This window comes from Flavobacterium tructae, assembly GCF_002217475.1.
Lineage (GTDB): Bacteria > Bacteroidota > Bacteroidia > Flavobacteriales > Flavobacteriaceae > Flavobacterium > Flavobacterium tructae.
Genome location: NZ_MUHH01000004.1, coordinates 57,672 through 115,342, shown reverse-complemented (window position 1 = coordinate 115,342; position 57,671 = coordinate 57,672). Strand labels below are relative to the sequence as shown.

Annotated in this window: 42 protein-coding genes and 1 pseudogene (2 of these 43 cut by a window edge); 11 read left to right on the top strand and 32 right to left on the bottom strand. The window is 36.7% G+C overall.

Translation table 11 applies throughout. The annotated features are described in order from the left end of the window. The 6 genes from B0A80_RS01585 to B0A80_RS01560 form a co-directional block, all read right to left on the bottom strand. On the bottom strand, positions 1 to 450 hold the 5' portion of the coding sequence (locus B0A80_RS01585; protein ID WP_089076194.1) for a hypothetical protein. It extends 102 nt beyond the left edge of the window; only the first 450 of its 552 coding nucleotides appear in the window; its start codon is at positions 448 to 450; the stop codon falls past the left edge of the window. A gap of 84 nt (positions 451 to 534) precedes the next feature. Further along, complete coding sequence (locus B0A80_RS01580; protein ID WP_089076193.1) at positions 535 to 1,452, bottom strand: N-acetylmuramoyl-L-alanine amidase; 918 nt, start codon at positions 1,450 to 1,452, stop codon at positions 535 to 537. 661 nt (positions 1,453 to 2,113) lie between these two features. Continuing rightward, positions 2,114 to 2,944 (bottom strand): hypothetical protein, encoded by an 831-nt coding sequence (locus B0A80_RS01575; protein WP_070908383.1) that lies wholly within the window; start codon positions 2,942 to 2,944, stop codon positions 2,114 to 2,116. 727 nt (positions 2,945 to 3,671) lie between these two features. Further along, complete coding sequence (locus B0A80_RS01570; RefSeq protein ID WP_070908382.1) at positions 3,672 to 3,902, bottom strand: hypothetical protein; 231 nt, start codon at positions 3,900 to 3,902, stop codon at positions 3,672 to 3,674. Between the two features lie 220 nt (positions 3,903 to 4,122). Beyond that, positions 4,123 to 6,444, bottom strand: a complete 2,322-nt coding sequence (locus B0A80_RS01565; RefSeq protein WP_089076192.1) for a glycoside hydrolase family 20 protein — start codon at positions 6,442 to 6,444, stop codon at positions 4,123 to 4,125. A 106-nt stretch (positions 6,445 to 6,550) separates the two neighbouring features. Further along, positions 6,551 to 7,009, bottom strand: a complete 459-nt coding sequence (locus B0A80_RS01560) for an RNA methyltransferase (protein ID WP_017496800.1) — start codon at positions 7,007 to 7,009, stop codon at positions 6,551 to 6,553. A gap of 137 nt (positions 7,010 to 7,146) precedes the next feature. On the opposite strand from B0A80_RS01560, the gene B0A80_RS01555 reads away from it, so the two are divergent. The 8 genes from B0A80_RS01555 (at position 7,147) to B0A80_RS01520 (ending at position 15,464) form a co-directional block, all read left to right on the top strand. Next, a complete protein-coding gene (locus B0A80_RS01555) occupies positions 7,147 to 7,824 on the top strand; it encodes a DUF4386 domain-containing protein (RefSeq protein ID WP_089076191.1) in 678 nt (225 codons plus the stop codon). 189 nt (positions 7,825 to 8,013) lie between these two features. Further along, the gene (locus tag B0A80_RS01550) at positions 8,014 to 8,568 is read left to right on the top strand and encodes a DUF2975 domain-containing protein (RefSeq protein WP_089076190.1); all 555 of its coding nucleotides are present in this window, start codon (positions 8,014 to 8,016) and stop codon (positions 8,566 to 8,568) included. Positions 8,569 to 8,571: 3 nt separating this feature from the next. Continuing rightward, positions 8,572 to 8,775, top strand: a complete 204-nt coding sequence (locus B0A80_RS01545; protein ID WP_017496797.1) for a helix-turn-helix domain-containing protein — start codon at positions 8,572 to 8,574, stop codon at positions 8,773 to 8,775. 136 nt (positions 8,776 to 8,911) lie between these two features. Continuing rightward, positions 8,912 to 9,316: an HYC_CC_PP family protein gene (locus B0A80_RS01540; protein ID WP_089076189.1), complete on the top strand. Its 405-nt coding sequence runs from the start codon at positions 8,912 to 8,914 to the stop codon at positions 9,314 to 9,316. Positions 9,317 to 9,390: 74 nt separating this feature from the next. Then, on the top strand, positions 9,391 to 10,776 hold the full coding sequence (locus B0A80_RS01535; RefSeq protein ID WP_089076188.1) for a TolC family protein: 1,386 nt from the start codon (positions 9,391 to 9,393) through the stop codon (positions 10,774 to 10,776). A gap of 10 nt (positions 10,777 to 10,786) precedes the next feature. Continuing rightward, positions 10,787 to 13,933 carry an efflux RND transporter permease subunit gene (locus B0A80_RS01530; RefSeq protein ID WP_089076187.1) on the top strand — a complete coding sequence of 1,049 codons (3,147 nt, stop codon included), beginning with the start codon at positions 10,787 to 10,789 and terminating at the stop codon, positions 13,931 to 13,933. 3 nt (positions 13,934 to 13,936) lie between these two features. Further along, positions 13,937 to 15,025: an efflux RND transporter periplasmic adaptor subunit gene (locus B0A80_RS01525; RefSeq protein ID WP_089076186.1), complete on the top strand. Its 1,089-nt coding sequence runs from the start codon at positions 13,937 to 13,939 to the stop codon at positions 15,023 to 15,025. 4 nt (positions 15,026 to 15,029) lie between these two features. Further along, a complete protein-coding gene (locus B0A80_RS01520; RefSeq protein WP_089076185.1) occupies positions 15,030 to 15,464 on the top strand; it encodes a hypothetical protein in 435 nt (144 codons plus the stop codon). Positions 15,465 to 15,877: 413 nt separating this feature from the next. On the opposite strand, the gene B0A80_RS01515 is transcribed toward B0A80_RS01520, so the two are convergent. The 15 genes and pseudogenes from B0A80_RS01515 to B0A80_RS01450 form a co-directional block, all read right to left on the bottom strand. Beyond that, the gene (locus B0A80_RS01515) at positions 15,878 to 16,099 is read right to left on the bottom strand and encodes a heavy-metal-associated domain-containing protein (RefSeq protein ID WP_017496791.1); all 222 of its coding nucleotides are present in this window, start codon (positions 16,097 to 16,099) and stop codon (positions 15,878 to 15,880) included. Positions 16,100 to 17,133: 1,034 nt separating this feature from the next. Then, the gene (locus B0A80_RS01510; protein ID WP_089076184.1) at positions 17,134 to 19,554 is read right to left on the bottom strand and encodes a heavy metal translocating P-type ATPase; all 2,421 of its coding nucleotides are present in this window, start codon (positions 19,552 to 19,554) and stop codon (positions 17,134 to 17,136) included. Positions 19,555 to 19,638: 84 nt separating this feature from the next. Beyond that, positions 19,639 to 20,205, bottom strand: a complete 567-nt coding sequence (locus B0A80_RS01505; RefSeq protein ID WP_089076183.1) for a helix-turn-helix domain-containing protein — start codon at positions 20,203 to 20,205, stop codon at positions 19,639 to 19,641. Positions 20,206 to 20,497: 292 nt separating this feature from the next. Then, positions 20,498 to 20,572: pseudogene (locus B0A80_RS21140) on the bottom strand (IS1 family transposase); the annotation flags it as partial. Between the two features lie 217 nt (positions 20,573 to 20,789). Next, entirely contained in the window at positions 20,790 to 21,059 is a 270-nt protein-coding gene (locus B0A80_RS01500; RefSeq protein WP_089076182.1) for a hypothetical protein, read from the bottom strand. A 91-nt stretch (positions 21,060 to 21,150) separates the two neighbouring features. Continuing rightward, on the bottom strand, positions 21,151 to 21,492 hold the full coding sequence (locus B0A80_RS01495; RefSeq protein ID WP_089076181.1) for a hypothetical protein: 342 nt from the start codon (positions 21,490 to 21,492) through the stop codon (positions 21,151 to 21,153). An 11-nt stretch (positions 21,493 to 21,503) separates the two neighbouring features. Beyond that, on the bottom strand, positions 21,504 to 21,914 hold the full coding sequence (locus B0A80_RS01490; protein ID WP_089076180.1) for a hypothetical protein: 411 nt from the start codon (positions 21,912 to 21,914) through the stop codon (positions 21,504 to 21,506). Between the two features lie 78 nt (positions 21,915 to 21,992). Continuing rightward, positions 21,993 to 22,670, bottom strand: a complete 678-nt coding sequence (locus B0A80_RS01485; RefSeq protein ID WP_124020548.1) for an IS1 family transposase — start codon at positions 22,668 to 22,670, stop codon at positions 21,993 to 21,995. Positions 22,671 to 22,871: 201 nt separating this feature from the next. Then, positions 22,872 to 23,105: a hypothetical protein gene (locus B0A80_RS01480; protein ID WP_089076179.1), complete on the bottom strand. Its 234-nt coding sequence runs from the start codon at positions 23,103 to 23,105 to the stop codon at positions 22,872 to 22,874. A 6-nt stretch (positions 23,106 to 23,111) separates the two neighbouring features. Then, on the bottom strand, positions 23,112 to 26,771 hold the full coding sequence (locus B0A80_RS20745) for a DUF6443 domain-containing protein (RefSeq protein ID WP_165769208.1): 3,660 nt from the start codon (positions 26,769 to 26,771) through the stop codon (positions 23,112 to 23,114). A gap of 46 nt (positions 26,772 to 26,817) precedes the next feature. Next, positions 26,818 to 31,965 carry a DUF5977 domain-containing protein gene (locus tag B0A80_RS01470; RefSeq protein WP_089076178.1) on the bottom strand — a complete coding sequence of 1,716 codons (5,148 nt, stop codon included), beginning with the start codon at positions 31,963 to 31,965 and terminating at the stop codon, positions 26,818 to 26,820. 9 nt (positions 31,966 to 31,974) lie between these two features. Continuing rightward, positions 31,975 to 33,639, bottom strand: coding sequence for a T9SS type A sorting domain-containing protein (locus tag B0A80_RS01465; RefSeq protein WP_089076177.1), 1,665 nt, complete (start codon positions 33,637 to 33,639; stop codon positions 31,975 to 31,977). A gap of 389 nt (positions 33,640 to 34,028) precedes the next feature. Further along, a complete protein-coding gene (locus tag B0A80_RS01460) occupies positions 34,029 to 35,576 on the bottom strand; it encodes a peroxidase, FMP-type (protein WP_070908360.1) in 1,548 nt (515 codons plus the stop codon). Between the two features lie 168 nt (positions 35,577 to 35,744). Beyond that, entirely contained in the window at positions 35,745 to 36,194 is a 450-nt protein-coding gene (locus B0A80_RS01455) for a hypothetical protein (RefSeq protein ID WP_089076176.1), read from the bottom strand. A 217-nt stretch (positions 36,195 to 36,411) separates the two neighbouring features. Further along, positions 36,412 to 37,047: a hypothetical protein gene (locus tag B0A80_RS01450; protein ID WP_089076175.1), complete on the bottom strand. Its 636-nt coding sequence runs from the start codon at positions 37,045 to 37,047 to the stop codon at positions 36,412 to 36,414. Between the two features lie 493 nt (positions 37,048 to 37,540). On the opposite strand from B0A80_RS01450, the gene B0A80_RS01445 reads away from it, so the two are divergent. After that, the gene (locus tag B0A80_RS01445; protein WP_089076174.1) at positions 37,541 to 38,326 is read left to right on the top strand and encodes a hypothetical protein; all 786 of its coding nucleotides are present in this window, start codon (positions 37,541 to 37,543) and stop codon (positions 38,324 to 38,326) included. Between the two features lie 197 nt (positions 38,327 to 38,523). Here the strand turns inward: B0A80_RS01445 and B0A80_RS01440 are convergent, their stop codons facing one another. The 10 genes from B0A80_RS01440 to B0A80_RS01390 all read right to left on the bottom strand — a co-directional run bounded on the left by B0A80_RS01440 (position 38,524) and on the right by B0A80_RS01390 (position 53,399). Beyond that, positions 38,524 to 39,393: a DUF4249 domain-containing protein gene (locus B0A80_RS01440; protein WP_070908409.1), complete on the bottom strand. Its 870-nt coding sequence runs from the start codon at positions 39,391 to 39,393 to the stop codon at positions 38,524 to 38,526. A gap of 5 nt (positions 39,394 to 39,398) precedes the next feature. Continuing rightward, positions 39,399 to 42,011, bottom strand: coding sequence for a TonB-dependent receptor (locus tag B0A80_RS01435; protein WP_089076173.1), 2,613 nt, complete (start codon positions 42,009 to 42,011; stop codon positions 39,399 to 39,401). A gap of 386 nt (positions 42,012 to 42,397) precedes the next feature. After that, positions 42,398 to 43,240, bottom strand: a complete 843-nt coding sequence (locus B0A80_RS01425) for a FecR family protein (protein ID WP_089076172.1) — start codon at positions 43,238 to 43,240, stop codon at positions 42,398 to 42,400. Positions 43,241 to 43,252: 12 nt separating this feature from the next. Next, entirely contained in the window at positions 43,253 to 43,462 is a 210-nt protein-coding gene (locus B0A80_RS01420; RefSeq protein WP_017495723.1) for a hypothetical protein, read from the bottom strand. 46 nt (positions 43,463 to 43,508) lie between these two features. Continuing rightward, positions 43,509 to 44,030, bottom strand: coding sequence for an RNA polymerase sigma factor (locus tag B0A80_RS01415; RefSeq protein ID WP_089076171.1), 522 nt, complete (start codon positions 44,028 to 44,030; stop codon positions 43,509 to 43,511). A 398-nt stretch (positions 44,031 to 44,428) separates the two neighbouring features. Continuing rightward, positions 44,429 to 46,255: an alkaline phosphatase gene (locus B0A80_RS01410; protein WP_089076170.1), complete on the bottom strand. Its 1,827-nt coding sequence runs from the start codon at positions 46,253 to 46,255 to the stop codon at positions 44,429 to 44,431. Positions 46,256 to 46,566: 311 nt separating this feature from the next. Next, positions 46,567 to 48,102 carry a RagB/SusD family nutrient uptake outer membrane protein gene (locus tag B0A80_RS01405; protein WP_089076169.1) on the bottom strand — a complete coding sequence of 512 codons (1,536 nt, stop codon included), beginning with the start codon at positions 48,100 to 48,102 and terminating at the stop codon, positions 46,567 to 46,569. A 20-nt stretch (positions 48,103 to 48,122) separates the two neighbouring features. Further along, positions 48,123 to 51,512: a SusC/RagA family TonB-linked outer membrane protein gene (locus B0A80_RS01400; RefSeq protein WP_089076168.1), complete on the bottom strand. Its 3,390-nt coding sequence runs from the start codon at positions 51,510 to 51,512 to the stop codon at positions 48,123 to 48,125. Between the two features lie 188 nt (positions 51,513 to 51,700). Further along, complete coding sequence (locus B0A80_RS01395) at positions 51,701 to 52,621, bottom strand: FecR family protein (RefSeq protein WP_089076167.1); 921 nt, start codon at positions 52,619 to 52,621, stop codon at positions 51,701 to 51,703. A 220-nt stretch (positions 52,622 to 52,841) separates the two neighbouring features. Beyond that, positions 52,842 to 53,399, bottom strand: a complete 558-nt coding sequence (locus B0A80_RS01390) for an RNA polymerase sigma-70 factor (protein ID WP_089076166.1) — start codon at positions 53,397 to 53,399, stop codon at positions 52,842 to 52,844. 757 nt (positions 53,400 to 54,156) lie between these two features. Between B0A80_RS01390 and B0A80_RS01385 the strand changes: the two genes are divergently transcribed. Then, positions 54,157 to 54,711 (top strand): phage tail protein, encoded by a 555-nt coding sequence (locus tag B0A80_RS01385; protein ID WP_017495716.1) that lies wholly within the window; start codon positions 54,157 to 54,159, stop codon positions 54,709 to 54,711. Between the two features lies 1 nt (position 54,712). Here B0A80_RS01385 and B0A80_RS01380 read toward each other — a convergent pair whose 3' ends face one another. Then, positions 54,713 to 55,732, bottom strand: coding sequence for an SAM-dependent methyltransferase (locus B0A80_RS01380; protein ID WP_017495715.1), 1,020 nt, complete (start codon positions 55,730 to 55,732; stop codon positions 54,713 to 54,715). An 87-nt stretch (positions 55,733 to 55,819) separates the two neighbouring features. Between B0A80_RS01380 and B0A80_RS01375 the strand changes: the two genes are divergently transcribed. Then, positions 55,820 to 57,671, top strand: partial view of an HYR-like domain-containing protein gene (locus B0A80_RS01375; RefSeq protein WP_089076165.1) — the beginning only. The gene runs 4,241 nt beyond the window's last position; the window shows 1,852 of its 6,093 coding nt (coding positions 1-1,852); it begins with the start codon at positions 55,820 to 55,822; its stop codon lies beyond the right edge, outside the window.

The window sequence follows — 57,671 nt, the reverse complement described above, 5'->3', positions numbered from 1 at the left end:
TAGATTAAAATTCTTCTCAAAACTTGATTGTTCATTATCTATTTTTTTACTAAGAGTAATAAATTCATTTTTATCATTTGCTACGGTGCTCTCAATTTCAGATATATTTTGTCGCAAACGAAGCCCCTTAATAAAATGAGTCATACAATGGGTCGAAAGATAGCGATGACCTAAAGTTACAAGCGCTGCCAATATCAAAGTTACCGCCCCAAGAAGCAACAATACCTTATTATCTGAAAATGATTCAATGGACATAAGTTTATCTTCCTTATCTGTAATTTTAAATATTACATTCGTTATCAGAAAACCGTAAATGGTTAGACCAAGCAATGAAAGCCTCAGTATTTCTGAGGAGAAGCTTTGATATTTTTCTAAAATTATAAAATCTACTTTATAATTATCTTCATTTATAGGGATATTACTCAAATATTTCGTTCGAAGTGTTCTCATAGTTTACCTTTGAATAATTAATACATTGACAACCATTGTTTTACACGATTTAAACATCTTTCATATTTCATAAAAATAGTCAACTTAACTTTTAGGCTTCAAAAGACTTGAATGTATCCATCCCTCTATTTTAATACTATGTTTCCAATCCTTGATATCTTTAATATCATTCACTAAGTAAACTTTAGACCATTGTCCGAAGGTTTCAATTAATCCTACTTCATAGCCATTTTTTAACGTTCGGATTGAGCTTGACGTTTTGTCCGGTTTTGTTCTAAATTCCGCAACGCCATCAGAGGCAGAGTTTACCAAAAAGATCTTTCCGATATTGTCCGTTTTTCCAAAAACATTTGTTTTAAAATCATCCCAGGGGAAAGCAGGTCCCGGATCCGGTTTTCTTGCCGGTGAGATATCGTCGTGTCCCACTACAAAGGATAATTGGTAGGTATCAATCAGAAGTTTACTTAATTTGGAGACTGCTGCTATTTGGGCGTCTGTATATTTAAACCAATACTGATTTTCTTTACTGTCCCAAAATTTATGTTTATGTTTCAATTTTACAATTCTGTCTTTTTCAGACGCAGGATATGTTTTATAACTGGGTGTTCCGTCTTTGTTCTCTCCTACTCTTCTTCTGAAACTGCCATCTGTCAATTTTTCACAGAATCCGGGATTTACTATTTCAATACCAATAGCATATTCATTCATTCCGGTTCGTCCGTCCCAACTGCTGTAGCCGGCGTGGTTGCATCTGGTGTTAAATGGAGCAAGCTGCGTGATGGTTCCATCAAGGTCAACTACAATGTGAGCACAAATCCGGTCTGTATTTCCTTGTGCGGGAGTTTGTTTGAACCAGGTTATTGCCCCCGATGCTTTATCGCCTGCCGTGTAATGTATGATTAAATATTTTGGCGAAATTTGATATTGAAAATTCGTAGTCGGGTCTTTTACTATTTTTTCGGTTTGGCTTTCCTGAACAAGCCAGTTTTTGTCAATTTTCATAAGGATTCATTTTTTAGGGTTTGAAATAAGATAGTTTTTAAACAATACCTTCAATTTTCATTTACGGATGATAAAATCACAAATACGAACCTCTTTACGCATAAAATCAATAAGCCGAAGTCATTGTTTAGGATTAAAAATGAGTAGTAGCGTTCGTTACTTATCGTTTTATAAGCAACATCATTCAAAACATTATAGCCTATCAAATATACTGACAATCAATATTTTACAAGCAAGTGTTTATACGTGATTTAAGGAAAGTATTTGCCGCTGAACTAATTCGCCTTCTCATTTTACTTTTCAGGTAATTCATTCGTAATTCAATTCTTTGCGGTTGGGCTTTTGCCCTTTCAGGGCGATATTTGTCATGAATTTAGATTATAGTACGTTGCACTGTGCTATAGCTTTTGGGATTTCAGCCTGCTAGGTCTTAGCGTTTTTAGTTGTAATCCGGTATTACCTTGAAGTAAGTACATATTAGTATTAAATTGCGATTTACTCGGCTAATAGCTCTGAAAGAGCTTTAGCAATAACATAGTGCAACGCACTATCAATAGTGATTCGTATTGTTTACGCCCTGAAAGGGCAAAAGCCTAATCGCAAAGAGCGTCGCTAATCGTTTCTGAATGTTATTAGTAGGGAAAATACAATGTTTCTTTTATTAGTTAGAAGTCCACACTTCAATTTGTCCCTTAGGAACTAATTTTTGATATTTCGGAGTAATTGAATTAACGATCTTGTATTTGCCTTCTAATATTTTGTTTGCCTCTTTAGCGAGCCTTTCATCTTCCGGATGGAAGTATTTGATAATATTACTGAACTTGCCGTTAACCTTGTCAATTCCCGGCGCAGCCCATTGATTGTCTTTAAAAATTTGCTGCATCTTTTCTACCTTTTTGATCTCTACGTCAGATTCATATTGAATATATACTATCTTATCAAGTATCGAAGTGACAAGTGTTGCTTTCTGGGTATCGGCTACCTGGTAGACAGGTTGTTGATATGTAATAGTTGAGTCAGATACATTTTGTTTCGAACCAATATAATCAGTTTTAATAGGTCCGTACTTAGCTACAATATCGTTCCAACGTTTAAGATCATACTTCATTAAAAAATCTCTCGGAACTTTATAGGATAATTCTTTTATGTTAATATCGTTTTTTTTTGTGTTTAAAATAAGTGATTCTGCAAAACCAACCAACATTTCCCTATCTTGAACTGCTAAAACTCCTCCTTCTGTATTATTTCTCAAATATCTTTCCAGTGTCAGTAAAGCTAGATCTGATTTAATAGTACCTTTCATTGAAGTCTCAAATTTTTCAATAAGCTCACTTATCATTCTATTTTCATTAATCCTTTTTTCAAAAGTGGCTACCTTATCAGACATTACTGAAGTCTGATAACCTACAATCGCGGTGAATATTGTAAGTACCGTAGTGGACAGAAATGTACCTATTGTACCTAATTTTTCCCAGATATTTTTATTTTCCATGGTGCTTTTATTTAATCGTTCAAAAAAAGATTAAATCATACTCAACTGTAATCAACTTTCAAAAGGTAGGTACATTTAAATAACCAAGAAGATTAGAATTCAAAAATCTTTAATCAATTGTATCCTTAATTTGGTGTTTTGAGTAATAGTTTCATGATTCACTTAGACAATAAATTTCACCTAAAAACATATCCTAAAGCATTAACTTCAAAATTTCAAAACACTATCAAATATACTAACAACCAACATCTTATACACCAGTATTTATACGTAATTTAAGGAACGTATTTGCTCTTGAATTAATTCGTGTTCTCATTTTACTTTTCAGGTAATTCATTCGTAATTCAGTTCTATGCGGTTGGACTTTTGCCCTTTCAGGGCGTAAACAATACGAATAACTATTGATAGTGCGTTGCACTATACTATTGCTTTTAGGCTTTCAGCCTGCCTGGTCTTAGAGTTTTAGTTGTAATCCGTTATTACTTTGAAATAAATACACATTAGTATTAAATTGCGATTTACTCGGCTAATTGCTCTGAAAGAGCTTTAGCATTAACATAGTGCAACGCACTATAATCTAAATTCATGACAAATACCGCCCTGAAAGGGCAAAAGCCAATGTAAATCCTATAAATTCCAGTATGAAAACACTCTCTCTTCTCTGAAAATAACATAAAAAAAAGGGTTGTCTTTATCAGACAACCCTCTTTTTAATACTTACAAATTGTTACAAGGTAGCTTTATGAGCGGTAATAGTACTTAAAAACTCTTCTACTTCCTCCAATTCATTGTTTACGCGTTGCAAGTCCAGTTCTTTTTGCAGCAAGGCCACTACTCCGTAACTTACTTTTCGATTTTCGAGTAAGATTTTTTTATACTCTAACTTTACCTTCTTTTTAAGCTCGTCTTCCTTAGTTGGACCATCCGGTAGTGCATCAAGTATGACATCTGCTGCCATTGGTTAGGCGAGCACCCCGGGCCTTATATATATTTCAATGGACTCAGAAGCTAAGCAACATATTGTATGGAGCGATTTTAATATTTTACTATCTACAAAATCTGGTCGTCTACAATCAGCTGAAATAAATGAGTATTTGGATTCAGTAAAATATACAGAATGATTTGATCAATAATCAAATAATATAAATAGCGACAACTATAATAATTTCACCCTTGCTTTAATCCACCACAATTTCGTCTACAAACAACCACGAACTTGAACCTGTTGGGCTCTTTTTTAAATTCGTAGCGATTACTTTAACAAACCTAACCTCTTGTTTTTCAAAATTGATTTTAAAGTCTTTCAGCTCTGAATTCACATTTACAGCAAACGGGCGTAGTATTTTTCCAGCTTCTTTGTAATTAGTTCCGTCCTTAGAGACTAAAACGGTTACTTGTATTGGAAAATAAATTCCGGCGCCCTGACTTTCTAAAGTTCCAAATGCTACTTTTTCGATGTTTTGTTCTTTTTCAAGATCGATCACAATTTCCATGTCCTTGACCAGCCATGCCTGCCATTGACCGTCATGAAAGTTTTTAGACCCTCTGATGGTATTGACCATTCCGAGAGCTCCGTCGCCTTTGTAACTGTCATTATAAGGTGTTGTATACTTGACCTTATGCCCTACTGCTTTATGGAATACAATCGTGTCGGTAAATATTCTTCCAACCGGTTTATTATCCTGAAACAAAGACGCTTTTAGAATCGTAGTTTCCTTAACTGCAATAGGGTTTGTATATTTTATGGCCTTATCGTCTATGTTTTTATCTCCTAAAACATAACGAATGTCGGAATTCGGAAATTCATTTTTAAGGGCAACATTAATTACTTTATTATTTAAATCAGCCGAAGCTGTAGAAGTAACCAAATAAGCGCTTTTGGCATAATTAATCCCTAAATAATCGTAGCGTTGCAACAAAGAAGGCAATTTGGACGTAAAATTATTCCAATTGCGGTTTTCTTTTGTACTCCACAACACTTCAGACAAGGCGGCCAATCTCGGAAAGATCATATACTCGGAAGCTTTTGGATTGGTGATGTATTCTGCCCATAAATTGGCTTGGCCACCTAAAACATGACTGGCTTCTTGTGGAGTCATGCTATCGACAACAGGGTCAAACGCGTACACTTTATTTAAAGGATTAAAGGCATCAAATGCCAGAGGTTCTTCGTTTTGAGGACCCTGATAAAAATTAAAATAACAAGGCGATTCGGGCGACATAATTACGTCGTGACCTTGTCTTGCGGCTTCTGTCCCTCCTACTGTTCCTCTCCAGCTCATTACTGTAGCTTCGGGAGCTAAACCGCCTTCGAGTATTTCGTCCCAGCCAATTATCTTTTTGCCTTTAGAATTGATGTACTGCTCCATTCTTTTTACAAAATAACTTTGCAGTTCGTGGGCATCTTTCAATCCATTGTCTTTCATTCTTTTTTGACAATTCGGGCATTTGTCCCAATTGGTTTTAGTAGCTTCATCACCTCCAATATGAATGTATTTCGAAGGGAAAATTTCAATAACCTCCTCTATTACATTTTGCAAAAACTCAAAAGTAGTTTCTTTCCCGGCACAATAAATATCCGTAATAGGCCATAATCCACCCGACGGAACTCCAATTCTCTGATTGAAACAAGCCAGTTCAGGATAAGCGGCAATGGCAGAACTTACGTGTGCCGGCATTTCGATTTCGGGAATGATTTCTATATTTTTCGCGGCGGCATATTTTACAATTTCCTTTAGTTCTTCCTGAGTCAGAAAGCCGCCATACGTTCCTTTTTCGTCCGGATTGGTAAGTTGTCTCGCATTCCAGGGTGCATTTTCCTGACCGACTCTCCAGGCACCCACTTCGGTCAGTTTTGGGTATTTTTTAATTTCGATTCTCCACCCCTGATCGTCCACTAAATGCAAATGCAAAACGTTCATTTTAAGCATTGCCAATCGGTCGATAGTCTCAAGTATATAGCTTTTATCAAAAAAATGACGTGATAAGTCCAGCATCAATCCTCTCCATTGAAAACGAGGTTCATCGGTAATGGTAAGAGTTGGAATCTCCCATTTCACCGCTTTAATTCTGCTTTTACTTTCAATACTTTCGGGTAGTAATTGTCGGATGCTTTCTAAACCATAAATAAAACCTGCATTTCCTTTTGCCGTAATTACAATATTTTCTTTATTTACCTCCAACAAGTAAGCTTCGTTCTTTAAAGCAGTATCGACTTTAAACTGAACGTAATTACTTTTGGGAATCTTATTTGAAATTTCAGGACGGAATCCTGCTGCACTTCCGAATTTGTTTATTAAAACCGTAGCGATTTCTTTTTGAGCATCGTCACTTACCACAAATTTAGTCGTTGCAGAAAACTGAAAATTACCTTGTTTAAGAACCAATTGTTTTGGTTTCGGAATGATTTGAATCCCTTTTTCTCTATTTGCTTTTTGACTGTAAGCATTGCTTAAAAGGGTCAAAAAAAATACAATAACAACTGGTTTTAGTATTCTCATTCTTTATTTATTTTAAAGAGGATAACGTTTTAAATTGATAAAGATAACCTTTGTCTTTTAGTAAATCAAACTGAAAAATCGTGTTGTAAAACAAGCTATCTGCGATTTAAGATCGTGGTTTGGGTAAGTTCCTATCGTACATAATGATCGTTCCTGCCACTGCAACATTTAGACTTTTTACGGATTTAAACTTTACTAAATGATGACATTTCTCCATTACTTTTTTGGACAGTCCATGATCTTCTGCGCCCAATAAATAAACACAGCGTCTTGGATGTTCGTAGGTCTCTAAGTCGGAAGCATTTTCATTTAGTTCAACCCCTACTAATCGCGCTCCTTTAGGTAAGTTTTCAAGAAAAGCTTCAAAGGTATCGTAATGAAAATACGGAATTGCTTTTACCGCATCGTGGGTATCACAGGCTTGTTTGGCATATCGATTACCAATAGTAAATATAAAAGTTGCGCCCAGATTTTGTGCGGATCGCCACAAAACACCTAAGTTTTCAGGCGTTTTACCATTTTGTATCCCTATGCCAAAATATTCGTTTGTAAAATTATCATTCATAAGGGCAAAAATACAAACTGGAAGTACATGAATCAATTTTTTATTGCGATGAAATAAAGTATCTGACTTGACTATTAAATAAAACCAATTGTAACATAATCAATCTCTTGTCGTCTTATTTTAAACCCAAAACCAAAATGACGACAAACCAAAAAACAGCCCGAATTGCAGGTTTACTTTATTTAGCAGTAGTCCTGACCGGAATATTTAGCTTAGCCTATGTTCCTTCAAAATTGATTGTATGGGATAACTTAACCGCAACATACCATAACATCAGGGCATCAGAATCGCTTTTCAGACTTGGAATTGTAGCCGGATTATCCTGTTATCTTTTCTTCCTTTTCTTAGTACTGCAACTTTACAAACTATTCGAACCTGTCGATAATGGTTGGGCAAAAGTGATGGCACTATTAGCTATTCTAAGCGTACCTATTTATTTTTTGAATGCTCAAAATCAATTCAATGTGCTTTCTCTACTAACAGATAACAGTCTTGGTTTATCATTGGAGCAAGTTCAATTACAGCTGATGCTTAATCTTACTCAATATGACAACGGCATGCGAATAGTACATATCTTCTCAGGGCTTTGGTTATTTCCTTTTGGTTATCTGGTTTACAAGTCCCGTTTTTTGCCCAAATTTTTCGGCATTTTACTGATGATGGGATGTTTTGGGTATCTTATCAATTTTTTAGGTAACACTTTAATTACAGATTATTCAACTCTTGGGGTTTCTAAATACATCAGCATGCCTGCCACATTTGGAGAAATTGGAATTTGTTTGTGGCTATTAGCTATTGGAGTAAAAGAAAAGTAATTTCATTAATCAATTATTATATACAGTATCCTCAACGGTAAAATAGTTGGGGATTTTTTTTATTCTAAAAGCATTGCTTTTACTAGTCCTAAAGAAATATCTCCGATGGTTTAATTATTTTTCAATATAATTTTATTGTTTATCAATAAATATTTATTATTTTTACATTGAATTTTTAAACCAAACCTTATGGAAATTAAAATTAGTACCCAAACCATTCTGAAAGTATTACACGTGCTTTCGTGGATTATTTTTGTTGGATTATGTATCGAAGCCGGAGGAATACTTACCAAAACAATTGCCACATTAACGCTCGATCCTACTGATGCCGCTAAATTTTGGAGATCAGTTGATTTAACCCAAGTGTATCAGTTTAATCAAAGTCAGTATATCACCCTTAGCAGTGTTATCATTATTGTTGCTTTGTTAAAAGCAATATTGTTTTACTGCATTATAAAAATTTTCCTGAACAAAGACCTCAACATTGCAGCCCCCTTCAATAACCTATTCAGAAATTTTATTCTAACACTGGCTTATTTATCCTTTGGTATTGGTTTCTTTTCTTCCTGGGGAATAGAATTGGTAAATTCTTTATCCGATAGCGGTCTTCAATTGCAGGACATTCAACAATTGCAAATTGCCGGTGCCGACGTTTGGCTATTTATGGGAGTAATATTGCTTGTTGTTGCTTATATCTTCAAAAAGGGAATTGAATTACAGGACGAAAACGAATTAACAATATAAATTATGGCAATCATTGTAAACCTCGATGTGATGATGGCAAAACGAAAAATGTCATTGAATGAACTTTCCGAAAAAGTAGACCTAACCTTATCCAATCTTTCGATATTGAAAACCGGAAAAGCAAAAGCCATAAGATTCAGCACCTTAGAAGCCATTTGTAAAGTACTGGATTGCCAGCCTGGGGATATCTTGGAGTTTAAAGAATGAAAAAACACCTTGAGTGGTGAAAATTCTTAAGCTATTTGCCTAAAAAAAATCAAGGGAAGATTTATAAATTTTACAAATTTCATCCAAAATTTTGCAACAGGTATATGGCAAAATAAGGGCACCTTTGTAATTGATTATGAGAAAAGCACTTCTACTACTTCTTTCTGTTTTTTATCTGGTACTGTCCTCAGGCTTTACCACGATAACTCATTTTTGCAAAGGTGTACCGCAGGAAACCAATCTGTTTGGTGATATTCCGGTTGGTAAAGTTTGTCCAAAATGTGTGGCAAAAAAACAACAAAAAAGTAAAGATTGCTGTAAACATAAAGCACAGTTTCATAAAGCGACCGAAAAGCTACAACAAACTACTCCCAATGACTTAGTTCCTAAATTCTTTGGAATTGCAGTACCTTTTCATTTTTACGAAACTGTTTTCAGCTCTTATACTTCTAAGGAAAAGAAAACGGAATATTCTTTCTTCCCCTTTATTCCTATTCGGAATAATCCCCTTTATATTTTCTACTGCGTTTACCGTATTTGATTTTAGACAATTGATCGAACTGTAGCATTTAAAGATGCTATGCGATTTCTATTGTTTAATTTTAAATACATACTATGAAAATGCAATATTTTGCGTTGGCTATGTTCTGTATGGTTTCCGGAAATCTCTGGGCACAAACGGTAACATTATCCAATGCTCTTGAACGCTCTATTCAAAATTTTGAAAAAATAAAAGCCAAAGAAGCCATTCTCAACGCTTCAAAAGAGAACACTACCTATCAAAAAAGCCAGTACTTACCTGACTTTACTTTAATGGCACAACAAAGTTATGGTACCATCAATGCACAAAACGGTCCTTTGTACAGTTATGGCGGGCTGGGTAGTGCTGCAACCTCAATGCCCCTACAGGACCAAAACTGGAATGCCGCTTTTGGATCCTTGTACCTGGCTAATATCAACTGGAACCTTTTCACTTTTGGTAAAATTAAAACACAGGTTGCCATTGCCAAAGCCGACGAAAATGTAGCCCAAAAAGATCTGGAACAGGTAAAATTTCAACATCAGGTAAAAGTTGGTGCTGCGTATCTCAACTTACTTGCTGCTCAGCGCATTAAATTTGTGCAGGACAAAAATCTCGAGCGTGCCCAAGTGGTTGAAACTACAACCAAAAGCCGTGCAGAGAGCGGTCTGATTCCGGAGGTCGATTATTCTTTGGCAAAAGCTGAAGTGGCCAATGCTAAATCGGCTGTGATAAAGGCCTACGATATGGAACTGGATCATTCTAAATCACTAGCTGTAATGTTGGGTGAAGAATATCAGCTGTATCAACTCGATAGCGTGTTTACTACTAAAACACCCACTATTCTTTCGGAAGCTGTAACAGAAACAAGTCAACATCCTATACTGGAATGGCGAAAAAGTGATATTCTGAGAAGTGAACAACAGGAAAAATTACAGTCTGCACTGGCTTTACCAAACCTATCTGCTTTTGGAGTCATGCAGGGACGCGGTTCGGGTTTTGACTGGAATTATGTACAGGACAATACTGCTTTCTCGAAATCGTATGCCGATGGTGTCGGAATCGATCGCAGCAATTATATTGTCGGAATCAGTTTAAGTTGGAATCTAACCAATATCTACCGTCAGTCTTCTAAAAAGCGGGAACAAAAATTTATTACCCAATCGCTTCAAAACGAATATGAATACATGAATCAGGAATTGATTGCTCAGCAAAAACTGGCGAATGACAAACTGAAAAATGCCTTTGAAAATTTTGAAGAAACCAAAACACAGGTAATCGCTGCTACCGACGCTTATCGTCAACACACTGCTTTGTATGATAACGGCCTTACCACCATTGTTGATTTAACACAATCATTCTACACTCTGAACCGTGCAGAAATTGATTATGAAATTGCCCAAAACAACATTTGGCAGGCCTTATGGATTAAAGCTGCTGCCACAGGCAATCTGAACATTTTACTCAACGCGATACACTAAACCCGAAATTATGAATTTAATACGTTTTGCCTTGCGCAAGCCCATCTCTATCATGGTGATGGTGCTGGGGCTTTTATTCTTCGGGATTAAAGCTTCAAAAGAAATAAAGGTCGACATCTTACCTGATATGAATCTTCCTGTGGTATACATTGCCCATTCCTTTAATGGTTATACCCCTCAGCAAATGGAAGGTTATTTTACCAAAATGTATGTCAATATGATGCTGTTTACGAGCGGTATCGAAAGCATCGAAACCAAAAATACCCAAGGGCTTACCTTAATGAAAATTAATTTTTATGAAGGTACAGACATGGGACAAGCTATTGCCGAAATCAATGCACTCTCGAATCGTTCACAGGTGTTTTTACCTCCGGGAGCCCCGCCTCCGTTTATCATTCGTTTTGATGCGTCCTCTCAGCCTGTTGGTCAGCTGGTCTTTAAAAGTAAAACCAAAACCAACAATGAGCTACAGGATATCGCCAACTTTACGGCACGTCCGTTCCTTATTAAAATACCGGGTTTAACGACAGCTCCGCCATTTGGAGGAAGTCCAAGAACCATCGAAATCAACATCGATCCGAATAAACTGCGTACCCATCAGTTAACGCCGGAGCAGATTGTGGAATCGATTAGCCGAAACAATATTACATCGCCTTCAGGTAACATTTATGTCAATGATATCAACTATCTGACACCTACAAACAATACCATTAAAGAGGTGGCCGATTTTGGAAACATCCCAATTTTTAAAAACGGGGTCGATAATGTCTACATCCGTGATGTGGCTACCATAAAAGACGGTGCCGATATTACTACCGGTTACGCCCTTATTAATGGTACGAGATCAGTATACATTAACATTGCAAAATCGGGTAATGCTTCTACCTGGGATGTGGTAAAGAATCTTAAAAAAGCGATTCCTGCCATTCAGAATAATCTACCGGATGATGTTGCAATTTCATACGAATTCGATCAGTCCGTATATGTAATCAATGCCGTCAAAAGTTTAATTACAGAGGGTGTTCTAGGAGCGATGTTAACGGGATTAATGGTGCTTTTATTTTTACGTGACCGAAGAGCCGCTTTAATCGTAGTGCTTACCATTCCGATCTCTATTATTTCGGGAGTATTGTTCCTTAAATTATTCGGACAAAGTATCAACATCATGTCGTTATCCGGACTGGCATTGGCTATTGGAATTTTGGTAGACGAGAGTACCGTTACGATCGAAAATATCCACCAGCATTTAGCCATGGGCAAAACGAAAGCCAAAGCAATCCTAGACGCCTGTCGTGAAATTGCATTTCCTAAACTATTGATTTTGTTGTGTATTCTTGCGGTTTTTGCGCCTGCCTTCATGATGACTGGTATACCCGGGTCATTGTTTATGCCCTTGGCTTTGGCAATTGGTTTTTCTATGTTACTGTCTTTTATGCTGTCACAAACGTTTGTGCCCGTAATGGCCAACTGGTTAATGAAAGACAAAGAAAACCACGAGCATACCGAAGACAAATTCGACGGATTCAAAAATCGTTTCGTGCTGTTTTTACAATCGATAATGAGTAAACGCAAGCCCATTTTAATTGTCAGTTTTATTTTGGTTACAGTTGGAGCATTTTTAATGTACAACAGTACTGGTAAAGATGTATTGCCTACTGTAAATTCAAGTCAGTTTCAAGTACGTATTAAAGCGCCCGAAGGTACCCGTATCGAAAAAACAGAACTCAAAATAAAACAGGTTTTAGGCGAACTGGAAACTATTATTGGTAAAGATCATATTGCCATATCGTCGGTATTTATTGGTCAGCATCCCTCCTCTTTTGCAGTGAGTCCAATTTATTTGTACAATGCAGGTCCGCATGAAGCATTAATGCAGATTGCCTTGAAAGATTTTGACGGAAATACCAATGAGCTGAAAGAGATCATCCGCAAGCACATGAAGGAAAAGATGCCTGAACTGCATTTCTCTTTTGAGCCTATCGAACTTACGGAGAAGATTCTGAGCCAGGGAACCAATACTCCGATTGAGGTTCGCTTTTCGGGAATGATGAAAAAAATGAACGTGATGTATGCCAATAAGCTTTTGGCCAAGCTAAAAGAAATTGACTATCTAAGAGATCAGCAAATTCCGCAATCCTTAAACTATCCGGCATACGAAATCAATATCGACCGAATAAGAGCGGCTCAACTGGGTATCGACGCACAGGATATCGCTCGCTCTTTGGTTCCTATTACTGCCTCTTCACGCTACACCAGTAAAAACATGTGGGTTGGCGGAATGATGGGAATTGCCTACGATGTACAAGTCCAAACTCCGCAAAACATTTTAAACAGCAAAGATGAGTTGATGAATGTCCCGTTAGGAAAAAACTCAGACCGACCTGTTCTGGGGGATGTGGCAACAATTACTCCCACAAAAGTATTGGGTGAAAGCTACAATCTGGGAACCATGGGTTACACACCGGTAACGGCAAACATTCATAATACCGATTTAGGAAGAGCACAGAAAGACGTACAGGCTGCTATCGATTCGCTTGGTGAATTGCCTAAAGGAGTCAATATTCAGGTATTCGGAATGGTTCCGGTGCTAGAGGAAACCATGAATAGTCTGGCAACTGGTTTACTGATTGCTGTTATTGTTATTTTCTTAATGCTGACGGCAAATTTCCAATCGTTTAAAGTGTCCTTAGTGATTCTGACCACTGTTCCTTTTGTAATTCTGGGTTCATTGATTTTAATGAAACTAACGGGTTCTACCCTGAATTTACAGTCGTATATGGGAATTATTATGTCTGTCGGAGTTTCTATTGCGAATGCTGTTTTGCTGATTAGTAATGCTGAGTCGCTCCGTTTAGAAAATGGTGATGCCCTTAGTTCGGCTATTCAGGCAGCAGCTTTACGTATTCGTCCTATCATTATGACCACACTGGCTATGATTGCGGGTATGCTTCCAATGGCTATCGGACACGGAGAAGGCGGTGATCAGGTGGCTCCACTAGGAAGAGCTGTAATTGGTGGGCTAATTGCATCTTCATTTAGTGTATTGATCCTGTTGCCTCTGGTATTTGTGTGGATACAAAACAAAACCACTACCCAATCACCATCCTTAGATCCTGAAGACGAAAACAGTATTCATTTTATAACGTTAGAAAAATAAACCATGAAATTAATCTATTATATCCTTATCGGAATTGCAGTTGCATCTTGTAATTCAGAAAACAAAAAAGAAATGAAACCGGCAGCCATGCCCATGATGATGATGCAGAATTTTAAAACGGTTTCTCTGAAAAAGAGCAATCCGCTGGTTCCTCTGAAACTTGCCGGAGAATTGGTTTCCGACAAAGAAACGGCCATCTATGCCAAAGTAAACAGCTACGTAAAAAAACTGTATGTCGACATAGGTTCTCCGGTAACTGTCGGACAAATCATCATGGTTTTGGAAGCACCCGAGATTCAGGCGCAGCTGGCAGCGGCAAAATCCAAATGGAAAGCACAGGAAGCCATTTACATTGCTACCAAATCGAATTATGACCGAATGTTTAAAGCCAATGAAACTAAAGGCGCTATTGCAAAAGATGCGTTAGACCAGATTACCGCCAGAAAACTATCCGACCAGTCACAACTAGAAGCTGCAAAATCTGCTTATCAGGAAATACAGGCCATGAATGATTATCTAATCATCCGGGCACCTTTTAACGGAATTGTTGCCGAAAGAAATGTAGATCCCGGTTCTTATGTCGGTCCAATGGGCAAAGGTTCAGACAAACCTTTACTGGTGCTACAGGACAATAAAAAACTGCGTGTTTCACTTTCTATTCCGGAGGCGAATACTCCTTATTTAAACTTAGGCGATTCGATACATTTTAAGGTAAGCTCGCTTCCGCAGAAAAAGTATAGGGCTAAAATTTCACGTAAATCGGGAGTACTAGATTTCAAATTACGCTCAGAACGCATAGAAGCCGATATTATGAAAATACATCCCGAACTGAAACCTTTGATGGTGGTGGAAGCGATGCTTTCGTTACAAGCCAATGAAGCTACATTCTTTATACCTAAAACAGCCTTGGTAGAAAGTAATATGGGAATGTATATTATTCAGGTGATTGCAGGGAAAACCAAAAACATTCCCGTTGCGAAAGGACGTGCGCTGATGGATCAGATTGAAGTGTTTGGTGCGCTAAAGGAAGCCGATAACATTTTAATGAAAGCCACTGAAGAAATAACAGAAGGAACAAAAATTAAAAAATAAAACAATGAAAACAATTGGCCGCTATTTCCTTATTGCCGCAATGGCTGTAGTAATGATCTCGTGTAAAGATCAGGAAAACAAACCACAGAATCAGGTATCAGACCAAAAGGAACTAACTGTAAAAGATAATAATACTGCATCAAAAGGAACTCCTGTATCCAATGATGAAGTTTGTATGGTAAATGATCTGCATATGGGTAAAAAACAAATTGAAGTTCCGTTCGACGGAAAAATGTATTATGGCTGCTGCAACATGTGCGTAGAACGAATTCCAAACGATGAAAACGTTCGAAAAGCAACAGACCCACATACCGGAGCAAAAGTTGACAAAGCTTCGGCATATATCGTTTCGTTGAACAAACAGGGAAATGTGGCTTACTTTGAATCGGAAGAGAATTATCATAATTTCATTCAGGCCAACAAAGAATTGAAAAAATAAAACCTGAAAAACAGATTCACTTTTCGAGTAAAAATACCAAAAGGGCTGTCCGAATTATCTCCGGACGGCCCTTACTTTTTCAAGCTAAAAATTACTTTACTATTTTTCTTAAAACTAAAAAATAGCACTTTCTAAAATCTAATATTAAAAATTAATATCTATTCAATTAACACATAACATAAATTAATAAAAAACAAGTTTTTAAAATACTTTATTTTAATGATCAATTTAATTCAAAATCATTCTGTTTTTACTAGTAATCAACCATCTATACGATAATCATTACCACCATTTACTTAAAGTATTACTTCTAAAAAAATAAGCCCGATAAAACATCGGGCTTATTTTCAGTTCGGTAACGATAAGCATTAACTTTTGTTTAAAATCTGTAATCCAACAGAAGTCTTAAAGGATTAAATTTCCAAAGGTTCTGCTTTAAAACCTTTCGCTTTAACAATAGCAATGATCTCTTCGGCAGTAGCACCATTAGATTGAACGGTAAGTATTTTATCTGCATTAGTAGTGTCTACGTTCCATTCACATATTCCTGCTGCATTGTCCAGATCTGCTTGTACTTTAGAAACACATCCACCGCAATTCAGGTTTGTTTTAAATTGAAAATCTTTCTTTTCCATTATATTGATGTTTTTAATTGTTATTTTATACTACAAATTTCCGTCAATTAAACCACAATCATTATACACTATTCTGTGTTATATTTATGAAATTTACTGATTGCGGCATCTTGTTTTACTTCATCCATTAATTCATTCAAATTGCCAGTTGGCAGGTATAAAAAAAAGCACGAGGATTAAACCGATTCACCAGGCGAAAACACGGATCAGAACAGATTTTTTTATTTACAGGCGTGGAAATTGCTATTGCCCTTTCAGGGCAATGTTTACTTTAATTTAAGGCATAGTGCTTCGCACCATGCTGATGCTTTTGCTCTTTCAGAGCCATATTCCTCATACTACTCTAATAAATTATAGATAAGAAGGTTCCTTTCTTTAGATATTCTCTTTATCACAGACTGCGTTAGGGATGAAAGCACCTTGCTGATGCTTTTGCTCTTTCAGAGCAATACTCCTCATAATACTCTATTAATGATAGATAAGAAGGTTTCTTTCTTTAAATATTCTCTTTATTACAGACTGCGTTAGGGATGAAAGCACCATGCTGATGCTTTTGCTCTCTCAAAACAATACTCCTCATACTACTCTATAAATTATAGCTAAGAAAGCTCTTTTTTTAAATATTCTCTTTATCACAGACTGCGTTAGGGATGAAAGCACCTTGCTGATGCTTTTACTCTCTCAAAACAATACTCCTCATGCTACTCTATAAATTATAGATAAGAAGGCTCTTTTTTTTAAATATTCTCTTTATAGTAGATTGCGTTAGGGATGAAAGCGGTATCCTTTTGTGATTCCCGTTATTTCTATGTCAGACAAAAAATGGCTATCGCAAAAGATTTAGCGGACAGCCCGACCCGGAGGGGAACGCCATAGTAATTAACCAGAAACCTGAATTCATTTGTGTAACGCCTTTTTTATGTATACAAAGGCTATGTTTCCAGAGATTAAAATGATTTCGACCAAATGGCGAAAATAAAAAAAACGACGGCCCAAATTTTTTGGAACCGCCGTTTGACAAACGCATCAAGAGTTTATTTTTTCCATTTCAAACGCAAGCTGTTGCTCACTACGCTCACGCTGCTCAAAGCCATGGCAGCTCCTGCAATCATAGGGTTTAGTAAAAATCCGTTTATCGGATAAAGCACCCCTGCAGCGAGCGGAATACCGATTAAGTTGTAAATAAACGCCCAAAACAAGTTCTGTTTGATTGTCGCAACCGTTTGTTTAGACAGACGAATCGCCTGAGGTATTTTGGTCAGATCAGAGGAGATAATCGTCATTTTTGCTACATCCATTGCAATATCACTTCCCTTGCCCATCGCGATACTGACATCGGCGGTTGCCAGAGCTGTACTGTCGTTGATACCATCACCTACCATTGCCACTGTTTTACCTTGCTGCTGTAATTCTTTTATAAAATCAGCTTTGTGCTGCGGCAAAACTTCTGCTTTATAATGTTTAATTCCCGTTTGTGCGGCAATCGCTTTTGCTGTCGCTTCATTATCTCCTGTGAGCATGTACAATTCAATATTCATCTCCTGCAATTCTTTGATCGCCTGAACAGAGGTTTCTTTGATTTTGTCTGATATCGCAATAACCGAAAGCGCCTGCTTGCTATTGGTAAACCAAATCACAGTCTTAGACTCCTTCCCCCATTCTTCTGCCTGAATCAATAGTGATTCTGCGATGACAATGCTATTTTCTGCCAGCAATTTTTTGTTGCCCACATAATACGTTTCATCGGCATAAACCGCTTTCGCACCTTTACCGGTAATACTGTCAAAATTGGATAAAACCAGACCTGACACTCCTTCCAGACTTTTCACTACCGCTTCTGCTAACGGGTGTTCTGATTGTTTTTCAATACTTAGCAGAATATCTTTAGTAGTATCCACGTCTTTTAGCCACTTTATACCGGTTACTTGTGGTCTTCCTTCGGTAATCGTTCCCGTTTTATCGAGTACAATAGCCGTTACTTTTCTGGCCAATTCTAAACTCTCGGCATCTTTGATTAATATTCCGTTTTCGGCACCTTTACCTACACCTACCATAATCGCAGTTGGTGTGGCCAGACCTAAAGCACAAGGACAAGCAATAACCAATACGGTAACCGCTGCCATCAACCCTTGCACTACAGCGTTGTCTCCACCCAAAAACATCCAGGCCATAAAAGTAAGAAGTGCAATACCCATTACAATCGGAACAAATATCCCTGCAATTTTATCGACCAATTTCTGCACCGGAGCTTTACTTCCCTGAGCATCCTGGACCATCTTAATAATCTGGGCCAACATGGTTTCTTTACCTACTTTAACGGCTTTAAATTGAAAGCTCCCTTTTTGATTAATGGTTCCGGCAAACACTTTTTCATCTTCTTTTTTCAGGACCGGAACCGGTTCACCGCTTAACATACTTTCGTCTAAATAAGAATGACCTGAGATCACCATACCGTCTACCGCAATTTTTTCACCCGGCTTTACCAAAATAACAGCTCCTGCATTTACTTCCTCAATAGCTACTTGTTTTTCTGTCCCGTCGGGTTGAATAACGATCACGGTTTTAGGCTGAAGTCCCATTAGTTTTTTAATAGCCGATGACGTATTTCCTTTTGCTTTCTCTTCTAATAATTTCCCTAGCAAAATAAACGCAATAACTACTGCCGCCGCTTCAAAGTAAACGTGTGCGTGCAATCCGCGCTGGTGCCAGAAATCTATGAATAACATATTAAAAACACTAAACAAGTAAGCAATTCCAGTGCTCAGAGCTACCAGCGTATCCATATTGGCCGAGCGATGTTTGGCCTGCTTCCATGCATTTACAAAGAAGTCTTTCCCTAACCAAAGAATTACCGGTGTTGAAAAAAGCCACATGATCTCATTGGCATAAGGAATATTCATAAAGAACATCCCTATCACCACTACTGGCAATGACAATAGCACAGCCCAAATAGTTTTGTTTTTTAATTTTTTGAAATTTTCTGCATGAATAGTCTCCAAAGACTCCTGCTGTTTCGCTTCCTCTAAAATAAGCAAGTCGTAGCCAACGCCCTGAACTGCTTTTTGCAATTTAGAAGCATCTGTAAGGTTGGGAAGATATTCAACAGTAAGATTACCTGTTGCAAAGTTTACTGAAGCATCTACTACGCCCAATTCATAGGTTACAATACTTTCTGCACTGCTGGCACAAGAGGCGCAGGTCATTCCCAGAACCGGGAATGTATTTTTTACGGTTGGTACACCATAGCCGAGGTTTTTAATAGCCTTCACAGCGTTACCAACAGTTTCATTACCTTTAACCGTTATAGCGGCTCTGCGGTTGTTCACTTCCACTTTGTGAGTTTCAATTCCTTTAACCTCTGCCAATCCTTTCTCTACGATTAATGCACAGTGCTCGCTGTTTACATCTTCTAACGGAATGTAAATTGTCTCCTTATTATTATCAGTTGTTGCCATAATTCAGTTGTTCTTTTATACCTGCAAAGTTGGCAAGAATAGCGCTGAATTGTATTGTGGAATTATGGATTTGATTTGTAATATTTACTTCACCTCATCCAGAGGCTTTCTTTTCTCTGCCCTAATTTGCTTGAAATAACTTGGAGTCAAACCGGTTACTTTTTTAAACTGATTACTCAAATAAGCCACACTTGAATAATTCAGACGTAAAGCGATCTCGCTAAGCGATAACTCATCGTACACCAGAAGTTCTTTTATTTTTTCAATTTTTTGGGCAATAAAATACTTTTCTATTGTAGTTCCTTCTACTTCAGAAAATAAATTGGAAAGATAATTATAGTCATGGTTGATCTTTTCGCTCAGGATATCCGACAGGTTATTCTTGGTGTCATTATCCTGATGGTGTACCAAATCAATAATGATATTTTTTATTTTTTCGATGATTCTGCTTTTTTTATCGTCGATCACTTCAAATCCAAGAGCAACCAGTTCCTGTTCCAGTAAAGTTCTTTCTGTAGCAGTCAGTTCTTTTGTCAAGGTAACCTCCCCAAGCTTTATGTTGGTAAATTCAAGGTCCAATTTTTCAAGTTCGTTCTGAACCACCATAATACAGCGGTTGCAAACCATATTTTTAACGAATAATGTACTCATATCCTTATCTGATCTGATTTTTTGATTTTATATGTACTTACAAATTTACCACTAAATTTCAATTAAGCATGCATTAAAAAGTTATGCAGGGACAATCTGACGGTTGATTTTTGTTTAAGGTAAGGTAAAAGCATTTTAAGGCTTATTAAAAGACAAAAAACGAAAGAGACGACCTATCGGTCGCCTCTTTTTCTATTCAAAAATTAAAATTTCACATTCTTCTTCAGTTCCTTACGTGGTTATATTCTAAAAACACCTAATCTGTAACATTACCCATACTTTGCAAATATATCTTTGTCTTTCCATACTTTATCATGTTTGGAATGTCGCCAACACATCTGAAACATCTAGTCTGATTTGAACTCATTTTTTTCGATTTAAGGCATTATAGAATAAAAAAAACAGCCCGAAGACTGTTTTAATTGTTGTACGATATTAATATAAACCATTGACATTCTGTGAATTTTAGATGTAATAATTAAACATCAACACATCTGATACATTACCAAAAACACCTAATCTGATACACTACCTAAAAAACCAATTCAATATCTAAAGGTTGTTGCTTTATTTCACTAATCATATTATTTATTTTGATTTTTCCAGTGGCTTGCTTCTATGTGTTCCAAAATAGATTGATTTTTGCCATATATTAGAAACTCTAATTTATCATCTGAAATAGACTTTTTTTGTATAAATTCTTTTGCTAAATCTATGTTATCAAATAACCAATATATTTCATCCTCGGTATTATTCTTATAGAGTTCTAACTTAAGATTCAAAACATGGCCTGTTGCCCCATCAGCAATAACCACTGCTACTTGCTTTTCACTTAGAATTGGATTTTTTTTCATATTTAATATCTTTTATTTTATTGGGAAATCATTGATAATCTATAAATATTTGATGCTATAATTAATCACCAATATAATATAATATGATAAACTAACCTACCAATTTTATAGCTTCTTCTATATTAGGTTCTCTAGCTAATTTTAATACGCTAGCCATTACCTCTAACCAATGCCCTTCACTGTGAGTATCATGAAATGAAGCTCCATAGTATGAAGCATTTGGCGGATAAGAAATAATATTTTTCTCTTTTGCAATTTTAGAGAATATTATTGCTAATTTTTCTTTGCTAATAATTGTCTTTTCAAACCTTTCTGGTAAAATATTACAGGTACAAAATAATGATAGACATAGATTTGATAATTCCTCATAAGCTACATTATCTGATATTACTTTATTTAAATAATGAAAAAGTTCTTTGGTATTATAATCCATATTTTTTTAAATTACGTTCTTTTTTTAGCTTCTTTAATTTTTTTAATAACTTCTTGTTTATATTTAATATTATATAGGAATAGTTTATTCTCTTCATCCACCAACCCGTGTGGATTAGGTTTATAACCTTGGATTAACTCTCTTGTGAATTGGTTTTTCCCATTCTCTAATTGTGCAAAATCTTCAGCTAAACCTTTCTCTAAAAACTTTTTTTCGGCAAGAAGAACATCTCTCAAAATCAACTCTACATTTACTTTAACAACCGCAGCTCGAAGACCAGTAAGTTCATTTATAGTTACTGAAGGAATAATAGAAACTAAAATAAAGATAGGAGAACTAAATTCCATCGATTCTATACGACCATCAGCCTTTCTCGGTTTTCCATCATATTGAACCAAACCTTCCGCTACCCAAGCATACATTACAATTACAAGCTTTCATTCGTTAAACATTTTTTTTTAAGAACAAAATTTTAAAGGATAAACTTACTATTTTATTACTCAAACCCAAAAATAAATCTTCAAAACAGCTGCAAAAACTACTATACTTTTACTAAAGCAAATTGTCCTGCGGTTGAGTCTTTTCAGATGAGTTCTGAGTGTCAAATTTTTCCTCTCAATATGATTTGTCCCAAAACGTTTTACCGAATGCAATTTCTCATCAATCAGATACCTGTAATTTTTGAGTCTGTCCGTAAATATTTTCTTTGCTTCTGATAATTTTAAAGTATCCAAAACTCGATTAAGTGTTTTATTCGTTCTCTTTCCAAGATTAAAACTTACCACTGTTCCAGAATTCTTTTCCAAAGCATACACCAGCCAGATGTAATTTTTCTTGTGCCTGATATAAGTACAAAGTTCATCTACTTCATAAGTTTTACCTTTACTGATAATTGGCTTGGTTATACTTCCCGCAATCGAAACAATCCTTTTTAATAATGTTGTGGTGGATATTTTCAGTATTCTTGCAGTGCTTCTTATTCCTAAACCTTCTTTGGTTAATTGGATAATATTCTGATTTATCTCTACTTTATAAGCTCTATAAGTATAATTTTCAACTCTGGTTTTCCCACATACTTTGCAAATATATCTTTGACTTCCAGACTTTGTCTTTCCATACTTTATCATGTTTGGAATGTCGCCAACACATCTGAAACATCTAGTCTGATTTGAATTCATTTTTTTCGTTTTAAGGCATTATAGAATAAAAAAAACAGCCCGAAGACTGTTTTAATTTTTATACGATATTCATATAAACCATTGATATTCTGTAAATTTTAGATGCAATAATTGACCACCAACACATCTGATACATTACCCTCGCTCCAGTAGGAGAAAAACTGACGATCAACATATCTCATGTATTACTCATTACCCCCACTACTGACAAATTTGATAAATAATAGCATCTTTATCAAATCCGTTACAGTAAATATGGAGCCTCTGACATTCTTTGCAATGAACAACTAATTTCATTTCTTTATAAATTTCTTCTGCGTCAACATACCCTTGAAATTTATCAAACAAAACATCTGAAATCATTAAGTATTGATTAGGACTAGGAATTTCTCCTAATCCTATTATATTTCCACAAACACATTTAATTTTTGGCATATTTTATTATTTTGGAATTATTCTGATATCAGTTATATTAGTAGCCCCAGTTCCACGAACTCTTTGTAAAGCATTACTAAGTTGAGAAGCCTCTACATTTGTTTTGGACAAATCTAAAACAATTCCCGTTGTTTGAGAATTTTTAGATGCCATTGAAGAAATGATCCTGTTAACATTATTAGTGGTTGGTGTATATACATCATATGCAACTCCATTTACTAATAAATCAGAAGTTCCACCTCCAGCCCTTGTCCCTTGAGGTATCCTTAATACAACATTATTACCTTGGCCCTCCATAAATTTAGCAGCTGCGACTTCACTTTCACTAAAAACTCCTCCTGCTTCTATAGTTAAAGATGATTTGGTAATTTGACTTTCCTTTACTACAGTACTTCCTTCGGAAACTTCTCCTCCTGCAGTTAAAGTAATAAAGTATATCATTCCTTCAATGATTCCACCAAAATTATCATTTAAATTTCTAATATCTTGCGCATACTTTTCCTGTTCTTCAGGAGACTGTGGGTCTACTTCTTGAATTGGCCCAGCTTTAACATTCTCTTTTTTTGCAGTAGTATTCGATTTACTATGCCCCCAAGCCCCTCCAAAAAATCTACCAATAGCATCCCATCCTCTTCTAATTGCTCCGTGAGGACAATTAGGGTCGTCACACATTCCTGTTGGGTCTATTCTATTTATTGGACTATTTGAACAATAATGATAAGGTGTCTTGTTAGGAGAATGTTCTGCCAATGGGTCAATGTTCATCCAACGACCAATTGCTGGGTCATAATTTCTAGCATGATAATCATACATGTTGAGCCCCAATTCGTCTTGAAGTTCTTTGCCGTTGTATTTGTACTTGTTATTAGTAGCTACATAATCATTATACCCAGTGTGCTTTAACCCAAAAGGATAATAATTATTTTCTTCAATAATTTCAAGAACTTGGGTAACCGGGTTTTTAGCATAACTAACCCGAACATTTCCTAAATGATCTTTATATTGGTACACATACTTTTTACTTATGTCATCATAATACCCTTCTGCCGTTGGAAAAAACTGCAACGTAGGTCTTGACGGAACAGACTGCGCTGCAAAGGCACTAAAACGACTGGCTTCTGCCGGGGGATCTTTTACAGGATCCGGAGTATAAATAGGTGGATTTTTAGGATCATTTGGATCTTCTGGTGTAGGAGGGTCTCCTCCTCCTTCATTGCCGCCACCTTGATCTCCACCGCCCTGACGCTCAATATACTTATACTGGAAACCTGTCAGGTACTCCGTATGAGTTATACCACTGGCCTCTTTTACAGTTTTCTCCAGTTTTTGACCCATTGCGTTGTAAATATACTCAATCGTGCCATTTGTTCCAAATGTAATTTTCTTGGGTAAATTGAGTTGATTGTATTGTATTTCAGTAATATTTTTGTTTTCGTCTTTAATCAAATTTCCATTTAGATCATAGGCATAATCATCTGCCGAATCATTAGATCCGTTACTGTCATCTTTAAATCCCTGAGGCTGATTGGTAGTATCGGTTACTTTCATCAATCGGTTGGAATTGGTCTCGTAGAAATACCCCAAAATATCCATATCACCTACATAAGGATTTGATAACACACCGGCCATATATTGCCGCTGTAGTCTGGTAATATTTCCATTTTTATCATAATCCATACTTTCACCAAAATAATTCTTGTTATCGGCTAAATCCGGAGTTTGATAGATTGCTTCCAGCAAACGATTCAATTGATCATATCGATACCCGTAAAAACGCTTTCCCGGATCGGTTTTAGTTCTCCAAATGGTTTCGGCAATATTTCCATTATAAAGCGCTTTGGCATAATTGGCATTTGCTTCTACTTTGTCATAATTAATTTTAAAGGCAAACAGATCTAACGGGTCGGTGTCTTGCTGCAGATTTTCCACCTTATTGATTCCGGTGAGCCAGCCTCTGATGTTGTAGCTATAATCAATCTTCTGCAGAGGATTTGCGGCGCTGTTCCCCACATCTTTTACACTCAATTGTCCCAAATCATCATAAGTATTGTTTGCCAAAACTTCAACGGTTCCGCCGTTGATTTGATGGGTATGGGTTAATAAACGATCTTGTGGCGAATAAGTGAATTCTTCTCTTACCGTTAGCTCTGCATCATCACCCCAGGCACGTTTGTGTTTGGTAATGCTGTAAAGCGACTTTCCGGCAAAATCAAGTTTACTGTCTGTATAAGTATATCCTGCTAAATGATTTTGAACCATAGTCCTCACAACTCGGGATTTAGTATCATAATAAGTAGAGGTAGTTTCTCCTAATACTGCTGATGCTGTGGTAACAACTCTTGTCCAGTTTCCGGTAACCAAACCTTTGGTATTGCTTAAAACGGCCTGTCCTTCAATAGTCGTTGGCGCACCTTGCTCACCGGGATAGTTGTAATCGTCATAATAGGTAACCGTTAAAATTTTAAAATTTTTTGGAGCAATGTCATTACTGTAATATACCTCAATATTATCTATCATTCCTGAGGTTTGTTTGGTTTCAAATAAAACATTGGCTTTATTTTGGGCATCCTGCAGTGCTTTTCTGGTGACAGCATTGGAAGCCTGGGCGCTCCAGCCGGTATAGATGGGTCTGCCAAAGGCATCGTATTTAGTAATAAGCCATCCTTCGGTGGTTTCATCTTTAAAAGGCGAAAAAGCCGGTCCTGTGGCTACAGGGCGATCCAGTTTGTCATAGACAATAAATTCCCATTGTTTTCCGGGCAATTTTTTCTCTACCAAACGATTCCGGTTGTCGTATTTGTACTGGTAACACAAACCGTTTAAAACCTCGTCACTAACAGCACCCGATACTTTTGGCGGCAGTACATAAGTCAGATTACCATATACATCATAAATATAATAGGTATCGTGTCGATTTCCTGACTCATAGGTTCTTTTTAAAATGACTTGTCCTTCTTTGTTTTTAAATTCAACGGTTGATCCGGAAGATTCACCTGGGTTTGCAGTTGTATTTTCATCATAAGTAACCGTTTTATAAAGTTCTCCTTCGGCATAAGTCCCTAATTCCTCAAGACTAATATCGAACAGTTCTGAACCTGTATTCCAGATAGTCGTGACTTTATACTTATTTACGGCATCGGCAGCACCATTGATCTGATAATTGATTTTAATTTCATGACCTTTCCCCATTTCCCATAAGGCACCCGGAGCAGCTTGCTTTACAACACGACCTAAAGATGATTGCTCCAATGCTTTTTCGGAAAAAAAGTTACTGGTGTTGTCGTATTTTTGAGTATTATAAAATGTCATTTCGGCATTCAGGGCTGCAACCGGATCAATTCTCAGATAAGCAGTACCTGTGTTAGCAGCTGCGTAAGGCAGGTATTCTTTGGTTTGTCGACCAAGCCCATCATATTCCATAGGGGTTATAATGTCTTTTCCCCCTGCTCCCTGACCAATGGCAATAGTTTGTATTGGGCGTCCCAAACCATCAAAATAAGTCACATTCTGACTCATTTCGTCTTTGGTTAAGGTTTTAAACTGAGCGGCCTGAACCGGTTTTTTAGGTACCACGCTGTAAACAAAATTATCATCGCTGAAGGTTTGGGACTTTACGTTGGTACCTGCCCATAATAACAGTATTAAAATTAGTGAATATCTTTTCATTTGTTTATAATGTTTTTCTTAATGATTGAATGTCTAATGCCGTTTACTATTCTTCAACTTCACCGGAACCTAAACAAACTCCTATTTCATTAGCATAAGCCTGACTGTTTGCCGCAAACTCAGCCATGGCTTTTCCAAATGCATCATTTTGAGACTCATACGACCAATATTTCCCCGCCGGAATATAGTAATACACATAAGGATTTGTTGTTCCTCCCGGACAATCATTTTTATATACTTTTTCGTTTACCATAGGGCTGTAATACGTACAGGTTCCTTCCGAGTTAGCATAACTGCGTCCAAGACTCTCTAATGCAGTTTGTGCCAGTTCATCAGCGGCGGCCTGTGATGATGTTGAGTTATAACTTCCTGCCGCTACCGTATAGGTTACTGTTGAACCAATTCCGCCCACGGTACAATTATTTCTGGTAAAAGTGCCGCTTTTAGCTGCGCTGTAAAAAGTACAGGTTCCTTTTTCATTTGCATTGGCCAGACCTTCCTCTCTAAAATATTTAAGAGCATCACGGTCTGCAATTTCCTGAGATTCCATTGAAATAAAAGTCCCTGCATTTATACTAAAACTTACACTGGAAGGATACCCTCCTGGTGGACAATTGTCTTTTGTGAATGAACCACTTAAAGCCACACTGTTAAAAGTACAACTCCCTTCTGCATTAGCATAAGCCTGACCTAAATTATCTGCTTCCTCTTGAGCCAGTGCATCTGCAGCGGCCTGAGAACTTGTGGAAAAATGTTTTCCCGCTGTAACATAATAAGTCACAATTTGAGGAACTCCCTGACCCGGGCAATTATCTTTTGGAAACGCTCTCTGTTTAGGAGCACTGTAAAAGGTACAAGTTCCTTTCGCATTGGCATTAGCCAGTCCATTAGCATTAACATCATCTTGTGCCAGTTTGTCTGCAGCAGCCTGAGAACTATAAGAATCGTACCTTCCTGCGGGAACGGTATATACAACAGTTTGAGGTACTCCGCCTGCAGCACAATTGTTTCTTGTAAATGATCCGCTTTGGGCTGTGTTCCAAAATCTACATCTACCATTAGCATTAGCATTAGCCAAACCATTAGCATTGACTTCATCTTGTGCCAATTTGTCTGCAGCAGCCTGAGAACTATAAGAATTATGTGTTCTCGCAGGAACTGTATACACAACAGTCTCAGGTACTCCGCCTGCAGCACAATTGTTTTTAGTAAACGATCCGCTTTGGACTGTGTTCCAAAATGTACATCTACCCTTAGCATTGGCATTAGCCAAACCATTGGCATTGACTTCATCTTGTGCCCGTTTGTCTGCAGCAGCCTGAGAACTATAAGAATCATACCTTCCTGCAGGAACTGTATACACAACAGTCTCAGGTACTCCACCTGCAGCACAATTGTTTTTGGTAAACGATCCGCTTTGGACTGTGTTCCAAAATGTACATCGGGCATTAGCATTGGCATAAGCATATCCGTTATCATTAAGATCTTTCTGAGCCTCATTGTCTGCATCAGCCTGAGAACTTTCTGAGGAATGTTTTCCTGCCGGAACGGTATATAAAATACTTTCGGGTACACCTCCCGGAGCACAGTTATTTCTGGTAAACCATGCACTTTTGGCAGTATTCTTAAAAACACATTTAACCGAAGAATTATTGTTTGCGTAAGCCTTTCCTTCTGCATTAAACATCCTCAATCCAATATCATCTGCATCAGCCTGAGAAATATCCGAAGTATACGCTCCTGCCGCCTGACTGTAAGTGACACTTTTGGCTGTTCCGCCTGCAGGACAATTATCCTTTGTAAAGGATCCGCTCCTTGCTGCGCTTTTATATAAAAATACACTTGAGGAACTGTTATCACTGCAATTAACCTGCTGGCCTTTGTAATTATAACAATATTTCTGAAGTACATTTAAATCCTTGTCTTTTACAAATTTTAACCTGCCGGCAACATCGTATTCATAATAGGAAGCTACTCCTTTGGGGTCTGTTACACTTGTTACACCTGCCAATGGGTTATAAGTATAAGTGGTAATAAAGGCATTTTGAACTGTATTTCGAAATGCATTTAAAGCATTTCTTAGTAATTGCTCTGTACAATTTCCTGACATGCAGTTATCATTGTCATCATTTGAAAGACTTTGCAGGTTAGCAATAGTTTCTGTTGGAATTGTGTTGTAGGCAACATTTTCAATTTTGGCTATAGGTAGTGTTTTATTGTACCCCCAAACGATAGCCACCGAAATTCCACTTTCTATGGTATACTGTAAAACATTGCCTTTTTCATCGTATTGGTTATAAGTAATTTTCTTTTCCAGATTTCCTATATTGGTTAATGATGGAAAAGTGTTAGGGAATTTTGCCTCATACATCGCTTTAGGCAACAGTAAATTACCCGTTGAAGCATCTTTAGCATAAACTGTTTTATTCTTAGAAAAAAGCGTTCCTCCCCTATATTTCTCAATAGTTATCGGCATACCGATTCTGTTTGCTGTTTTTAATTCGGCCATAAAAGGCTCGTTTGACAAATCATCAGGATAATAGTATTTGGTCTCCAACCGCTCTCCAAGAGAATTTTTAACAACTTGAGACGTAAGCTGCGCATGAAGCGGATTATCATATTTATATTCTTCTTCGGTTATTAACGTTTTTCCGTCTAAATTTTCTTCTGTTGTTTTTTTGTCCATATAATACCAGGCCGATATAAGCCTCGAATTGGTATACTGGTAGAGGTTATAAAAATTTGGGTTGCGTCTGTAGACACTCAGAGCTATACTTCTTTTATAAAATTCATTTGGGGCTGTCGCATTTACTAAAGGGAAACCGGGATCATTAACGGAACTTTTATTTCCGGGAGGGGTTTCGCTAAAATGATACGAAAAAGTAGTTTTTCTGGCGATATCGTTTTTATTAAATTCATTTATAAGCAAAGGCAAACCACGTTTCCAGTTGTACGATATTTTAGCAAAATGCGAATCTTCACCATACCTCAAATCATCATAAAAAGTAAAATACTTCTCCGTTTTAATGTTTTTGGTAATGTCTCTACTGTCTGTATTTTTTTCAGTTACTTTTTTATAGAAAATATGATAGCCATTAAATCCAAATATATCGGAAGGAATTCTGGAATACTGAACAGCAAAATCCTGCATTCCTTTATTAATATTATTATCTTCCGGATTGGTAATTTCTGCAAAATAAGAATAGGTTCCGTAATAATAAGGTAATTCATATAATACACCTGAAGACTTGTCGTCTAAATTGTAATCAAAAGAACGACTAGTAGCCAAATTTCCAGACTCCTTTGTCTGAATACTTTTAATACGCAGCCCTCCCACTGAAGCGATTGGTTCCTCGACTGTGGTACCCATTAAATAACTAATCATTATAAACTTGTTCGAGTTTTCCATGGTATCATAGCATTTTAAACTGAGTTTATACGTTTTACCTCTCTGCAGGGGCTCTCCGGCATAGGGTTTAAAATTTATTCCTTCTTTACCTATGGCTTCAAAATTCATAAGACGTTCTTGTCCACCACTCAATTCACGCAATTCGACTATTGCATAATTTGAAGTTGTAGCTTCCCCCGGACTTATTAAATCAAACTGAACATAAGGTATACCCGTCATTTTTTCAGAAATTGTAATGGTATCTTCTACTGTGATCCATTCGCCGGTGTATTGATCATCGGAATTAGCATATGCTTTTAGAACAGGTTCCCAATTATAGGTTGTATAAGAAATACCACTGTCGGAGCAGGTATTTAGCTCATAAATAAAATCTACTTCTCCTTTTGTAGGAAGAACGATATTTTTTAGAATATTGGTCTGGGTATATCCTAAACTGGGAGCCTTTGAACCTCCTACATCATTAAAAAGGGTATTCATGGTGTACCTTGAGCAGTTACCACTAAAATATCCCCAATGGTCCAGGCATGGAGAGTTTCGGTCTAAAGCCAATTCGTTGTGATAAGAAAAAATATAAGGATTCTCGCCTGTTTTCTGAAAACTTCTTAATTTTAATCGATAGGTGGTATTTTCATTTGAAATGATGGATTCAAAAAGATCCGGATTGTACTGATTTTCAGCAGTACCAAAATAACCATAGTCAAACTGATAGGTTTCTGTTTCATTTTTATAATTAACTGTAATTTTATCAAGTGTTTTTGGAGCAGAAGCCTGAGCTTTACCTTTTATATCTTTTCTGTATTTATTGTACAGGAAGTTAATTTCATAGTCTTGATTAACCTTGATTTTGGTTAAAACTTTGGTGGTAATTTCCGAATAATAGGAAGTAATTTTTTCTCCTGCTCCAAAAAACCAATGATAGTATCTGGTGTAATCTTTATCGTTCTCGAGATTGTATTTGACAGTATCGTAAATAAAATCTACTGTTTCATTGTTAGGCGTTACAATCTGAACTAAATAATAGGTATATGAATTACTTCTGGAGCTCCCTGATAAAGCAGGAAATGCGAAGCACATATTGTTTACAAAATTAAGATTTTCTGCTCTTGTATTGTAGATATACCGGACGCCATCTGTATCGATAATTTCGAAATTATTGGTACTGGTATTGAATAGTATTTTCTCCTTTCCAAACGGAATCTGTTTGGCTTCGAAATTGCTCCCAAAGAAAAATTTACCGGACTTATTTGGTATTGAATAATAAAATATATCAGGTTGTGTTTCTACATTGTATTCGTCTATGTCGTGAAACAGTGTATAGTCTGTTCCTGCTCCCTGTATACTATCTAACTGAATTGGACTATATGGACCTGAACCCGGGACAGAACTATGAGATGGCAAGGGGAGTTTGAAATCTCTGTTATTGGGTAAATTCCATACAGGATTTGCCGGTCCCGGAACATCGATGTCATTTTGACCTACCACATTTTGCGTGATCTTCCCTCCGGCATTCAACTCCCAGCCCAAACCAGTATTGCCTGCTATTTCAGAAGGCTTCAGTCCAGAAGACTGATAACTTAAGGTGATTGGAATTGTCAGGTTCTTTAATTTTATCGTATGCACCGGAATAGAATAATTGATAACTCCTGTGGAGTAGTTAACCGGGACATCTACATATTTGATTAGCGAATTTGCTTCAGGTGTTACCGGGAAAAAATTGTCCTTAGCATTTTGAGACAGTAGCCATACACAATTCAACAAGCATAGTATTAAAAATTTACTTTTCATCTTCTTAACTTAATTAACAGATTTAATCACTTTTACAGATTCTGTTTTCACATCTGTTCTGACTTTGATAATATAGATTCCTTCAGAATAACCACTGAGATTAACCGGTACAGTCCTGCTGTTGATGTCAAATTCCTGCAAAGTACGTCCGGTGATGTCGATCAGAGTGGCAGTACCTTCTTTAAAATCATAGCCAATGATGATGTTGGTATAGCTTGTAGCAGGATTAGGAATAGCCTCAATACTGGATTTTACTTTTTCCACTTTGGTTTTGTCTTTGAGCTTTACTACCCAAAAATCATTACCTCCCATACTGCCGTTTTTATCTCTTGAGGCAGCCGAATTTGAGGTTCCTGCCATCAGATACCCTCCGTCTCTGGTCTCGATTAACTTCCTGAGGATATCTTCGCCGGCACTGCCTACAGTTTTGTTCCAGATTTCTTCTCCTTTATCGTCAATTTTCATCGCGATGTAATCGTTGATGCCTTCTTTTTCTTTACTGACTGCGTTAAGCGCTTTGGCCACAATCCCTTCGCGAGGACGCCTGCTTTCGCTTTGCGCATAACCGCCTATGAGATAACTTTGGTCGTTGTTTTCTACCAGAGAAGTGAGGATGTCTGTTTTTCCGAAATCATAGGTTTTACTCCATACAACACCTCCGTCTTTATCGAGTTTCAGGATCCAATAATCGGTTCCATTCCCTACAATACCGCCCATAGTGGTCAGAGCATTTTTACTGTTAGAATTTCCTCCGGCAATATAACCGCCATCGGCAGTCTGATGAATGACATAAGGCTGATCGTCTCCTTCGGCTCCATAAGTATTTTGCCATTGAATTTCACCGGTATCTGTTATTTTAAGTACCCAGTAATCTCCAACTCCTTTGTTGTTCTCAGTTTTGTCACCTGAAACAGGAGAATTAGAATAGCCCGCCAGAATATAACCGTTGTCTGTGGTTTGTTCCATACTTCTCAGTACATCGGTATATGCTCCTCCATAGGTCTTTTGCCATTCGACATCGCCTTGCTTGTCCAGTTTAACAATCCAGTAGTCCATGTTACCACGGCATTTCTCTAATTTATTAAACTGATCTGCTTTTGAGGTGGGTTTAGGCATTCCGTTTGTAGCAGCGAGTGCATTCCCGGAATAATCGGAACTTGAGGAGCCTCCTAACATATATCCTCCGTCTCTGGTCTGAAAAGCACATAAGAGTTCGTCTTTTCCTTTACCGCCAATGGTTCTTTGCCATTGTTCGCTACCCGAAGCATCTAATTTGATGACCCAAAAATCAGTAAGGCCTTTGCATTTTTCATTCTTTTGAAAACCTCTCCCCGAATCTGAAGTTCCTGCCAGAATGAAGCCTCCGTCTTTTGTGTTTTTAATACTCTGAAGCAAATCAAATCCGCTTCCGCCTATACTTTTTTGCCAGACCAGCTCTCCCTTTTCACTCATTTTCCAGATCCAATAATCCAGATCCCCATGATTGTCATCGTCTTTATTTCCGGTTTTATTAGACAAAGAGCTGCCTGCCAGAATAAAGCCATAATCGGCCGTGGGCTGTGCGTCAAACAAATAATCGGCATGCTGCCCTCCATATGATTTTTCCCAAAGGATGTCCTGAGAATGTATAAAGAAGGGGAAGATCAAAAAAAGTAACAGGTAACGTTTTTTCATAAAATATGCTGGTTTAGTCTTTTCGAAAATTGTATTGCGGGGCCAAAACTAATACACTATCTATTACAATCTTTACGGCTTTCCACATTCCATTAATATTTATTCAAAAATTATCACAATAAAATAAACTATTACCAGCAAAATCAACAGCTGGCAGCATAATGTACCAAATAGCTACATTTAGGCAACACTCGGTTATCTAACAAGAAAAATTTTACGTGTTAACTTCTAAATTCTAAACAACAGGAAAATTTTATAGCGCTTTAAGGTCTTTTTATCCCACAAAAAAAGTGCAATGATTAAAAATCATTGCACTTTTTAAACCGTAACGCTCTACAGCACTACACTATCTTTTAAATTATTTACTGCTTATTGAAATTAATATAAATTTACTCTTTATGATGCGGACATCCGGAAGCCTCCCCGGAAGATCCCATTTTATAAGTTCCCGGGAATTGTTCTTCTATTAATCGTTTTTGATCAGGTGATACATCTTCCATTTTACGCAGTGTATTGACTTGTATGTGTGGCCAACTCGTAGTACCGCCATCATCTCCGAAATCAAACTCGAAAAATATGACCTGTTCGTATTGCAACTGAAGAATTTCTTTTTTGTTTTCGACAACAGTTTCAATCCACATTCTCATGTTCATTTCGACCGTAGGAACAAAACGATTGACAAACGGAACATTTAATATCCCTCCCTGTGCTCCGGTTTTATTTTTAGAGGACATCTCGATCACTACATGGTTTTTTACCACATCACTTTTAAGCGTATCACGAAGACGTAAATCAGGCCGTACCGAATAAGGATATAAATGATGCGCTAATATTCGCTGAGTATAGATTTTATTTTCACGTTCATCGTTTTTATCATCCAATGTCTCAAATACCCAAGGTGGTGGAGGTGCATCCAGATTTATAGGCTCATTGCTGGCATCTGCTCCTCCCATTGTTTGCGAAATAGCAAGATGTTTATAGTCCCAGGCCGCAAACCCTTCCGGGTACTGTGGAGCACCACTAATTAAATAACCTGATTTATTTGGCTTTAAATCTCCCAGCAATGTAATTGTACTTCCATGCGGAATCACGCCACTTCTCGAAATCGAATAATCGGGTATAAAATAAGGTCCGGTCTGCCCCGCTCCTGCTTTAAGTTCTTTTGAAGCAATAATCTCGTAATATTTTCTTCCGTTTAAGTTTTCCAGCGTTACATATTCTTTGTTTCCCTGATCGTCCTTGATTAAAAACAGGGTTTCATCCTGATAACCACTTTTGTATAAATCTTTATTTGGATTGTTGGGTGATATCGCATGAATACCACGGTCTTCACTAATCGTTTTTTCTGTTGCCGCATAGTTAAAGACATCACTCAGCCACAAGTACATCCCGTTCTCCTCGTGAATTGGGGTGTATTGCAAAGCGTCCTGACCGTTTACACGGTTTACACTTTTAATACTTTGTTCGTACTTCACTGCTCCGCAAAATTGCTCGTTTGCACCGCCACGGTTTCGAACGCCACCCGGTACCAGATTAAAAGTAAGTTTTTCGATGTATTCTTCGCACTCAAAACTGTATTTTCCGGGAATGGTTCCTGCGTTGGTTCCCGGCGAAGGCATGATAGTAGTATGTATACCACTGCCAATGAGTTTTTTCTGGCTCTGATTGTCACTGTTATTATTGTAGCTTACCCAGGTACCTTCTAATACCTGTAAAATACCATAATCTACATTTTTTACAATTTTTTGAAGGTCTTCTTCATAAAAAGGTCTGATCGGATCTTCAATCAGAACTTTTTGATATCCTGACATCAATTTATCCAATACACCATTCTCTTCCTGAAGTGCTTCGACTATGGCCTCATTTGCCTGTTGAGCAAAACCAGTGGTCAGCTGGTTTAAATTCCCTTCTTCATCAGGGTTTTTACGTTTTAACATGATAAACTTTTTTTAGCGTTAATAACTTGTACAATCAAAGTAACCTAATTTATGGTGATTGCTTACCCGTATTAATACCCGTTTTATACTGCAAAAACAAAAAAAAACCTCCAAAATCAAATGACTTTGGAGGTTTCTATTTTTTATAAGAATAAGATCCTGCTATTCTTAGTTCATGATATCGTTGAACTCATGTAATGATTTCAATGTGCTTTCGTAGAATAAAATTGCAGCAATTAAATTTCCTTTATCTGAGTAAGGCATCATTTTTCTTTGAAACTCTACAGTAGTATCTAAAAATACTGTTGTTCCTTCTGCCTGACCGTCTAACACTTTTTTGTGCTCACTATCGTCCGGAATACCTAAATCTGCCATAGTAACACCTGGTTTAGTAACCAAAGCGATATAAGGAAGTGTTTTTACTAAAACTTTAATACGCTCGATGTATAATTCCAAAAGCTCCCCTTTTTGCATACCGCTCAATTCTTTTTGATCATGGTATTTGCGGATAATTGCTGTTGTACTGATTATACTTCTTGGAGCATTTTTTGCCTGTGCTGAAATAGCTCCAGTTGCAAAAAAGAGAAAGAAACTTACTAGAATTATTTTACTTTTCATTTTACTAATGTAATTGGTTGTTTGAGGAACACAAAAGTATACAAATTAACTTAAGCCGCAACTTTAATGATTCCTTTTTTTTAAAAAAAATTAACATTTTATTTTATGTCAATCTATAAGACAATTCTGAGGTACTGGAGAGCAGATTTCCTGAATTTAATGCTTGTTTATTTTTTGATGTAAATGCCCATATTTCGCAGTAAATCTTTGCTTCTGTTTAGGATTTAATGACTCTAAAACGTCCCGGATACTTGATCCAGATACTTTTTTTATTGCCATAATAGTCCATGAAATCTTCACAAACAAAAACGGCATGTGCAGTAGACCACGCCACAACTCCGCAATATTCACTTCCGGATTGTCGTTTTAACTTTAATACTTGTTTACCTTCTTTGAATCCTAAATATTTGTAAATGGTAGGAGTATATACGGAACCATCTTCTAAATCTTCTAATGCTTTATCAAAAGTATCGACCTTATCAATAATTTGTTTGTATTTTGCCATTACGGCATAGGTCAGTATCGCATAATCCGTAATTTTTTCACTTTCGGGATTGTCCTTAATATAGATAAAACCGGCTGATACTTTAGCTTTACTGATTTCGTCTTCTTGCAGATTGAATGACGCATTATTCTTTAAGGTGATTCTATGAGTGTTTTCACCTGTCTTTTCGTTTACAAAAAGATTGTCTAATCCATAGACATTTAAAGAGGCTTTAATAAAGGCAATCGACGAACAATTGGTCCGTTCTCCCTGTTTAAAACTTTCGAATATTTTATCTGAGCTTAACTGTGAATAAGAATTTGAACAGGCAAATATTAAAAATAAAAATAGTGAAGTAACCGCTTTCATTGTCTTAGTATTTTATAATTAATCCCAATCCATTTTTGGGCATATATTGATTCTACAAATCTATAAAAATCAACGTAAAATTGTTTTTTACTTCTTAGTTTTTATCAAAAAATATTGCGAATACTCTAAGTAAATCCTTTTGAAAGGGTTACGATTGCATTAACTTAAAACTTTTCTGTTTTCTGAAAAATGAAACAGACTTGTTTTTTGTTTCTGATGGCTTTAACTCTAAATTTATAACTTTCACCCCTTTTGTACTCTTATAAAAAACGTCGCAATACCTTCTATCAACATTCAATATTCGTTTCTTTTTTCAAATACAAATAATTCTCTTTCTTTTTTATCAAAAATAATCCTGGCCATCCTTTCGCAAACAAGTATAAACACCTGTTTTTAAACACGTTAAAACAAAAATAGTGTTTTTTAGCTAACTTTATACTATCTAAATCCAACTAATCCGTTGAATCGAACTCAACACTAACCAACTATAATTATGGCAACAACAGTACCCCCTGACAAAAAAAGCAATTACGAAAAGTTGTTTGCATCCTGCATCATAAAAGAAGCTAAATATCCTGAAATTGATGCATTGGTCACTAAAATAGTTTCAAACAAAAACAGATATCAATCTGTTGGTGATCCTTTAAATATTCCCTGGTATATGATTTCTATTATACATTGTATGGAAGGAAGTCTAAACTTTACTACTCATTTGCACAATGGCGACCCGCTTACTAAGCGTACGGTTAACGTTCCTGCAGGCCGCCCGAAAGCAGGAAATCCTCCTTTTACCTGGGAAGTAAGCGCAAATGATGCCTTGATTTACGATAAGCTAAATTCATGGACAGACTGGAGCATTGCCGGAATTCTATACCGACTTGAATTATTTAACGGATTAGGATATTACAAGCAGGGAATTAACTCGCCTTATTTATGGAGTTACTCCAATCAGTACACTAAAGGTAAATATGTTCAGGACGGCAAATATGATCCCAATGCAGTCTCCAAACAATGTGGTGCCGCTGTTCTGTTTCGCCGTATGATGGAACAACACCTAATTACACTGCCCAACACGCATATTGTAGAACAAATCATAGCGCAGGGAAACCAAACGATGTATTATTCCGGAAAAGTTACAAACGAAGCTGCCGAGCTACAAAAGCTTCTTAATAGTGCGGGAAGTGTTCTTAGAATTGACGGGAAAGCAGGAGAAAGAACTTCAACCGAATATTTTAAATTTAGCAAAACTTATTTAAAAGGAGATCCAAGAAGAGTTTAACAGGCAAGGTAAATACAATTCAGCAACTTCTTGATTCATCCAAATCTTAGTTAAAGCAACTGCACTTTTATCGGATTTAAAAAAAGGATTTTATTAAAATCCTTTTTTTTTATAACCTAAAATTACTGCATAAAAAAACATCTGACATAACTATTTATATGCCAGATGTAGTCACAAATCAACCTTCAATTAAAATTTTACTTTCCCGGATAGACAATATTATCGTTCTCTTGTACAGTATAGGAAAAGGTATCTGCTTCACAAAGCCTGAAATAACCAAAAGCAAAATTATTGGCATTTGTCGTGTTTACAATATTACCTCTTATATTTCCGGGAGGAATAGAAAAAGGACTTCCTCCGTATATCTCTAAAATTAAACTCATATAGTTGTAAAAATTCTTAGAAATACCTCTATTTATAACCGAAAGACTTTTTCCTGGTTTCAAATCGGGATCCGAAAATCTTGGATATATTTCATTTCCATTAAACAATTCATCATCTAACAGCGTGTATGAAGGAAGACGAAAAACATCACTCTTATAATCTGTAAGATAAAAATTTGTCTGATCTGCCGGGTCTTTAAAATAAAATGATATCTCATACAGATCATCTCCGGCTACATCCGGAACGCGTTTCTGTTCTATTCTATCAATAGGCGCTACTGAAATTAACTTTTCGGCAGCCGTAAAAGTTTGCCCTTCTGCTTCCACAGAAAGCACATAATCCATGTTGATAACTGGTACAAAATTAGTACATACGTAAAGTCCCGGTCCTGTTTCATTAAAAGTAAAGACATCTCCTTTGCTATTGGTCACTTTTACTTTAGCTCCTGAGACTTTTGGAGTTTTATCGTTGTAATAAGGAGCCGTTTTACTCACCTTGATGACCTGCTCACTACCGGACGTTCCTTTTTTCCAGATAATTTCGGCGTCTACTACGATTCTCGTTTCTCCAGTTTCTAAATCAAGTTTTACCACATCATCACAAGAGGAGAAAAACAGTACCAAAACAAAACCTAAAATAGCTATTGTATTCTTCTTTATCGTTTTTATATCAATCCTTTGCATATTCATTAAAATTTAAAATTATAAGAAACTCCCGGTACTACTCCAAAAATAGAAAGCCTTTTAGTCTCATTCATCCCTGTGTCTTCATTTGTTGCAAAAGTCATCGCAGCTGCATTTTTTCGGTTGTAAACATTATAAAGACTAAATACCCAGTAGCTCTGCCATCCTTTCTTTTTATCCGGTTTTGGCGTATAAGTTGCTGCCAGATCCAGATGGTGGAAAAGTGGCAATCTGTTTTCATTTCTTAAGGAGAAGTTTGGAACATTAATCCCTCCAAATTCATAATATCCATTGGCATACGTTACCGGCTGACCTGACTGTAAACTGAAATTGGCATTAAAAGACCATTTTTTACTGTATTCATAATTCCCCACAACACTCAAATTGTGCAGTTTATCGTAGCCTGATAAATACCATTTACCATTTGCAACTCCCGGTTCTTCCGGTGTTCTGCCGGGTGTTTTTTGTTCAGCTCTGGATAAGGTATAAGAAACCCAACCGGTTAATGTTCCCGTATTTTTTCGCAACATTAATTCCATACCATAAGATCTGGCTTTACCATTCAAAATCACCTGTTCTATATTGTTATTGGCCAAAATATCGGCTCCGTCAATATAATCAATACGGTTTTTGATTTTTTTATAGAACAACTCTCCTTCGAAAGAGTATTCATTATCTTTAAAATTCTGAAAATAACCTACGGCAAACTGATCCAAAAGCTGCGGTTTTGTAAAAGGACCGCTTGGTGTCCAAATTGTTGTTGGCAAAGGAAACTGCGTATTCGACAACATATGAATATACTGCGCCATTCGGTTGTAACTCGCTTTTACCGAAGTAGTCTCATTAAAAGCATACGATACTGCAGCACGCGGTTCGAAATTATCAAACTTACTAATGGTCGCTCCTTTTTTATAAGTGATACTCCCCGTTGGAGTTCCTTCTTCATAAATTTTATACAACGGATTGAAAACTACTGCTTTCCCATCTTCGTAGGTATTGATTTCTTCCCCTCCTAAACGGTAAAACATACTGTAACGAAGTCCGTATCGAAGGTTCAGTTTCTCTGTAAGCTGATGCTCAAAGTCCAGATAAACAGAAGATTCAAAAGCATACTTTTTATCCAACTGTTTGTAATTAAACTGTGAAGTTGTATTGGTAGGCTTTACGGTTCCGGGATTAAAATCGTAATACTGACCGTCTATTCCATAATTCAATTTTAATTTTTCTGATACAGTCTGACTCCAGCCATATTTAAGACCATAAGTCTGAATGTTATTGTTCCATTTAAAACCTTCTCTATCCAGATCCAGATTAAACTTATAATCACTAAAATAAACGGACAAGTTGGTATTTAAATTCTCAGAAAACTTATGCTTCCAGCTTAAAATCCCCATTGTATTTCCGTAAGTACTGTTAAAAAAATTATTAAGATCAAAAAGGTCGTTCCCAAAATACCCTGAAAAAGACAATGTATTATTGGCTCCTAAACGATAATTGAACTTAGCATTTAAATCATAAAACATAACAGAATTCTTGCTATCGGCCAGTTTCATGAACAAATGGGCATACGAAGCACGTCCTGCAATGATAAAAGATCCTTTTTCTTTTTGAATAGGTCCCTGCACCAACAAGCGGCTCGAGATTAAACCGATACCTCCGTTAACTTTGTACTTTTCAAAATCCCCGCTTTGCTGTGTGATATCCAGAACAGAAGAAACTCGTCCTCCATATTTAGAAGGAATCCCTCCTTTATATAAATCTAATCCACTCACAATATCAGGATTAAAAATCGAGAAAAAACCAAACATATGAGAATCAGCATAAACCGGACCGCCATCTACCAGAATCAGATTTTGATCGGCTGCACCACCACGAACATTAAAACCAGACGAAAGTTCTCCGGCGTTGGTAACTCCGGGTAATGTCAATATCGATTTTAAAGGATCGGCTTCTCCCATCGCTACAGGAATTCGTTTGATCTCGGCCATCGAAAGTTTGTTTACACTCATTTGAGTATTTTTAACATCCACTGCCTTATTGGTGGTTACGACTACCTGCTCTAGCTCATGACTGTCGGAATCCATATAAAAATTGATTCTTGAATCGTCCGAAACTACAATTTGTTTTTCGTTGTTTTTCAAACCCAAATAACTGATCAATACGGTGTAATTTCCTTTGTCCAGTGTTATCGAGAATTTCCCGTCTGCATCTGTTGTAGCACCGGTAGAAAGTTCTTTTATGAAAATATTAGCTCCAATAACCGGCTGCTTGTTCTCGTCGAAAACCTGACCGCTCAGCTTATTTTTTTTTTTAGGTGCCTTGGTTACTTTTTGCTTTACAAAAATATTATTGCCAACGATAGAAAACTGAACCGCTGCACTTTTATTAAGTTCATTGACCAATTCTTTTACACTGATATTTTTATAAGTCTTTGTTTCGGTAAAATACTTTTGATTGGTATTGATTTGGTCTGTATGCGCAAATTTGAAATCACTCTGACTTTCAATTTGCTTAAAGAATTCTTTTAGTGTTACTGATTTATCAACAGCTATGGTTACGTTTTGAGAAAACACTCCCCAGCTGAATAAAAAAAAGCACGCTGAAATTATATGCTTCATGAAATTTTGTATTTTTGATATTATTAAATGTGATAGTTTCCTGCTATCCTGATCATGAGGAGGATGTTTAGTTTCGCGGCTAGTGCATCCTTTATCTTTTCTATTGAAAAGTAATTACTTTTAATTCTTCATTTATTTCAAAGTTTAGGTTATACATTTTAGATATTAATTGAATCGTTCTTTTAAAATCCTCTTTTTTATTAATTCGTATGGTAATACGATGGTCATAATATTCCTTTGGGAATTTCAATGTATAACAAAAACATGCTGAAATGATATGTTTCATAAAATTTTGTATTTTTGAACATTATTAAACTGGATAATTCTTATTATCCTGACCATGAGAAGGATGTTTAGTTTCGCGGCTAGTGCATCCTTTTTCTTTTCTATTGAAAAGTAACTTCTTTCAATTTTTCATTTATTTCAAAATTTAGGTTATACATTTCGGATATTAATTGGATAATTATTTGCAAATCTTCTTTTTTGTTGATTCTCAAGGTAATGTGCTGATCGTAATATTCCTTTGGAAATTTCACCGTGTAACCATAGTTTGTTTTAATGTAGGCAGCAAGAACGGTTAACTTTTCATTTTCAAAATCGGTAAATCTTTCAAATTCAGATACCTCAACCGTATTATTGGCATAGGTGAATTTTTCACCGGGTACGAGTATCCATTTTTGAGTCTGGTCTTTTACGCTCATCTCAACGCTCCCTTCAAAAAGCTCGACTGAGACTTCCTTTTGAGTGTATCCTTTTACTAAGAAAGAAGTTCCTAAAACAGTGGTTGTCGTTTCATTGCAAAAAACCTGAAAAGGATGTTTTTTGTCTTTTGTTACCTGAAAATGAGCTTCTCCTTTAATTTCAATTTTACGATTAGTCTTAAAATTATCGGCATACTCGATTCTGGAATCAGGACTTAACTCCACTTTGGAACTATCCGGTAAAAAAATCGTTTTTACAATTGAAGTCGTATTTTCAATTACGTTTGAAGTCAATTTAATTTCCTGTTGGTTCTGCTCTTTATTAAAGAAAAGGCCCGTTCCGATAAACGCAAAAAGTAAAACAGCTGCTGCTGAGGCATAATGCCATGCTTTAAATCTTTGTTTTTTTGAAGGAAAGGCTTTGGATTGAAATGCTTCCCACGAAGCCTCTTTTTCTTCATCAGAATGCGAAATGGGAACATCATCCCAAATCTTCTTTAATTCTTCTTCTACTTTTTTATCATTCATATCTTTGGGGCGTTAAAGTTTCTGACAATAAAATCCTTGCTTATTAAAAACACCATACACCATATCCTTAATCTCCCTGTTGGTTTCGATTGTCAGAACATGATTTTTGTCTTCTACATCAAAATTCATGATACAATCAGAAATAACAAATTGAAGCAGCGCTACAACAAATTTTGCTTCTTCCTTTGTGGTAACGTCCGTTTTATAAGTTTCAATATTCATTTTATGTTCTCATTTTTATAGATAACAAACGAGAACAAAAAAGTTCCTAATGGTTTTCGACTTTTTTTCGAATAAATTTACTGGCGAGATAAATATGATTGGCTATGGTCTTTTCCGAAAGATCCGTTAAAGCTGCAATCTCCTTATAGCTAAGGTTTTCCAGTTTATGTAAAGTATAGATTTTTTGCTGTTGCTCAGGAAGCTCATTTATTAAATTATTTAATATTTCCTGTCTTTCTTCAAAAATTTCATGATCATTATCCACATTTTCCATCACAACATGTGAAGGTTCGAGTTGTACTATTTTATTTTCTCTGTTGAGATGATTAAGGATGATGTTTTTGCAGATCACAAATAATTGTTTGTCGAATAAAACATCTTCATGAAGTAATTCTCTTTTATTGTATACTCGTAAAAAAGTCTCCTGAACAAAATCCTGTGGGGTAAGTACTGTAAAATTAAAGCGTTTGGCAATGTTTATCAGTTTATCGTAGTAATTAAGGTATGCTTCCCTGAAAGCGGCCTCATTCCCTTTTTTTAAACTTAAAATAAACTTCCTGTTATCCATAACGCAAATATGATAATTAGTCTAAACTCAATGTCTAAAATAATATTGTGGTGTCAAGCGAATCACTTAAGACTTATTTAATCTTTTTCTTAAGCAATTTTAAGATACAAAGAACAGCAATTTTCTTGTAAAAGTTTTTAACAGAAAAAGAAATTAATCCTAAAGAAATGCTAATTTACGATCTTTTATTTTAATCTTATTTTTCTTATAATTAAATTCAAACAGAAGCCAAACCTTGCAAAATCAAGACTTTATTATCTTGACAAGAACATTGTTCTTTCTAAAAATTTCATTTTTAACAAACGTGACGCTTACACTTGTTAAAATAAAAAAGCAGCGACAAAATGTTTTGTCGCCGCTTTTAGTGCGTCTCCACTATCAAACAAAAGTGGTATCAGTTATTTGATTAAAAGTGCTTCGAGTATTTTAGAATAGATTTCTGTGTTTTGATAGACTCCCATAAAATTGGCAGCTCCGGGTCCATATGCAAAAACCGGAACAGGCACCGCTGTGTGATCGTTTGTACTAAAACTTCCCTGTACATACCCTTTTTCGATGCTGCCATCAATTAAGGAAAGTCCTCCGGTTTCGTGATCTGCCGTTACGATTAAAAGTGTTTCCTGATTCTGATCGACAAATTCCATGGCTTGTCCTACCAGTTTATCAAAATCAAGCATTTCACGAACCACGTATTCCAGGTCATTTTTATGTCCGCCATAATCAATTTGCGCACCTTCAGCCATTACAAAAAAAGGATTTTTTGTTTTTGAAAAAATGGTCGTTGTCTTTGCCAAAGATTTTGCTAAAAAGTCTCCTCTTCCCTCTTTCATCGAAACCACCGAAGCATCATCTACCACTACAAAACGTGAATTTTTAATGGTGTCCAGACTTTTAAACTGATCTGAAAAAGTATAACCTTTCTCTGTTATTATTTTAGACAGATCTCTACCGTCTTTTCTGTTAGTAAATTCTTTTGCGCCTCCTCCAATCAAAATATCAGACGGATTATCAAGAAAATCTGCAGCAATTGGTTCGCTTAAAGTTCTTTCAGATTGATGCGCGTAAAAAGCTGCCGGGGTGGCATCTGTAATATTTCCAGCCGAAATAATAGCCGTTTTGTACTTTTTCTTTGCCAGTTGCTGGGTGATTAATTCCAACCCTTTTCCGTTTTCATCTACACTGATAAATCGGTTATTGGTTTTATGACCTGTTGCCATTGCCGTAGCTCCCGCAGCCGAATCGGTGATATAACTGTCTGACGATTTAGTGATCGACAATCCCTGAATCGGAATATTAAAAAGGTTCAATTGTCCTTTATTGGCTGTATAACCGGCGTAAATCTGAGTAAGCCCCATTCCGTCGCCAATAAGCAGAATTACATTTTTCGGACGGCTGTTTTTAGAAAATAAAGCTGTATTCTTAGGTTTATAGGCCTGATAAAATGATGTATTCTGGTAAAAAGTACTTTTTATCTTCTGAATAAACTGCGTCAATGCCGGTACATTATCAGTACCAATATAATCGACTTTTAAATTCATTAGAGTCATCCAGGTATTCACATTATCGGATGTCGACCAGAACCTGATTTTTTTATTCTGAGCATGAACTTGTTTAATGACCGACTGTACTTTTTCTAAATCAGCCTGTGTCATTACTCCTTTTCCGTTCCAAACGGTAAGTTCTTTTAAATCTTCGCTAATCATTTCGACACGTGACAATTGCTCCGAAGAATACGTTTCATTTCTTCTTCCGTCAAAATAGATAAACTCAGGATATTGATTCCAGTTTGATGGTTCAGGTCTCTTTCCTGAAATAACTACTTTTAGATTTTTGTTTGAAATCAAATCCGGATACGTTTTCAGCTGTTGCACGATACCTTTAAGTGTGGCATCAGCTTCTGATTTTATATCAATCATTAAAATTAAAGGCTTATTCTCAGGGTAAACTTTACCTTCTAAGTTTTTTATCTTCTTCGACAAAGGATCTAAATAAAGACTTCGCAGTGTATTGTACGTTTTAATTCCCTCTGAAGTATGTGCTACCAAAAGCTCATTATTCCTCAAAAAAACATCTGCTTCGATAACGCCGGCTTCATTGGAATAGGCTTCATAAAAAGGTAATTTGCCTGCATAATCATTGTGCGAATGAATATTTGCAGAACTGTATTCCTGTGCCTGCGCAAACAGAAAAAAATGAAGGCAAAAAAGTATAATTATTTTTTTCATTACAAGTAAAATTAATTCAATTCTAAAATGGTCTTCAATACTTAGAAGATGAGCCACAGATTAAAAAGATTTCCACAGATTTCTTTAACCCGTTGAGTGCAATTAATAAAAAATCATTTGACACATAGCTTCCTCTGTGTGTTTAAAATAAGCAAATGGATCTGTAAAATCACTTGCAAAAAATATATGCTTACTAAGTATTAAGCCTGGTCAAAATATATAGATTGTTTGCTTTTTTCTTTACAACTGCAAGCTCCACAACTAAGCCTGCAGCGTAAAAAAAAACAAAACAAACAAAATGAAACTATTAATTACCAGCCTTTGTTCTGGAAAAGAGCTCCTTTACTCACGGCAATTTCATCCGGCGGTATTGGCCACACATGGTGAATAGCAGGATTAAAATTACGGGCAGGATAAATCACTGTTCCGTTGTAATGGTGCAAAGGTTTCGCATAAGTCGCCTGAGCATCGCCCCAGCGTACTAAATCGAAATGGCGGTCTGTCCATTCTCCTGCCAGCTCACAACGTCTTTCTCTTTTCAGATCTGTTAGTGTGGCTCCTCCAATACTTGGTAAACCGGCACGATTTCGAATCATGTTTATTTCGGTATCGGCACTTAGTCCTTTCATTAATTTTGCTTCAGCCAGCATCAGGATTACATCCGCATAACGTAAAAGAGGTACATTTAAAGCGGTAGAAGGCTTGTCTCCGTTTGCATTTACATAACGAATATCAATTCCGCCCGAAGTAGTTTTTGGATAACCGAATGGCTCCATGTATTTTTTAAACTGATAACCGGTTCTGTTACTTGAACTGACCATATATTTTCCTTCATTAAAAGTGACTAATTCACCGAAGTACATAAACTTGTCTCCTTTTTGAAGAATTGTAGCACTTCGTCTTTTATCAGCAGGATCATACGTATCGAACAATTCTTTAGTAGGATAAAAATTTCCCCAGCCATTGTAAACTCCCCAGCCTTTATCTTCCAGACATACTCCAGGAAAAATAGATCCTAAGCTTGTGTTTTCGGCACTCGAGGTTACGGACCAAATATACTCTGACGACCAGTTGTTTTTAATTTTAAAAACATCTTCGAAATTATCCAGTAATTTGTGTTTTCCACTGTTGACAATCATATTGGCATACTTAATTGCATTGTCCCAGTCTTTTGCATACAAATAGGTACGCACCAAATATCCCCATGCTGCAGTTTTATGTGCACGTCCGTAATTGTCTGAACTAAGTTCATTGAAATAAGGCAATAAATCGGCAGCTTTAATGAGATCGGCAGCGATATAGGCGTAGTTTTCGGCTACGTTTTTAGCACGCGGCACATATACATTGGTTGGATTTTCTCTGTCCTGAATTGGAATCCCGGCACGGTCATCTCCGTAATGATAAGCCAATTCCAAATGCATTACAGCATGATTGAAGTACGCTTCTCCCAACATCATGTTTTTTGTTTTATCATCCAAACTGATTTTCGGAATGTTGCGAATCACATCGTTACAGCGTTTCATCACTTCATAGTGAAGTCTCCAAATGTCTTTGGTATCCGATTCTGCTCCGTCTACAATAAAATTTTTGATTCGTTCCGCATTTTGTCTTGGTTTCGTTCCGATATCATCACTTGCATTGTTTAGCCAGAAAAATCCACGACCGTACATGTTATCATCCGAATAGAGTGCATAAATCGCATTCACTCCTGCTTTTGCATCAGCAGGTGTTTTCCAGAAATTACCACTTGAAGGTGCTCCCTGAGGTACTAAATCAAGTTCATTTTCGCAAGCCGACATGCTCATTAAAAGCACCAGACTCCATAATAAAAGACTTAAATTTTTCATTTTATTTGTGTTATATTTTTTTAAAAAGTTGCGTTGACACCTGTCATATAAATACGGGAGAGAGGATATTTCCCTAAGTCCAAACCAAAATTCTTAAGTCCCACTTCCGGATCCATTCCTGAATACTTGGTAATGGTAAAAAGGTTTTGCCCTGAGATAAAAAATCTAAGTTTTGCTTTTCCGTGCAACCATTGTTCTTTCACTGTATATCCAATCGAAACGTTTCTTAATCTCAGGAAAGAAGCATCTTCAATATAAAAATCAGAGATTCTTCCGAAATTATTATTGTTGTCTGTTGAAGAAAGAATTGGAATATTGGTATTGGTATTCGTTGGCGACCACGCATTTTTAGAATCGGCCAATAAATTATAACCCGGGAATGAAGCATTCACACCTGTATATTTTACGGCATTAAAAACTTTGTTTCCGGCTGTTCCGCTAAGGAAGATGTTCATATCAAATCCTTTGTATCTGAAATTCGTATTTAAACTGAAGGTCGTTTTCGGAAAAGGACTTCCAAGCACTACTCTGTCACTGTTATTGATTACACCATCACCATTTACATCTTTAAATTTAATGTCTCCGGCAACCGCATTAGGCTGATACACTACTCCTTTATCATTTACATAGGCTTTTGCTTCGGCATTACTTTGAAACAATCCGTCTGTTGAATACCCGTAAAATGCTCCGACAGGGCTTCCTACCTGATAGATATTAGCCAAAGGCAAACTACGAACACGACTAAGGTTTAAAGGTTCTAAGGAAGTTAAATCGTCTTTGATCGAAACAATTTTATTGCTTAAGAAAGCTGCATTTGCTGTTACATCAAATTTGAATTCGCCACGCGTTTTCTGATAGGTTAAACTTGCTTCAATTCCTTTATTTTCAACATTACCCGAATTTACGATTCTTCCTAACGGAGTTCCTGAAACTCCCGGGAGCTGATCGCGAACCAACATGTCCTTATTGGTTTTAATGTAAGCATCTACAGATCCTGATAAAGCATTGTTAAACATGGTAAAATCCAATCCTACGTTGCTTTGTTCTGAACTTTCCCATCTTAAATTTGGATTCGACAATTCGCTCTCAGAATAACCGTAAGAGATTACCGGACTGTTTCCAATTAAAGCTTGTGTCTGCGTTAAAGGCACACTAAACTGGTAAGGTCCAAGATTTCCTAAGTTTCCAATCTGTCCCCAGCTTGCACGTAATTTTAAATTGCTTACTAACGGGTCTATGCTTTTCATGAATCCTTCTTCCGAAATCAACCATCCGGCAGAAACAGAAGGATATACTTTCCAGCGGTTGTCTGAAGTTAGTTTTGAAGTACCGTCACGGCGTATAATTCCTGAAATCAAGTACTTTTGATTAAAGTCATAATTCAGCCTTCCTACATAAGAAGAAATGATTTCTTCGGACATTCCTGCTTCCACCTGCTGTACTAACTTAGCATTTAATAAATAACGCTGTGATGGATCTTCATTATCAAAGCCTGTTCCCTGCACGGTATAAAAATCTCTTTTGGTTTGCTGATAGGTATATCCGGCAAGTGCTTTAAAATTGTGCTTTCCTAATGATTTTTCGTAAGAAAGCGTCTGCTCGCTTAATAAGTCAGTTGTGGTAGCAGAAGATTTTGTTAATCGGTTAAAGTCAAATATTTTACCCGGTTCTGTTATTTTTACCGCAAAATCGGTTGCGTTGTTCTGAATTCTGGTATATCCCCAGTTCGATTTAAATTTTAAACCTGATACGATTTCCCATTCTGCATAAGGATTAATCAAAACAGTCGAAATCGGATTGCGGTTGTCCAGTCTTTTTAAATAGGCCACCGGATTGATTACGTCTCCATAAGAACCTATATATTTTTCAGGAACACCTCCAAACTTTCCTGAACCGTCTTCTCTATAGATCGTCGCATTTGGCGGATAAAAAATCGCTGCTAAAATAGCTCCTGTGTAACCACTTGTTGTATTGGCTGCCTGACCATCTGTTAAAGAGTACGACAGGTTTTCGCCCACTGTAAAATTAGGTGCCAGTTTAAAAGAAGAATTGGCTCTCGCCGTATAACGGGTTCCGTAGGTATTTAGCAATATTCCTTCGTTTTTGCGGTAACTTCCGGAAATAAAGAAATTAGATTTCTCGGTTTTACCATTTACTGAAATAGACAAATCCTGAATTTCGCCGGTACGGAAAATTTCATCCATCCAATTGGTCTTTGTGGTTCTGGCTGTTGGTTCAAAAGCCGGATCAAAGGCCGGAATTCTCGGCATACCAGCATTGTCTCTGGCGGTGTTCATCGCATCTGCATATTCAGCCGCATTTAAAACATCTAACTTTTTAGCTACGTTTTGAAAACCTCCCTGATAATTTACATTGATATTAATGCGTTCCGAAACTCCTTTTTTAGAGGTAATTAAAATAACTCCTCCTGAAGCTCTTGCTCCATAAATTGCTGCAGAAGCCGCATCTTTTAAAACGCTTATCGAAGCAATATCATTTGGGTTCAAGGTATTTAAAGAACCGCTGTAGATAATTCCGTCTAAAACAATCAGTGGTGTTTCGGCGTTCAAAGATCCGATACCTCTGATATTAATTGTAGGCTCGGCAGTTGGATCACCACCATTGTTAATTACGGTGACACCTGCCACTGTTCCTTGCAGTAATTCTGCGGCACTATTGTAAGTTCTGCTTGATGTTTCTTTCATCGAAACGGTTCCTACAGATCCTAAAACTTCATTCTTTTTTACACTTCCGTATCCCATTACAACCACTTCCTGCAGTTGTTTCATATCGGCCGCTAATTTTACACTTATGTTTTTATCCGATTGTGTCACTTTTACTTCCTGCGTCACATAACCTACATAAGAAAAAACAAGTACTGCTGCAGACGAATTGATTTCGATTTTAAAAGTTCCGTCAAAATCTGTTGTGGCTGTTGCATCCGAATCTTTGTCTTTGATTCCGACACCCGGTAATGGCATTCCGTCATCACCGCCAAAAACAGTTCCCGAAATGCTTATTTTTCCCTGACCGGCGTCCGAAACTTTTATACTTTTCTTAATCACAATATTGTTGCTGACAATTTCATATCTCAGCAAGAGATTGCTGCATATTTTATCCAAAGCCTGTTCCAGAGGCACATTATTCAATTTTAAACTAATCTTTTGATTGGTATTGACCTGATTAGTTTCGTACATAAAATGCACGTCGATTTGTTTTTCAATCTTCTGAAAAACACTCTTTATACTTTCATTTTCTACTTTTAAAGTTACTCTTTTACCGATATCAAAACGAGCCGCTTTTACGGTTAATCCGATAAAAAATAGAGCCACGAAAAGCAGTGCCTTCGTTAGTACCGATTTTTTAATGCTCTGAGCCTTTACGACATACCGCATTTGCTTTTTATTCATGATTGTGTTTTTTTTAATTGTTTTTGATTGTGGAACGGTTTTCTACGTAGATTTTTTAATTTGATTTTTAAAGGAATTGTATTCCAGCTGATTGAAACAAGAATTGGAGATTTTAAAAATTCTCTCAACTCCGCTAACCCACATTGCGCTATGCGAACTATTTTTCTCTCCGCTGTATTTTCTAAAACTTAACGGATGACATAAGTCCCCGATTCTATTTTGTACTCTGCATTGATAATATTGCACACCAAAGCAACGACCTGTCCTGCCGGAAGTTCTTTGAAATAGGCACTAATTTTTAAGTTGTTTAAATTTTTGTTTGCAATCTGAACGGTTACGTTATAATTTCGATTGATCGTTGCAATGACTTCCGGTAAAGGGGCATCTTCAAAAACAATAATATGCTTTCGCCATAGTGAGATTGAATTCATTGGGATATCCTTAAATGCCTGAAGTTTGTTGCTGTGCGATTTAAAAACCACTTTTTGCCCCGGAGTTACATATACATTTTCTTCGGTCACGGTTGATTTAACATTCACTCTTCCCGTCAGCACCGAAACTTCCTGAGTAGTCTGATCCGGATAAGCCTGCACGTTAAAACTCGTTCCCAGTACTTTGGTGTCCATTTTATCGGTATGAATGATAAAAGGATGCTTTTTATCTTTGGCTACATCAAAAAAGGCTTCTCCGGTTAAATAGATTTCTCTGGTATCCCCTTTAAAAGTAACCGGATATTTTACATGACTTCCTGCATTAAGCCATATCTGAGTTCCATCACTTAAAACTATTTTAGCGTGTTCTCCCGCTCTTGTTGCATATTGTCTGGTGATGGTTTTTAGCGAGGATAAATAAAGGAAACAGGACAAGCTAACTACAAATAACAAAGAAGCTGCTACCGCCCAATTTCTATTTGGAAGAGAAATAACCTTATTCGTTTTTTTTATATTTTGAATTTCCTTTTTTAACTTCGATTGGTCTGATGTAATCAATGCTATCGTGTCGAATATTTCTTCAGGATGATCGTACCAGTTATTCCATAATTCTTCCCCATTTAAAGAGGGCTTCCCTTCTAAAAAAAGTTTTATATCTTGATGTAATTTTTCAGGCATTATAATTTGTTTATCTCTTTAATAGTATGTCTTAGAAATAGTAATTTCAGGTAGGCGCTTAAGGTTACGCTTTTGTTAAGAAAAAATGCATAACCTTAATTTATATCAATTTTACTTATATCGTAGTCCAATGCTTTCTGATATAATACCGATGTAATATGAAAATAGTACAATGCAATTGGACTATATTGAATATACAATCGGTATTAGCGATCTGCTATTAGTTAAATTCGCCCAGGTAGTTTCGCATAAACTTTAATGCGTAGGCAATGTGATACTTTACCGTTTCGTGCGAAACATTAAGTTCTTCGGCTATTTCTTTGTTGGTGTAATGTTTGATTCTGCTGAGAATAAAAACTTCTTTGGATTTTTTAGGAAGCAATAACGCAGCCTTATCAACGGCTTCCTGTAGTTCTTCATAATAAATAGAATCTTCGGTAGTGTTGCTGCCGCCGCAATCATTGGTGTTTCTGTCTATAACCTCTCTAACATATTGATCGGTGATAGTATGCATTTTTATATAATCTAAAGTAGTATACCGAACAGAGGTGTAGATATAAGCTGAAAATTTCTTTTGAATAATCAAACTCTTTCGTCTTTCCCAAATCGTTGTAAAAACTTCCTGAACAATCTCTTCGGAAACCGGAACCGACTTCATCCTCACATAAACAAACCGAACCAATTCATCCCGATATCGGAAATACAATTCATCAAACGCTTTATCTTTTCCTTGTCTCAATAACTCAACAAGCTCCTCATCAGTAAACTTCTTATACATGAGACACCGTTTTTGAATGATTTGGCGAATGAAGTGTTCGAAATAAGACTTTCGATCCAATCTTTATACAGCGATGTATTCTGATTTTAAAAAATGACATATACTACAATTGTGTTGTTTATAATATGTCTTCAAAATTAAAGCTGAGGGTAGGTCTGGAAGGTTACGTTTACATTAATAAACTAACCTGATTATAAAACATTATATTAACATCTGATGCTTTATGTTACGTCAATATTGATAGGAGATCTTATTAGATATCAGCTTTGTAAAGTGTCACTTGTTAAAGCAAATGATACTGCAAGCAATTGTGAATTTGATACAATGTTTTTTTTAGTGCAGAAATTTTTCTCCCTATTTTGACAATAATATGCAAACAGAATGCCTTGGTTGTACTATACCTCCTACAACTATCATATTTCTACCGTAAAATCGCGCAAAACACCAGTAAACATAAGGATGTGGCTCATTTTTCTGCTCCCTGTGATTTATCTCACTCATTATTAGTGTTTCCGACACTAAAAGGATATTTCATGACAATAAAAACCGTCCTCATGACATATTTTTCAGTTTCGGTGCCTAAGATTCTTAGTTTTAACCTGTTTTAGAAGATAAAAACAGGTAGAAACACCTGTTTTTGAGAGTTTTATATTTTATACCTTAGTTTAAATATAAAAATTGTCCTTTTATTTCTTAGTCAAAAACACAAGTAATATCAAAAACAAATATAAACACTAACCTATTAACACTAAACACTATGGAAGAATTCATTGGAGTTGTAAAACTTTTTGCGGGAAATTTTGCCCCAAGAGGCTGGGCCTTTTGTAACGGACAAATATTGTCAATTGCACAAAATACGGCATTATTCTCAATCCTTGGTACAACCTATGGAGGAAATGGTCAGACTACTTTCGCTTTACCAAATCTACAAGGTGCAACAGCTATTGGACAAGGAACTTCACCTGGAGGAACTTACGTTCTTGGACAAGCTGCAGGTACACCAAACGTTTCAATTTTAACAAGCAACCTTCCTGCTCACGTTCACGCAGGACCAGGTAAAATTTCTGTGAGTGCAACAAATGCATCAGATTCAACACCGGTAGCCGGAGCATCGATAGCAATACCGGGAGCTCTTGTATCGAGAGTTTTCACCCCTACATTAGGCTTTGCAACAGCAACTCCAAGTGTCGATTTATTAAGCAATGTAACCACTGGTGCCACTGGTAGCAATCTGCCTATCTCAGTAATGCAGCCTTATGTAGCATTATCTTATATCATTTGCCTAGAAGGAATTTTCCCTTCCAGAAATTAAACTATTTAAGAGCATTTTTTACATTATAAGACCATTTGGGTATATCGCTGAAGTCGTATAAAAACTGAATTTCAGAATACTCTGTAAGATTGTACATAGAAACAAGACAAAAAGGGTTTGTAATATAAGACTCCGCAGTTTTTAATTCGATGTCTTCAAATATCCTGATTTCAGTAAAAATACACACATCGGGATGATTACTAAAATCATCGGGCAGCTTATAAAAGTCACTTTTAAATTCTAAATCCTGACTTGTATTGCCAAAAAGTTCTTTGCTTATTGTAAATAATCTATCTACAAATACACTATGAGGATAGGGCTGTATTTCGTTACGGCCCTTAACCTCTGATTTAGCATCTTTTAAGGATGGCTCATGATCGGAATATGTATAAGTCAAATCGATCTTGATTTCTTCGGGAATTAAAATTCCATGCGAAGACAACTGCGAAACAATGTTTCGCGTAATCGCCACTTGCGGCTCTCGGGTAAGAGCATAATGCATCGTTTCGGAGATGGCCAGATCAATTGCAAACTCCTCCGGTTTTGTATACGTAATGGCATCTGTTTCGATTAATTCTAATGAATAATCGTTTAAACCGGTCACCGATAAAATATGATGTACAGATGCTATAGAAGCAGTATTGATATCTAGTAAAATGGCTTTAATTCTATCTTTATTAAACAAAGGAAGTAAAGGAAGAATTAAAGTTGCATAAGGGCCACAACCCGCGTAAAGAACATTAATACTTCTCTCTGGAAAATCAATACACAATTTTGTCAGAGCCTTATAAACGCCTTTTATGAAATAAACCGTGCGTAAATAATCGTCAACACAGTCTGCCGCACCAGAGCTTGACAAGGCAACACCGCCTTTAACATGAACTTCATTGTTCTCAAAATGGTTAACTGTTGCGATTTTTTCATAAAATTCTGAAAGGTTTCGCGCACATGTGGTGTGTTCATCAATAGTATTTGACGCAATGATAGATTGAACAATAATCGTAAGCTCTTGTTTATACATGATACTCAATTTTAGTTAAAGCTTTAAAGTTTGAACTGGAAAAACAAATGTAAGAATACAAAATGATAAATCTAATATCAGTTAATTATGAAAAAACTCTACTTATTACTCATTCTACTGTTTTTTACGCTGCAGCAATTGACTGCACAAACAGTAGAGACCTTCGAAGCTCAGACAATTAACCAACCTAGCTTTACCAGCAATGGTAAAACTTTTAACCTAACCAATACTTATGTTTCTTTTCAGGTGGTTACTTCGCCTGGTTATGGTTATAACGGTTCTAACAACTACATACAGGTCTCAGATGGTAACGCATCACAAAGTTTAGGGCAAACCGGATTCATTACCGCTGCCTCAGGAAGCTTTAAAATGAACAGTTTATGGATTTACCTTACCGGTACTTCCGGTCAGACTCCTAATAGTACCTCTAATGGTGCTCCGGGTTCGGTTACTTTAACCGGAAAACTTGGCGGTGTAACACAATTCTCTATTGTAAAAAACACTACAGGAGCAAATATTGGTACTGCCTTACCCGGAAATGGTTTTATCCCTGTTAACTTCGCAACAGACGGAGTTTCTAATTTTACCAATATCAACATTGACCAGCTTGAAATTCAGCTAAGCGCTAATTACGATTATTTCGCAGTTGATAATTTTGTTTGGGTTGATGGCGTAAGTTTAGCAACCGTAACTACTACAACCGCTACAAATGTGGGTTCAACGAAAGCAATTATTGGAGGAAATGTAACTGCAGATGGCGGAGATGCCAATGTAGAAAGAGGAATCGTTTGGGCAACAACAGCAAGCCCAACTATCGCAAATAATAAATTTCAAATCGGAACTGGAACTGGAATTTTTAGTAATACCGTAACAGGCCTTACTCCCGGTTCTACTATTCATTACAGAGCTTATGCAAAAAATACTGCCGGGACAGCTTATGGTGCCGAATCAACATTTGTTACAGCGGCTGCTTTGGCCACTTCATCTACTTCAAAAACAGATGTGGCTTGTAACGGAGGAACTACCGGAGCTGCCAGTGTTACTGTAATTGGAGGAGTTACTCCCTATACTTACTCATGGTCTCCTTCAGGAGGTACCGGATCATCGGCAACCGGACTGTCTGCAAATGCATACACTGTTACAATTACCGATGCTGAATTGACACAAATTACCAGAAACTTCTCGATAACGCAACCAACAGCACTAAATGGACTGCCTACGACAACGGCTGTTTCTTGTTTTGGAGGCAGTAACGGTACAGCAACAATAACTCCGACTGGTGGTACACCGGGATACACCTACTTATGGTCTACCGGAGCTACAACACAAACTATAACAGGCCGTGTAGCCGGAACATACAGCGTCACCATTACAGATGCCAATGGATGCCCTAGAACCATAAACAACATTGTTATAGGTCAGCCAGCAACCGCTCTTGACGGAACCGCCACCACCACAGCCGCTTCTTGTTTTGGAGGTAGTAACGGTACCGCAACAGTAACTCCAAGTGGAGGTACACCTGCATACACCTATTCATGGTCTCCATCAGGAGGTACAGCCGCAACGGCTACGGGACTTACTGCCGGAACTTATAGTGTTACTATTACAGACGCTAACGCATGTGCAAAAACGATAACGGGTATTGTTGTCGGACAACCAGCAGCTGTTCTTGATGGAACGACTTCCACCACAGCAGTTTCTTGTTTTGGAGGATCAAATGGTACAGCTACTGTTGTTGCATCAGGAGGAACTCCAGGTTATACGTATTCATGGTCCCCATCAGGAGGAACTGCAGCAACTGCTTCAGGGCTTCAGGCTGGAACTTACAGTGTAACGATTACTGATAATAACGCATGTTCTAAAACCATTACCGGTATTGTTGTCGCACAACCGGCCGCATCACTTAATGGATCTATAAGTACAACTTCAGTTTCTTGCT

Excerpts from the sequence above, each read along its gene's own strand:
- B0A80_RS01465 (WP_089076177.1), bottom strand. The coding sequence starts at position 33,639 with ATGAAAAAACGTTACCTGTTACTTTTTTTGATCTTCCCCTTCTTTATA.
- B0A80_RS01385 (WP_017495716.1), top strand. The coding sequence starts at position 54,157 with ATGGAAGAATTCATTGGAGTTGTAAAACTTTTTGCGGGAAATTTTGCC.
- B0A80_RS01580 (WP_089076193.1), bottom strand. The coding sequence starts at position 1,452 with ATGAAAATTGACAAAAACTGGCTTGTTCAGGAAAGCCAAACCGAAAAA.
- B0A80_RS01405 (WP_089076169.1), bottom strand. The coding sequence starts at position 48,102 with ATGAAAAATTTAAGTCTTTTATTATGGAGTCTGGTGCTTTTAATGAGC.
- B0A80_RS01450 (WP_089076175.1), bottom strand. The coding sequence starts at position 37,047 with ATGAAAGCGGTTACTTCACTATTTTTATTTTTAATATTTGCCTGTTCA.
- B0A80_RS01500 (WP_089076182.1), bottom strand. The coding sequence starts at position 21,059 with ATGAAAAAAAATCCAATTCTAAGTGAAAAGCAAGTAGCAGTGGTTATT.
- B0A80_RS01435 (WP_089076173.1), bottom strand. The coding sequence starts at position 42,011 with ATGAAGCATATAATTTCAGCGTGCTTTTTTTTATTCAGCTGGGGAGTG.
- B0A80_RS01515 (WP_017496791.1), bottom strand. The coding sequence starts at position 16,099 with ATGGAAAAGAAAGATTTTCAATTTAAAACAAACCTGAATTGCGGTGGA.
- B0A80_RS01520 (WP_089076185.1), top strand. The coding sequence starts at position 15,030 with ATGAAAACAATTGGCCGCTATTTCCTTATTGCCGCAATGGCTGTAGTA.
- B0A80_RS01415 (WP_089076171.1), bottom strand. The coding sequence starts at position 44,030 with ATGGATAACAGGAAGTTTATTTTAAGTTTAAAAAAAGGGAATGAGGCC.
- B0A80_RS01460 (WP_070908360.1), bottom strand. The coding sequence starts at position 35,576 with ATGTTAAAACGTAAAAACCCTGATGAAGAAGGGAATTTAAACCAGCTG.
- B0A80_RS01395 (WP_089076167.1), bottom strand. The coding sequence starts at position 52,621 with ATGCCTGAAAAATTACATCAAGATATAAAACTTTTTTTAGAAGGGAAG.
- B0A80_RS01490 (WP_089076180.1), bottom strand. The coding sequence starts at position 21,914 with ATGTATGCTTGGGTAGCGGAAGGTTTGGTTCAATATGATGGAAAACCG.
- B0A80_RS01525 (WP_089076186.1), top strand. The coding sequence starts at position 13,937 with ATGAAATTAATCTATTATATCCTTATCGGAATTGCAGTTGCATCTTGT.
- B0A80_RS01400 (WP_089076168.1), bottom strand. The coding sequence starts at position 51,512 with ATGAATAAAAAGCAAATGCGGTATGTCGTAAAGGCTCAGAGCATTAAA.
- B0A80_RS01570 (WP_070908382.1), bottom strand. The coding sequence starts at position 3,902 with ATGGCAGCAGATGTCATACTTGATGCACTACCGGATGGTCCAACTAAG.
- B0A80_RS01575 (WP_070908383.1), bottom strand. The coding sequence starts at position 2,944 with ATGGAAAATAAAAATATCTGGGAAAAATTAGGTACAATAGGTACATTT.
- B0A80_RS20745 (WP_165769208.1), bottom strand. The coding sequence starts at position 26,771 with ATGAAAAGATATTCACTAATTTTAATACTGTTATTATGGGCAGGTACC.
- B0A80_RS01560 (WP_017496800.1), bottom strand. The coding sequence starts at position 7,009 with ATGAATGATAATTTTACAAACGAATATTTTGGCATAGGGATACAAAAT.
- B0A80_RS01495 (WP_089076181.1), bottom strand. The coding sequence starts at position 21,492 with ATGGATTATAATACCAAAGAACTTTTTCATTATTTAAATAAAGTAATA.
- B0A80_RS01420 (WP_017495723.1), bottom strand. The coding sequence starts at position 43,462 with ATGAATATTGAAACTTATAAAACGGACGTTACCACAAAGGAAGAAGCA.
- B0A80_RS01485 (WP_124020548.1), bottom strand. The coding sequence starts at position 22,670 with ATGAATTCAAATCAGACTAGATGTTTCAGATGTGTTGGCGACATTCCA.
- B0A80_RS01445 (WP_089076174.1), top strand. The coding sequence starts at position 37,541 with ATGGCAACAACAGTACCCCCTGACAAAAAAAGCAATTACGAAAAGTTG.
- B0A80_RS01380 (WP_017495715.1), bottom strand. The coding sequence starts at position 55,732 with ATGTATAAACAAGAGCTTACGATTATTGTTCAATCTATCATTGCGTCA.
- B0A80_RS01510 (WP_089076184.1), bottom strand. The coding sequence starts at position 19,554 with ATGGCAACAACTGATAATAATAAGGAGACAATTTACATTCCGTTAGAA.
- B0A80_RS01455 (WP_089076176.1), bottom strand. The coding sequence starts at position 36,194 with ATGAAAAGTAAAATAATTCTAGTAAGTTTCTTTCTCTTTTTTGCAACT.
- B0A80_RS01505 (WP_089076183.1), bottom strand. The coding sequence starts at position 20,205 with ATGAGTACATTATTCGTTAAAAATATGGTTTGCAACCGCTGTATTATG.
- B0A80_RS01555 (WP_089076191.1), top strand. The coding sequence starts at position 7,147 with ATGACGACAAACCAAAAAACAGCCCGAATTGCAGGTTTACTTTATTTA.
- B0A80_RS01410 (WP_089076170.1), bottom strand. The coding sequence starts at position 46,255 with ATGAAAAAAATAATTATACTTTTTTGCCTTCATTTTTTTCTGTTTGCG.
- B0A80_RS01425 (WP_089076172.1), bottom strand. The coding sequence starts at position 43,240 with ATGAATGATAAAAAAGTAGAAGAAGAATTAAAGAAGATTTGGGATGAT.
- B0A80_RS01530 (WP_089076187.1), top strand. The coding sequence starts at position 10,787 with ATGAATTTAATACGTTTTGCCTTGCGCAAGCCCATCTCTATCATGGTG.
- B0A80_RS01390 (WP_089076166.1), bottom strand. The coding sequence starts at position 53,399 with ATGTATAAGAAGTTTACTGATGAGGAGCTTGTTGAGTTATTGAGACAA.
- B0A80_RS01540 (WP_089076189.1), top strand. The coding sequence starts at position 8,912 with ATGAGAAAAGCACTTCTACTACTTCTTTCTGTTTTTTATCTGGTACTG.
- B0A80_RS01470 (WP_089076178.1), bottom strand. The coding sequence starts at position 31,965 with ATGAAAAGTAAATTTTTAATACTATGCTTGTTGAATTGTGTATGGCTA.
- B0A80_RS01545 (WP_017496797.1), top strand. The coding sequence starts at position 8,572 with ATGGCAATCATTGTAAACCTCGATGTGATGATGGCAAAACGAAAAATG.
- B0A80_RS01440 (WP_070908409.1), bottom strand. The coding sequence starts at position 39,393 with ATGCAAAGGATTGATATAAAAACGATAAAGAAGAATACAATAGCTATT.
- B0A80_RS01565 (WP_089076192.1), bottom strand. The coding sequence starts at position 6,444 with ATGAGAATACTAAAACCAGTTGTTATTGTATTTTTTTTGACCCTTTTA.
- B0A80_RS01535 (WP_089076188.1), top strand. The coding sequence starts at position 9,391 with ATGAAAATGCAATATTTTGCGTTGGCTATGTTCTGTATGGTTTCCGGA.
- B0A80_RS01550 (WP_089076190.1), top strand. The coding sequence starts at position 8,014 with ATGGAAATTAAAATTAGTACCCAAACCATTCTGAAAGTATTACACGTG.
- B0A80_RS01480 (WP_089076179.1), bottom strand. The coding sequence starts at position 23,105 with ATGCCAAAAATTAAATGTGTTTGTGGAAATATAATAGGATTAGGAGAA.